Source organism: Sandaracinus amylolyticus, from assembly GCF_000737325.1.
GTDB classification, from domain to species: Bacteria; Myxococcota_A; Polyangia; order Polyangiales; family Sandaracinaceae; genus Sandaracinus; species Sandaracinus amylolyticus.
The window spans coordinates 9,691,103-9,748,773 of sequence record NZ_CP011125.1 but is presented as its reverse complement, the minus strand read 5'-3'; the positions used below and the strand labels follow the sequence as shown (position 1 = coordinate 9,748,773).

Here is a 57,671-nt window from a genome sequence, read left to right as displayed (position 1 = left end):
TCCCCGCGAGCCGGCACCTTGTTCGGTCTTCGCGCGCGTGGTCCGGCTTTCCTCCTGGCGCGCGCGGAGCACCTCGGCCTCGGCGCGCCTGCGACGTGCACCCGTCGCAGGCGCGCCGGGCGCCCACTCGCGCGTGAGGGATCTCCACGCTGCGTGATCGCGTCGTGCGACCATGCGCGCATGAGCCCATCGCAGTGGGCCGCGGCGTGCGCGGCGTTGGTCGTCGTCTCCGGTTGTGTGTCGTCGCGCGAGCGCGAGGACGAGCGCGCGATCGCGTGGGTCGACGCGTACCTCGACGCGATGTGCGCGTTCCACGTGCGCTGCGAGACGGATTTCGGCGAGTTCGCCGACCGCCATCAGCGCGCGTGTGACGAGCGTGGCTACCCGCACCTGCGTCGCGCCGCGGAGCGCGCCGGTCGGACGACGAGGCTCGACGACGCCATCGCGAGCGCGTGCCTCGAAGCGATCGAGACGGCGAGCTGTCGCGTCGCGCCGCAGACGTTGATCCCCGAGCTGATCGCGTGTCAGCGACCGTTCGTCGGGCTCGTCGAGATCGGCGGCGCGTGTGATCCGACGTCGGCCAGCGAGTGCGCGCCGGGCCTGTATTGCCGCAGCGTCGATGGCGGGTGCGGCGGCGCCTGCGAGGCGCTGCCGCGGCGGGGTGAGCCGTGTAGCGGGATGCGCCCGTGCGCCGACGGCACGATCTGCGTGGTGGAGGAAGACGGCGCGTGGTGCCGCGCGTGGTCGCTCGACGCCGCCGCGGCGTGTGGCGAGGGGGAGCGCTGCGCGGCGGTCGACGGGGTCGAGCACGCGTGCATCGAGGGGCGTTGCGCGCCGGTGCCGGTGGTGGCGGTGGGAGAGCGGTGCCAGTCCGGCGTCGCGCGCTGCGGCGCGGACGCGTGGTGCGCCGGCGAGACGTGCACCGCGCGCGCCGCGCTCGGTGACGTGTGCGAGCCCGGTCTGCCCTGCGTCGAGGGCCTTCGTTGCGATACCGATGCCGAGCCACCGCGCTGCGCGCCGCTCGGGGTCGCCGGTGACGCGTGCGACGGCGATCACGAGTGCGCGGCCGAGAGTCCGTACTGTGCGGATTTGGATGGCGACGGCGTGGAGCACTGCTCCGCCGACGCCGACGGCGCGTGGTGTCGCGGCGGTCTCTCGGGCGACTTCCCGTTCCACGCGTTCGACAGCTGCCCGGAGACCCACGTCTGCGCGATCGCCGGCGAGCTCTCCTCGCATCGCTGCTACCCGATCGCCGCGCGCGGCTCGGCCTGCGACGACACCCGTCCTTGCGAGAACGGGTCCCGCTGCGTCGACGATCGGTGCGTCGCGATCGCGCTGCCTGACGAGGCGTGCGGCGCGGAGGTCGCGTGTCCGCTCACCCACGCGTGCGTCGAGGGACGCTGCGCCGCGCTGCCGCGGATCGGCGAGACCTGCACCGACGCGTGCTTCGAGGGCGTGTGCCGCGACGGGCTCTGCGTGCGCCGCGCGGCGGGCGAGGCCTGCGACTCGATGCGGACCGGGTGGTACCGCGACTGCGAAGGTGCATGCAGCGGCGATGTCTGCGTCGATCTGCTCGACGCCGGAGCGACCTGCGGCTGGGGTCTAGGAGGCTGTGACGCCGAGCTCTCCTGCGTCCCCACCTCGCACGATGCGGGCGTGTGCCTCGCGCCGTGCGAGTGACCACGTCGATTCCGTCCAAGACGCGCTCGGCGCAGATCGATATCGTCGGCCGCATGACGACGAGACGTGCGATCCACCTCGCGCCCGGCGCCGGGCGCGTCTATCCGGGCGGCCGCGTCGCGGCCGTGTTCCTCGCCGATCGCGAGGAGACCGAAGACCGCTATTCGATCTCCGAGTGGTGGCTCGAGCCGCACACCCACGGACCGGGCGCGCACTCGCACGAGGAGGACGACGTCTTCTACGTGCTCGAGGGGACGATCAGCTTCTGGCTCGGCGATCACTGGATCGACGCGCCGCGCGGCTCGTTCGTGCTCGCGCCCGGCGGGATGAAGCACGACTTCGAGAACCGCACCGATGCGCGCGCCGGCATGCTCAACATCTCGGTGCCCGGCGGCTTCGAAGAGCACATGCCCGGCATCGCCGAGTGGTTCCGCGAGCACCGGAGCTGATCACTCCGGGACCGCGACGAGACGCGGCACTTCGAGCGCGAGGTAGTCCGCGAGCGCGCGCACCGCGGGGAGCTGTCCGCGTCGCGACGGCGCGAGCAGCGTCAGCCGATGATCGCCCACCTGCCACTCGGGCAGCACCTCGCGGAGCGTGCCGCGATCGAGCTGCTCGCGGCACATGTAGCGAGGCAGCGCGACGATCCCGAGGCCCTCGCATGCCGCCGAGAGCAGCAGCGTGTGATCGTCGCTCCGCAGCCGCGGGGAGAACGCGATCTCCTCGATGACCTCGTCGCGCCGCAGCGACCACGCCGCGGCCGCGCTCGGCCCGCCGAGCAGGAGCCCGGTGTGCGCGTGCAGATCACGCGGCGCCTTCGGGGTGCGGCGCGCGCGCAGGTATCGCGGCGACGCGACGAGCCGCCACCACGAGGGCGACAGGAAGCGCTGCACGAGCCCGGTGTCGGGGAGCGGGCCGGAGTGCCCGCGCAGCGCGAGGTCGAAGCGCTCCTCCACGAGATCGACGAGCCGATTCGTCGCGTGGAGGAACACGTCGACCTTCGGATGACGCCGCATGAAGCGCGGCAGCAGCGGGCCCATGATGTCGCGGCTCATCCCGGTGGAGCACGTCACGCGGATCGTCCCGCTCGGCTCGGCCACGCGACGACGCGCGACGCTCTCGACCGCCTCGGCCTGGGTGCGCATCGCACGCGCGTGCTCGAGCACCTCCTCGCCGACGTCGGTCACCGTGAACCGACGCGAGGTGCGCTGGACGAGGCGCACACCGAGCCGCTCCTCGAGCAGCTGGAGGCGACGGCTGAGGCTCGACTTCGGCACACCGAGCGCGCGCGCCGCGGCCGAGAACCCGCCATGCTCGACGACGCCGACGAAGACGGCGAGATCGTTCCAGTCGTCCATCGTTCCACCGGCGGGACGATGCGTTCGATGCGTGGTGCTGGATCGGCGATCGTCCACGCAGCAGGATGATGCGCATGACCATCGACGTCGATGCCTACTTCGCGCGGATCGGATACCAGGGCTCGCGCGCGCCGACGCTGGAGACACTGCGCGCGCTGCACGCGCTCCATCCGCGCGCGATCCCGTTCGAGAACCTCGATCCGTACTCGCGGCGCGGTGTCGAGCTCTCGCCCGGCGCGCTCGAGGCGAAGCTCGTGCGCAGCGCGCGCGGCGGGTACTGCTACGAGCAGAACGGCTTGTTCATGCACGTGCTGCGTGCGCTCGGGTTCGAGGTGCACGGGCGCGCGGCGCGGGTGCGCTGGGGCGTGCCCGACGACGTCGTGATGCCCCGCAGCCACATGACGCTGCGCGTGGAGCTCGAGGACGGTCCGTACCTCGCCGACGTCGGGTTCGGTCTGCTCACGCCGGTCGCGCCGCTGCGGATCGTCGACGACGTCGAGCAGCAGACGCCACTCGAGACGCTCCGGATGCGCACCATGGGCGAGGGGCGCGTGGTCGAGGCGAAGTCGCACGACGGGTGGCGTGCGCTCTACTGGCTCGACGACGCGACGTTCCTCGCGCCCGACTACGAGACGCTCAACTGGTTTACGTCGACGCACCCGACGTCGCGCTTCGTGCGGAACCTGATCGTCGCGCGGCCCACGCGGAGCGGTCGGCTCACGCTCGTGAACCGCGAGCTCACGCACCGCACGCCCGAGCGGCCCGCGGAGGTGCACACGATCCAGAGCGTGGCCGAGCTGCGAGGGGTGCTGGAGCGCGAGTTCGGGATCGACCTGTCGCGGCTCGACGACATCGACGCGTCGCTCGAGCGCGCGCTCGTCGTCTGAGCGCGCTCAGTCCGGCTGGAACACGCGCTCCTGCGTGCCGTCGTCGTCGTAGTACTGCCACGCGCGATCGAAGGTGATCGCGCCGAACGTGTTCACCACGATCGCGAACACGAGCGCGAGCAGGAAGCCCGGGCCGAATCGACGCCCCCCGAGCGCGATCGCGACGAACACGAGCGGCAGATAGTCGAGCGCGAATCGATATCCGAACTGGACCCATCCGCTGTTCTGATAGAGCAGGTTCCAGATCGCGACTGCCGCGCTCGCGGCGTAGAGCGCGACCATCTGCGCGTCGACCCGGCGCGGCCAGAGCGCCAGCAGGAGCGCGGGCGTCGTGAACCAGAGCGCCAGTCCGTGGCGACTGATGATTACGTGCGGCTCTTGCGCGGTGAGCCACGGGAGCGACGCGAGGAACACCGCGAGGTTCTTCGAGAGATAGTGGTAGCTGAAGAGCCCCCACGTCTCGATTCGGCCGCGCCATCGGATCATCAGGTAGCGATGCCCGAACTCGAACGGATTCTCGAAGCGCTCTTCGTTCATCCACATCGCGATCGCGCCGATCACGAGGATGGGCGCGGCGAAGATCGCCCAGCGCTTCAGCACGTCGCGCCACTGCACGCGCGTGGTCCAGAGATAGACGCGGCGCGCGACGCTCGGTTGATCGCCGTACTCGGGCTCGGGGCCGACGCGTGAGATGCGCATCGCCTCGATCGCGAAGAAGAGTACGAGCGCGGCGGTCGTCGCGCGCGTCATGAACGCGAGGCCGAGCATGAGGCCGGCGAGCGCGGGGCGTCGCGCGTCGAGCGCGCAGTAGACGTACGCGAGGATCATCACGACGCCGACGACGTGCCCCGCGAACCACACCGCGCCCTGCACGGCGGTGAAGAAGAAGACGGTGCCGAACGCGAAGAGCGTCGTGAGCAGCAGATCGTCGCGCACGGTGCGCTGCGAGCGATCGGTCTCGCGAAGGCGTCGGAGGATGACGAAGAGCAGCGCGGGCGCGAGCCCCGCGAAGAGCGCCCAGAAGAGCGTGTCGGAGAGGCCGGGCCCGAAGAGCGCGACCGCGGGTAGGATCACGATCGCGGGGAACGGCGGGAACGAGACGTACCAGCGCTGCGAGTCGCGCGGATGCGAGAACGCGCCGGGCGGACAGACGTCCTGGGTCTCGGTGTCGTAACAGGCCCAGTCGTTGGTGCCGGGCGGGCGATTGCCGAGCACGCCGAGCTGTCCGTGGAGGAACGAGTCGGCGAGGTGCACGAAGTGGTTGTCGGGGCTCGGGCCCGAGGTGCGCGGCCCGGCGACGCCGGCGTAGACGGCTGCGCTGATCGCCCAGATCGCCGCCGGGAGCGCGAGACGACGTGCGATCTGCTGTGCGCGCGACATGCGGGCGCGAGGATAGCCGGAGGGGACGAGGCGACAAGAACGCGAACGCTCGGTAAGCGACGGGGCGCGCGGCGTGCGGCAGGATGGGCGGCGATGGACCCGCTCGAAGAGCTCGGAAGGCGCGAGGAAGAAGAAGAGCAGGCGCGCGTGCGCGCCGCGCAGCGGCGCTACGGCGAGGTGATGAGCGTCGTGGTGATCGTGGCGTTCGTCGGCGTGATGGGCTTCGTCGCGTGGGAGGTGCTGCCGGGCGCGATCCGCTCGCCATGGCTGTGCGGCGGCGCGATCGCGGTGGCGATCCCGATCGCGATCCTGCGCGCGCTGGTTCGGCGCGGGGTGAACAAGCTGATGTGATCAGAGGCGCGCGCGCATCGAAGCGACCGCGGCATCGAAGATCGCGGCCCGGTCGATCGTGATCCCGCGCGCGGGCTCGTCGAGCGCGTACGGGTTCACTTGCACGCTCCGTCCTTCGCGCTGTGCCTCGTCGATCATCTCGCGTATCAGCGCGCGGCCGTCCCCCGCGGCGGAGCCAGTCACCAGGCTCGCGCGGAGCTCGGCGATGCGCTCGTCCTCGGGCAGTGGCTCGATCACCAGCGTTCCGCGCGAGAGCGCGACGTGCTCCTCCCAGCTCGCGCCCACGTGCACCAGCTCGTAGCCGCTCCAGCGCGCCGCGATCTCGTCGAGCCGCGGCAGGTCGCGCCCGCACCACGACACGACACGGCGCCGGGGGACGTCGACGTGGAAGCCGCCCTCGAGCCAGCAGTCGCGCGCGGGCGCGAACACGAAGCGCTCGCGCCCTTCGAGGCGGCGCGCGACCTCGACGAGCTCGATGCCGCCGCCGAGGTTCTCGTCGACGCACAGCACGAGCGGGAAGTGGCGCATGCGCCCGTCTTCGAAGACGAACGTGGCGACACAGCTCGCTTCGCGATCGTCGTCGGGCGCGGGCAACGTGGTGATCGGATCGATGAGCGCTTGCTCCGCGCGCACGCGCGACGCCGGGATCCCGACGTGCTCCGCGAGATCGAGGACGCCGCGCTCCGCCCATCGCACGTCCCAACCGGTCCACACCTCGCGCACGAGCCCGAGGTACGTGCAGCGCCGAGCGGCGTCGCCACGCAGTGCTTCGCCGCCGAAGAGCAGGAGCACGCGGCGATCGACGTCGAGCACCGCGCCGCCCTCGGCCCACACGTCGTCGAGCCAGCCCTCGTCGCCGACCTCGCGATGATCGAGGATCCACGCGCGTGCGTGCTCGTGGCCCCAGAAGAGCTCGTTCACGAGCGCGATCGACGACCAATGCCCGTAGAAGACGCGTGTCTCGCCGTGCTCGACGAGCACCAGGTTCGCGCGGTGACCCATGCCGCACACACGATGACCGACACGCGGCGTCTCGCGCTACCATCGCGCGACGATGGCGATCTCGGAGGCGATCCGGTTCCGGCTGAATGGGCGTGAGGTCGAGGCGCGCGGGGTCGATCCCAACACGACGCTCTTGCACTGGCTGCGCGCGAGCGGGCTCACCGGCAGCAAGGAAGGCTGCGCCGAGGGCGAGTGCGGCGCGTGCGCGGTCGCGCTCGTCGAGACCGGCCCCGATGGCCGCACCCGCTACGAGGCGATCAACTCCTGTCTCTTCCTCGTCGCGCAGGCGCAGGGACGCGAGATCGTCAGCGTCGAAGGCGTCGCGCCGAGCGAGCGCGCGCTGCACCCCGTGCAAGAGGCGATGGCCAGGGGCGGCGGCTCGCAGTGCGGGTACTGCACGCCGGGCTTCGTGGTCTCGCTGTTCGCCGAGTACTACCGCGGTGAAGAAGGTCCGCTCGACGAGGAGTCGTTCGCGGGGAACCTCTGCCGCTGCACCGGTTACCGTCCGATTCGCGATGCCGCGCACGAGCTCGCGACCATCCGCCGCACGCGCAGCGAGGCCGACGACGCACATCGTGAGCGGCTCGCAGCGCCCGCGCCGGAGTCGAAGTCGTTCGCCTACGCCGCGTCGACGCGTCGGTTTCATCGACCGACGACGCTCGCCGAGGCGACCGCGCTGCTCGCGCACGAGCCCGAGCTCACGATCGTCGCGGGCGGCACCGACGTGGTGGTCGACATCAACCAGCGCCACGTGCGTCACGCCGCGATCGTGTCGCTCGATCGCGTCGCCGAGCTGCGCGGTGTGCGCATCGGCGAGAGCGCGATCGAGATCGGCGCCGGCGAGCCCCTCGCGCGCCTCGAAGAGCGACTGCACGGCACGATCGCGATGTTCGACCAGCTCCTGCCGCTCTTCTCGTCGCGGCTCATCCGCACGCGCGCGACGCTCGGCGGGAACCTCGTCACCGCTTCGCCGATCGGCGACTCGCCGCCGGTGCTGCTCGCGCTCGGCGCCGAGGTGGTGATCGCGGGGCCCAACGACGACCGCGCCGTCGCGATCGACGAGTTCTTCGCGGGATATCGCAAGACCGCGCTCGCGAAGGGCGAGCTCGTGCGCGCGGTGCGCATCCCGCGCCCGCTGCCGGGCATCCAGCGCTTCTACAAGGTCAGCAAGCGGCGCATGGACGACATCTCGACGGTCGCGGGCGCGTTCGCGATCGACGTCGACGCGCGCGGTGTGGTGACCAGCGCGCGGCTCGCGTTCGGCGGCGTCGCGGCGACGCCGATCCGCGCACGTCGCGCCGAAGCAGCGCTGATCGGCAAGCCGTTCGGGCACGCGGCGATCGGCTCGGCGGTGGTCGCGGCGCGCGGCGAGCTCGCGCCGATCGACGATCATCGCGGCAGCGCGAAGTACCGCCGCGCGATGATCGGCGCGCTGCTCGAGAAGCTCGTCGCCGACGAGTCGGAGACGGTCGCGACGCGATGATCGTCCCGTTCGAGCCCGCGCACGCGCAGGGCGTGATCGCGCTCGTGGTGCCGATCCAGCGCGACGAGTTCTCGGTGCCGATCACCGCGGAAGAGCAGCCGGATCTGCTCGATCCGGTGCGCTTCTTCCGGCGCGGCGCGGGCGACTTCTGGGTCGCGCTGGAGCGTGATCGTGTGATCGGCACGGTGGGCCTGCTCGACGTCGAGGGGCTCGGCGTGCTGCGCAAGATGTTCGTCGCGAAGGAGCATCGCGGAAGCGGGCTCGCTGCGCGCTTGCTCGAGGTCGCGATCGAGCGCGCCGTCGAGGAGCGGCTCGAGTCGATCGTGCTCGGCACCGTGGACGTGCTGAAGGGCGCCCACCGCTTCTACGAGAAGCACGGGTTCACGCGCATCGACGAGCGCGATCTGCCCGCGCGCTTCCCGCGCGTCGCGGTGGACACCGTGTTCTACGAGCGGCGCCTCGGCTGAGCGCGCGTCACTGGTTCGCGAGCGAGGCCCCGAGCGCCGCGAAGATCGCTGCGCCCATCGTCATGACCAGCACGAACCCGCAGCAGCAGAGCACGATGCCGAGCACCCAGAGCACCGCCTTCACGAGGAAGTACACGCGGAGCTTGCCGAGCCCGTCCGCGAGCAGCTGCTGATCCTGTCCGTCGCTCGTCGTGATCTTCTCGAAGGCGCTCGCCGCCATGAAGAGCAGCACGGCGAGCAGCGCCTGCACGCCGAGCCCGATCACGCCGACGCACACGTTCGCGCCGATCGGCATCTGCCGGTAGAGCCCGACACCGATCGAGCCGACCATGCTGAAGAGCGATCCGAGGATCGCGAGGCCGCCCGCGATCTTCATGAAGAGCGCGGTCTGCTGGATGTTCTTCTCGTCCTCGGGCGTGAACGGGATGCGCGTCAGGGGCGCGTCACCACCGCCGCCGTAACCACCGCCGCCGGGCGGCGGCGTGCCACCCCCGGGCGGCCCGAACCCACCGCCACCGCCGGGCGGTCCGAACCCGCCGCCGCCACCGCCGGGCGGTCCGAAGCCACCACCGCCCTGCGGAGGCCCGAAGCCACCACCGCCCTGCGGAGGCCCGAAGCCGCCGCCGCCTCCGCCCCACTGCTGCGGCGGGCTCACAGGCCACCTCCCATCGCGCCCGGCATCATCGGCGTCGCAGGGCCGAACGCCTGCGTGAGGAACCCGCCGCACTGCATGCCCATGATCACGAAGAAGAGCACCGCCTCGAGCAGGAAGAAGAGCCGCAGCCGCGCGAACGCCGTCGCGAGCAGCGCCTGATCCTGGGTGTCGGTCGTGACGACCTGCTCGAGCGAGCGCCGCACCTGCACCAGCAGCGCGCCCTGTCCGATCATCCCCGCGCCGTAGACCAGGATCATCAGCGCGGTGATGCCCGCGCCGACCGCGGCCATCGGGTGGAACTGCGCTTGCGCCGGGACGCCCGCGAAGCTGAGGCAGCCTCCGAGCACGCCGAACGCGCCGAAGACGAAGTTCACGACGAGCAGGAACAACATCGTGCCGACGAGCGTGCGAATCGCGCTCTCGTCGGCGGGCGTGAACGGGATCCGCGCGGCCGTCATCTCCCCCTCCGGTCTCGCGCGACGATACACCAGCTCTCGCTGCGTTCGCGCTACCATCGCTCGATGGTGCGTCGTGACGCAGACGAAGGTCGAGCCGTAGGGCCGACGTCTGCGCGCTGCGCTTCTCCTGCGGGTGAGAGTCCCGCCTCGGTAGGCACCGGAGCGGCGAGTAGCAGGCCCCGGGCGTCGGGAGAGATCCCGTCGTCCCGAGCGGGGCGTCGAAAGCCCGTCAGGCAGCGAGAGCTGTGCAGCGGGGAGCAAGATCGCGGGCCGCAACATGAAGTGAAGCCTGCAGCCTCGTCAGATGAACAATCCGAGAGCCGAGCCGCTCATTTCACGGCGAAGGCCACGCTCGAAGCGTCTGTTCCGGAGCGCGCATCGAGTCTCGGCGGGGTATGGGGCGCAGCACGCGATCACGGAGAAGCGCGGAACACGAGAGGCCCGTCTGCGCAGCCCTCGTCGGGGCGAAGCGCGCCGTATAAGCCGAAGGCGAAATCGGCCGCCGCGCAGCGGGAGTCCGAGGGGATCGTAGTACCGCACGGCATCGCCACGGCGATGTCGACGAACGTCGTGCAGAACAACGCGACGGGAGGGAAGGGTCCCTGGGGCAGTCACGTCGAGGAAGCAGGTAAGCGCGAGGGAATGGCCGGCAGGACCGGACCTAACGACCCCGGCGGCCGTAGGCCGCGCGAAGAAGTGCGACAACTGCAGAGGCGACTGTGGGTCGCGGCCAAGCGAGCACCTGGAAGACGTTTCCACGCTCTTTATGACCACATCTGGAGGAGTGACGTCCTTCGGGAAGCGTGGAAGCGAGTCGAGGCGAACAAGGGCGCGGCGGGCGTCGATGGCCAGACGATCGCCGAGGTGAAGCAGTACGGAGTCGAGCGCTTCCTCGAAGAGCTCGGCGACGCACTGCGGAGCAAGACGTACCGGCCCGAGGTGGTGCTGCGCCGGTACATCCCGAAGGCAGATGGAAGGAAGCGGCCGCTGGGGATTCCGACGGTCCGGGATCGAGTGGTCCAGATGGCGGCGAAGCTGGTGCTGGAGCCGATCTTCGAGGCGGACTTTCTTCCGTGCTCGTGGGGCTTCCGGCCGAAGCGGGGCGCGCTGGGTGCGCTGGAGACGCTGAGGAAGCTCGGCGCGAAGGGGCATCACCACGTGCTCGACGCCGACATCCGCGACTACTTCGGGAGCATCGATCACGACAAGCTGATGAAGCTCGTCGCTCGACGCATCTCGGATCGGCGGATGCTCAAGCTGGTGCGGCAGTGGCTCGAAGCGGGGGTGATGGACGGGGGCGTCGTGACTCGCAACATCGCGGGAACGCCGCAGGGCGGAGTCATCTCTCCGCTGCTCTCGAACATCTACCTGCACGTGCTCGACGTGACGTGGATGCGCAGGAGCGCCCCGCCCGGGACGCTGGTGCGCTACGCGGACGACTTCGTCGTGATGTGCAAGACGAAGCGCGAGTGCGAAGAGGCAGAGAGGCGCATTCGAGTCATCCTCGGGCGCCTCGGTCTCGAGCTGCATCCGGACAAGACGAGGCGAGTCGAGCTCTACGATGGCAAGCAGGGCTTCGATTTTCTCGGACATCACCTGCACAAACGCATGAGCGGAGCGCTGTGGGAGAAGAAAGGCAGACGCCTGTACTTCCTGCATCGCTGGCCGTCCGCGCGCGCGATGAAGCGGGTGAGACAGCGCGTGAAGGAGCTGACCCCGAGGAGGCGGTGCCACGCGGATCTCCGCGAGGTGATCGCCGATCTCAACCCCGTGCTGCGGGGCTGGGGCAACTACTTCCGCACCGGAAATGCCGCCAAGAAATTCAACCAACTCGACAGCTACGTCTGGCGTCGGCTGCGGGACCTGCGCGTGGAGCGCAAGGGCCGGCATCTGAAGCCGGGGGAGTCGAGCAGGTGGACGCGCGAGTACTTCTGGAGCCTCGGACTTCATCGCCTGCGAGGGACCGTGCAGTACCCCGAGCGAGCCTTCTTCCGGGAGGTCGCGTAATGCAGCGACTCGAGAGACTGCCCGTAAGCCGTGTGCGGGAAATCCGCACGCACGGTTTGAACGGGGGTCTTGACCAACCGCCGGCGCAGGCCGGTAGCAGGTAAGGATCTACCAATGAACGAGCCTCGCTCGACCCCGAAGCACTTTGCGCCTCCTGGCGCGCGCGCGGTGGGCGCATCGATCCCGCACGAGAGCGCGACCGCGCACGTCACCGGCGCTGCGCTCTACACCGACGATCTCGCGACGCGACTGCCCGGCGTGCTGCACGCATGGCCCGTGATGGCGCCGCACGCGCACGCATGGCTCGAGCGCCTCGACGTCGCGCCCGCGTACCACGTGAGCGGCGTGGTGAAGGTGCTGACCGCGGCCGACGTGCCCGGCGAGAACGACACCGGCGCGAACCGCCGCGACGAGCCGCTGTTTCCGCGCCCCGCGACGAGCGACGGCGATGCGCGTCCCGAGATCCTCTTCCACGGCATGCCCGTCGCGTGGGTGCTCGCGGAGAGCGAAGAGGCCGCGAAGCTCGGCGCGGCGCGGGTGATCGCGGAGTACACGCCGCGCGCCGCGATCCTCACGATCGAGCAGGCGATCGACGCGGGCGCGTTCCACACCGACGAAGAGCGCATCGTGCGCGGCGAGGTCGACGCGGCGCTCGCGGCCTCGAAGATCGTGATCGACGGCGAGCTCTACGTCGGCGGTCAGGAGCAGTTCTATCTCGAGACCCAGGCGTCGATCGCGTACGTCGACGAGTCGGGCACGATGATGGTGCACTCGAGCACGCAGCATCCGACGGAGACGCAGGACGTCGTCGCGCGCGTGCTCGGCGTGCCGGCGGGCGACGTGGTCGTGCAGCAGCTGCGCATGGGCGGCGGCTTCGGCGGCAAGGAGACGCAGGCGAACCCGTTCGCGTCCGTCGCCGCGATCGGCGCGGTCGTGACGAAGCGCCCGGTGCGGGTGCGCCTCGATCGCGCGCGCGACGTCGTGCTGACCGGAAAGCGCCATCCGTTCCTCGGTCGTTATCGCGTGGGGTGCGACGCCGACGGGACGCTGCGCGCGCTGCGACTCGCGCTCTGGAGCGACGGTGGGTGGTCGCTCGATCTGAGCTTCCCGGTGCTCGGTCGCGCGCTCTTCCACTCGGACAACGCGTACTACGTGCCGGCGATGGCGGTGACGGGACGCGTCTGCAAGACGCACAAGGCGTCGAACACGGCGTTCCGCGGGTTCGGCGGCCCGCAGGGCATGGTGATGATCGAGGAAGTGCTCGACCGCGTGGCGCGCGCGGTGGGCCTTCCCGCCGACGTGGTGCGCGAGAAGAACCTCTATCGCGAGGGGCACGAGACGCACTACGGACAGCGCGTCGAGGACGCGGACCGACTGGCACGCATCTGGGGCGAGCTGAAGTCGGATGCGCAGTGGGACTCGCGACGTCGTGAGATCGATGCATTCAACGCATCGAGTCAGAGCGTCAAACGCGGACTGGCGATCACGCCGGTGAAGTTCGGAATCTCGTTCACCGCCAAGTGGTACAACCAGGCCGGCGCGCTGGTGCACGTCTACAAGGACGGCAGCGTCCAGATCAACCACGGCGGCACCGAGATGGGCCAGGGCCTGCACACGAAGATGCTGCAGGTCGCGGCGGACGCGCTGGGCCTCCCGATCGCGTGCATCCGCATCATGCCGACGCGCACCGACAAGGTGCCGAACACCAGCGCGACCGCGGCGTCGAGCGGCAGTGATCTCAACGGCGCAGCGGTGAAGAACGCGTGCGACGTGCTGCGCGCGCGGGTGTGCGAGGTCGCGGCGTCGATGCTCGGATGCACCAGCGACGCGGTGACGATCGAGGGCGGCGTGGTGCGCGGCGACGGGCGTGAGCTGCCGTGGGCCGAGGTGATCGACCGCGCCTATCACGAGCGCGTGCAGCTGAGCGCGACGGGCTTCTACAAGACGCCGGAGATCCACTGGGATCGCGAGAAGGGCCGCGGCCGACCGTTCTATTATTTCGCGTACGGCGCGGCGATCACCGAGGTCGAGGTCGACGCGTTCACCGGGATGTACGCGATTCGCCGCGTCGACATCCTGCACGACGTGGGCGACTCGCTCTCTCCGATGATCGACGTCGGCCAGGTCGAGGGCGGGTTCGCGCAGGGCGCGGGGTGGCTCACCCAGGAAGAGCTGGTGTGGGACGACAAGGGCGCGCTGAGGACGCCGAACGCGAGCACGTACAAGCTGCCGAGCCTCGGCGAGTGTCCGCCGGTGTTCCGCACGAAGCTGCTCGAGCGCGCGCGCCAGGAGGGCGTGGTCGGCGGGAGCAAGGCAGTCGGCGAGCCGCCGCTGATGCTCGCGATCAGCGTGCGTGAAGCGCTGCGCGACGCCGTCGCGGCGTGCGCGGCGACGGGTCGCCGCGGCGCGGTCGCGCTCGCGTCGCCGGCGACGGCGGAGCAGGTGTTCTGGGCGATCCAGACGCTGCGCGAAGAGGGCCGGGCGACGATGCCCGAGCCGATCGTCGGCGTGCGCAGCTGAGCCGGTCGACTGGTGAGCGCGATCGAGGCGATTCGGAAGCGGCCGGGGATGTACGTCGGCGACGTGCACGACGGGTCCGGGCTCTTGCAGGTGCTGTGGGAGGTCGTCGCGAACGCGATCGACGAGCACCTCGCGGGACACGCCTCGCGCGTGCGGGTGACGATCGAGAGCGACGACTCGTTCGTGGTGGAGGACGACGGGCGCGGCATCGCGCCCGACGTCGCGATACGCGCGCTGACCGAGCTGCACGACACGAACACGCTCGACGGACATCACCCGCACGTGCACATCGGGCTGCACGGCGTCGGGCTCGTGGTGGTGAACGCGCTGAGCGAATCACTCGTCATCGAAAGCCGGCGCGGAGGGCGCATCCACCGCGCGCGCTTCGCGCGTGGCGTGTGCGTCGAGCCGATGCACGACGACGGCGCGTCCGACATGCGCGGCACGCGCATCTCGTTCCGGCCGGATCCCGAGATCTTCAGCTGGACACGCGTCGATCTGACGCGCGCGCAGTCGCGCATCGACGAGCTCGGCGCGTTCCTCGAACGGCTCTCGATCGAGCTCGTGATCGCGGAGCGTCGGATGCGCCCTCCCGTCGGCATCGCCGCGCTGCTCCGTGATCCACGTGGGCTGCACGCACCGGTGCTGCATCGCGCGACGATCGGCGACATCGGCGTCGAGCTCGCGGTCGTGCTCCACGACCGGCCCTGGGGCAGCGTGCGCACGTTCGTGAACACGATGGAGACGCGCGACGGCGGCGTGCATCTCGTCGCGTTCTGGTCCGCGTTGCGGATGTTCTTCGCGGAGGCGAGCGAGCCCGAGCGCTTCGCCCACGCGGTCGTGCATGTTTCGTCGGCCGATCCGGCCTACGGCGCGCCGATGCGCGACGAGCTCGTCGATCCGCGTGCGAGACGACCGGTCGTCGACGCGACGCTCGAGCTGCTGCGCTCGCTCGCCGACGCGCACCCCGACGCCGTCGCGCGCGTTCGAGAGCTCGCGAAGTAGCCGAGCTCCGTCGCTGAGCGCTGCGGCGCGTCGTCACCTCGATCGCGTGGCGGTGCGCCCTCGGGCTTCGACGTGCCGCTCTCGATCGGCGCGCGTTGCGCCTGGGCGTGCGGTTTGCTCGTCAGGCGCGCATGGATCCGCACACCGCGCGACCCGAGCTCGAGCACGAGTATCCGACGTCCGACGGCGCACGGAGCGTCTACGACGATCAGGATCTGCAGCGTGCGGTGCAGGCCTATCGCTTCTTCTATCCGACCGTCTCGATGGAGGCGATTTTCCACGGAAATCGCCAGGCCGGCGTGGAGGACGGCAAGGCGATCATGATGCTCGCCGCGGGCCCTCGGCACGTCGGGTTCACCGTCAACTCCGACACTCCGTACGCGGCTTGTGTGCTCGATCTCCAGTCGATGGGGCCCACCGTCATCGACCTCCCGCCCGGGCCCTACGTCGGAATGGTCGACGATCACGATCACCGCTGGATCGGCGACATCGGCATTCCCGGGCCCGATCGCGGCGAAGGAGGTCGCTATCTCCTGCTCCCGCTCGACTACGCAGGTGAGATCCCCCGCGATCACCTCGTCGCGCGATCACCCACGCGCAGAGCGCTCCTCGGGCTCCGCGCGATCCCCGGCGAGAGCGGGACCGAGGGCGCGATGGAAGCGCTCCGCCGCGTGAAGATCCATCCGTACGCGCGGCCCGACGCACCGCTCGGCGTGATCGACGTGTCGGATCGCGACATCGACACGTCTCCGCTGCGCTGGGAGAACGAGCTCGAGTACTGGCGGAGGCTGCACGCGGTGCTCGAGCAGGAGCCGCCGCGCGAAGAGTTCCGACCGATGTACGGGCTGCTCGCCGCGCTCGGCATCGAGCGCGGGCGACCGTTCGCGCCCGATCGACGCATGAAGCGCATCCTCGAGCTCGCGACCGAGGTCGGGCTCGATCAGATGCGCGTCGAGGGATTCGCGGCGGGGCGCCCCGATCTCCTCGTGTGGCCCGATCGCCGCTGGGAGTGGATCGGCCTGACCGCGGATCCCGACTTCGAGTCGGGCAGCCACCTCGATCTGCAGGCGCGCGATCGCTGGTTCGTGCAGGCGATCGGCGCCTCGCCCGCGATGTTCCGGCGCGCGCCGGGCGGCGGATCGATCTACTTCCTCGGCGCGCGCGACGACTCGGGCGAGTACCTCGACGGCGGCCACACCTACGAGCTGCGCGTGCCGCTGCCGGTGCCGGCGCAGCTCTTCTGGTCGGTCACCGCGTACGACTCGAAGACACGCTCGCAGGTCCGCGCGCCGCAGGATCGAGCAGTGCTGAGCTCGCTCCAACGGACGTTCGAGCCCGGGCCCGACGGCTTCGCACGCCTCCACTTCGGTCCGACCGCACCGCCCGGCGGTGAGCGCGCGTGGATCCAGACCACGCCGGACACCGGCTTCTTCCTCTACATGCGCATCTACGGCCCCGAGCCCGCCGCGTTCGACGGCTCGTGGAAGCCGGGCGATCCGACGCGCATCGATCGCGCCCCGGCGCGCGCGCGCACGATCTCGCCTGCGACGCTGCGCTCGATCTCGACGCCCGACTCCATCGAGAGCGCGATCGGCACGCTCCGCTTCCACGACGGAATCCCGAGGACCGAGACGGCCGCGCGTCTCTACGATCATCTCGACTCCGTGCATGCTCAGAATGCCTATCTGAATGGCCTCCAGGCGGTCTCGACGTACGCAATCCGACAGGGCCTCTTCGACGTCGGCGTGCGCGACAACGACGTCCTCGTCTTCTCGCGACTGATGGATTCGCAGTCGCTCTTCCTCACCGCGAATTGCGACACCGTCTATTTCATCTCGATGCTCGACGTGAGCGCGGGGCCGCTCGTCCTCGAGCTCCCGGCGCGGACGCTCGGCGTGATCGACGACATGTGGTTCCGCTGGGTCGGCGACGTCGGCACGTCGGGGCCCGATCGCGGCGAAGGCGGGCGATATCTGATCGTGCCCGAGCGCTACGCGGGCCCGCTGCCCGAGGGCGGCTTCTACGTGCTCCGCTCGAAGACCGATCATCTGCTCTTGCTCGGCCGCGCGTTCCTCGAGGACGACGATCCCGCGCCCGCAGCGGCGCGCATCCGGCGCGATCTGAAGATCCAGCCCTACGTCGCCGGCACGATCGGCAGCAGCATCGGCGCGTACCTGCGCAGCGAGGGACCGCTCGGCGCGCTCGCCGCGCCCGCGCGTCCGACGCGCTTCGTCGAGGGCACGGGGCTCGTGATGAGCACGATCCCGCCCAACGACGAGTCGTTCTTCGAGATGCTCGATGCCGTCGTGCAGCTCGAGCCCGCGGAGGCGCTCGATCCCGAGATCGCCGGCCACGCGGCGGCGATCGGGATCGTGAAGGGCCGCCGGTTCCGTCCCGACAAGCGACTGCAGCGCATCCTGAGCGAGGCGATCGTCATCGCGAACGCGACCGCGCGCACCATCGCGGTGCGGCCGCGCGCCAGCGAGGGATTCGGGTACTACGGCGAGGGCTCCGCGTGGTCGAATCCGCTCTTCGTCGGTGGATACGAGTTCCTCCGCCCGCCGCCGCGCATCACGAGCGACGGAGTCGAGCAGCTCCCGAGCTCCGGCGCGCGCGCGCTCGCCTCGCGCACGCAGATGTTCTATCTCGCGACCGGCATCACGCCGGCGATGTGCATGCGGCTCGAGAACGTCGGCTCGCAGTACCTCGGCGCGTTCTACGACGCCGACGGTGACCCGTTCGACGGCGCGAGCACGTACGAGCTCACGCTGCCGCCCGGGATCCCCGCCGGGCTCTTCTGGTCGCTCACGCTCTACGACAACCAGACGCGCTCGATGCTGCAGACGCCGCAGCGATTCCCGCGCGCCGGGAGTCAGGCGTATCCGACGCCCGCCGCGGTCGCGCGCGAGGACGGATCGATCACCGTCTTCTTCGCGCCCGAGCGACCGCACGGCGTGCCCGAGGGCAACTGGATCCAGACCGTGCCGGGCAAGGGCTGGTTCGTGCTGCTCCGGCTCTACAGCCCGCTGCGCGCGTTCTTCGACAAGACGTGGCGCCCCGGCGAGATCCGGCACACCACGCCGCGCGTCAGCGCGTGAGCGCGGATCACACGGCGCTGCGCACGACGCGCGTGAGCCAGAGCGACGTCTGCGCGTCGGGATCCCAGGGCCCGAAGCACTCGACGTCGTACGTGCCCTCGGCGAGCGCGAACTGGATCACGCCGCCGTGCTCCTCGAGGATCTTCGGCTGGAGCGCGGGGTCCTTCAGCGCCTTGCCGCTCAGCGATCCATCGAAGAGCGTGTAGTTGCCGCCGGTCGCGCGGAACTTCCGCGGCAGCACGTGCCACCCGCTGACGGGCAGCATCTCGAGGTGTCCGTCGAGCGAGCGATCACCCTCGCAGTAGACCGCGGTGACGAGCAGCACGCCGCCGAGCTCGAGCGGGACGACCGTCGTGAGCTCGGGATCGCGCAGCACGATCACCTGGCTGCCCGCGAACTCACCGATCGCTGCGAACTGCGGCATCCGCTGCGTCGCGACGTCGCCTCCGGGCCAGCGATCCACGTCCGATTCGCGCAGCACCACGGGGGGTCGACCCTGGATCCAGTCGTACATCCGAGCTCGGGCCCATTCTCGCCCGAATCGCGTTGCGCTGGAAGATCACTCCGCAGGCGCACACGCCGGATCACCGAACGGCGCGGTCCGATCGACGTCGACGATGCAGCGGTAGTGCGGGCACGCACCTTCGCACCACACGCGGCCGTCGGGGGTCTCGACCGCGCCGCTCCCGTCGGCGCCGATCGACACGATCGCGACCTCCTCGTCGATCGCGCGCGGCGCGACCAGGGCGTCGCCCTCCGGCGTGCGCGACACGTGCACGGCGTCGCTGCGGCGGTGTCCGAACGACGCGCGCGGAGATCCCACGCCGAGCTCGCGCCGCGCGCCCGTCTCGGGATCGACGAGCACCCAGCGCGGGCCGACGACGATCCCCGCGACGCGGGTCGCGACCACGATGCCGCGCGCGTCCCACCCGAGCGCGTCCTGGGTCTCCGCGAGGCTTCGCTCGCTCGGATGAAGCGCGAGCACCGCGAGCGTGCGCGCGTCGAGCACGTACACGCCTTCCCAGTCGTCGTTCCACGGCCCGACGATCACCGCGAGGCGCGCTCCGTCGGGCGACGGAGTCGCGCGCGAGATGCGGCTGTACGCGTCGGGCGGCGTGAAGTCCGCGATCACCGCGCCGCGCTCGGGCTCGACGAGCTGGATGCCGTCGTGGGGATCGGACAGCAGCCAGTGATCACCGCGCCACTCCGCGTACTGCCAGATCCCCGTGAACGTCCGCGCGCGCGATCGCGTCCAGCCGCGCGTGCTCGAGACGAACGCGGCGCGCCGCCCGTTCACGTCGCGGATCACGAGCAGTCGATCGCCCGGCGCGGCGAACACCTGCCAGCCCGGTGGATACTCGCCGTTGGGCCCGCTCGGCAGCGTGATCGGGGCCAGCGGTGCGCCCGACTGATCGAAGCGCGCGAGCACGCCCTGCGCGTCGACCGCGCCGATCCATCCGTCGCCGATCACCGGCTCGATCGCGCGCGAGCGACCGTTCACGTCGCGATAACGCTCCACCGGCGCGTCGCTCAAGCGCACCGGCGACGTGCGCGCGGCCCAGTCGAACAGGAAGAGCCCGTGCGCGCCGTGATGCACGAGCCGTCCGTCGGGCAGCGGGATCCACGGCGCGGGCAGCTCCGCCTCGACCTCTCGGATGCCATCGAGCCCGGTCGGCGGCGCGCACTCGATCCAGTCCGCCTCGAGGGCGCGCGCGAGGTGCGCGCGGCGCGCCTCGCTCTCGGTCGCGTGCAGACCGATGCGATCGATCGCGCCCGACGCGTCGATGCAGTTGCTCCAGAACGTCTCGCGCGTCGCGAGCGTCGCGCCGTCGCGCAGCGTGTCGAGCCACGCCGGTCCGGTCGCGGAGAACGCGAGCGCTCGGTCGTAGCGCCGCGTGAGATCGCGCGACCAGAGCACGTGCGCGTGGCCTTGCACCGACAGGTCCCAGGGCGGCACGTCGAGCGCCCGCGGCTCGCCCGACGCGAGATCGAACACACGCATCCCCTCGTTGGTCTGCATCACGCAGAGCTCGGAGGTCGCGGCGACGCGCACCGCGTACGGCAGCTCGCGCGTCCAGAGCCACTCGCGCGTCCGGAGATCGAACGCACCGACCCGCGCGCGATCGAGGATCACGCACGCGCGCCAGAAGCTGGGATCGAGCTCGATGTTCGACACCGAGCCCAAGCGCTCGCTCGCCCACGTGATCCCGGTGTCGGGATCGAACACCCGCACCTCGTCGTCGATCGCCGAGACCTCGCGCCGCCCCACACCCGCGACCTCGATGCGCGAGTAGACGAACTGGCTCGCGGGCGCCTGGCGCAAGAGGCGCGGCGCGAAGCGCGGCGCGGTCGCGGGCGCTGGGCCTGGAGCAATCGCGCTCGGGCGGCTCGGGTGAGCGGCCGAGGCGCCGCACGCGGCGAGCAGGAGCGCGAGGAAGATCGAGAGACGCACGGTGCTGCGAACGACGGGCATGGGCGCGCGCGGATTCAGCGCTCGTCGTCCGAGAGCGGCTCGTCGGAGTCGAGCGCGCGTCGGATCGCGGCGTCCTCGAGCGCGCGCATGTGCGAGCCCGCTCCTTCTCCGTGCCGCAGCGCGACGAGCTCGCCCACGATGCTCACCGCGATCTCCTCGGGCGACACCGCGCCGATGCGCAGCCCGACCGGCGCGTACACGCGATCGAGCGGCGGGAGCGCGCCACGCCGCGCGCGGATGCGCCGCAGGATGCGCACGATCTTGCGGCGGCTGCCGATCACGCCGAGGTACGCGTGGGGCAGCGTCGCGTAGAGATCGAGGGCCTCTTCGTCGAGACGATGGTCGTGGGTGACGACGAGCAGCCAGTCGTGCGCGGTGGGCGCGACGCGATCGCGCGCGTCGCGCGGCTCCGCGAGCACGCGGGTGCATCCGGGAAAGCGCGCCTCGTCGTTCAGCTCCTCGCGATCATCGACGATCGTGATCGCGAACCCGACGGTGCGCGCGATCGCCGCGGTCGCCTTCGCGACGTGGCCCGCGCCGAAGATGACGAGGCGCGGCGCGCCTTCGATCGGCTCCACGAACACCTCCATCCGCCCGCCGCAGCACATGCCGAGATCGCGCCCGAGCTCGCGCGCGAGCACCCTCGGCGTTCCGTCGCGCACGCACTCGCGCAGCGCTTCGATCACCGCCTGCTCGATCGCGCCGCCGCCCACGGTGCCGACCAGCGTCCCGTCGGGGCGCAACAAGAGGCGCGCGCCGGGCTGCTGCGGGGTCGAGCCCGATGCGCGCGTCACCGTCGCGAGCGCGCCGCGACCTCCGCCGCGCAGCAGCGCGAGCAGTGCTTCGGTGACCTCGATCATCCGATCGAGATCATTCCACTTCTTGCACGTACTTCGACACCAGCACCTTCACGCCGTGCTCGCCGCCGAAGTCGATCTCGAGCTTGTCGCTCTCGGGCAGCGAGCGCAGCACGACCCCGATGCCGAAGCGCGGGTGGTGCACGCGACGTCCCGACGTCTCGCGCGTCTTGTCGGGCAGCACGAGCGTGCGCTCGAGGTGCGGCTGCCAGTCGCGCGGTCCTTCGTCGAGCGCGAGGTCGAGATCGAGATCGACCGCGGTCACGTCGACGTCCGCGCCGTCGTCGTCGTCGCTCGCGCCGGCCGAGAGGATCTCGCCCATCACGCCGTCGACGACGCGCTCGAGCCACGACGCGAGCGAGCCGCCGTCCGACTCGGTGCGGTCCTCGGGATCGAAGAGCGTGACCCGCAGCGCGAAGCCGGGATCGGGTCGGCGCGCGATGCACACGAGGTGCTTGCCGTGCACGCCGAGCACGATGCGCCCCTTGCCGAGGCCCATGTCCCAGGCGCGCTCGGAGCGCGAGCCCACGTGCGCGAGCGAGAACTGATCGAACGTGGCGGCGCGCGCCGCGAACAGCGCGAGCGCGTCGTCGGCGATGCGCGCGCGCAGGAAGTCCTCGAGCGTGTCGACCGCCTCGAGCGAGAGCGTCGGGCGCGGATCGATCGGCTTCGCCTCGCGCCCTTCGAGCGTCGCGACCCGTCCCTCGAGCGCGAGCAGCCGCGCGAGCGCGGCGCGCACTTCGGGCGCCACCTCGAGCGGCCCCGGCTCTCGCACGTCGCGCAGCGCGCGTCGCTCACTCGAAGGAGAGGTCTCTCGTCGCACGGCCGCCACTGCCCCACCCGCGTCGAATCCGGACTTCGACTTCACTGCTCGTCCTCGCTCCACGGCTCTCGCGTGCCCCCCACGCTCGCGCCGATCAGTTCGGGCGATCCCCCGCGAACACGACGCGCTCGCCCGGCTCGCCGACGAGCTCCGCGAGCTCGAGCGCCTCGCCCTTGAACTCGTACGGCACGTAGCAGTTCACGGGCTCCTCCGCCGCGTGCTCCATCGCGACCTGGATCGCGGCCGTCATCGCCTGGTCGTTCTCGTCCTCGAGCGTGACGTCGGCGACGACCGCGACGGCGCGATAGTCCTCGCGCGACTCGCGCAGCGTCTTGCGCAGGCTCTCGACGACCTGCTCGGGCTCGCGCTCGTCCTCTCCCTCCTCGTCGGGTGAGAGGTGCATGATCTCGCCGTCCTTGCGGAGCGCGAGCGCGAACGGCTCGAACTCGCCTTCTTGCTCGAGCATCTCGGCGGCCACCTCGACCGCGCCGTTCAGCAGGTCGTTGAGCTCTTCGCGCGCATCGCGGTCGGACATAGTCGGGGACCATAGCGCCCGACTTCGCGGGCGTCACGCGGGCGGCGTGGCGCTGCGCCACGCGGATCAACGCGTCTCTTCGCGGCGCTCGGCCCGCGCGCCAGCCGGCACTTCGAGGGCGTCCCAGAGGTCGTCGGCGCGCAGCCCGAGCCAGGGATCGCTCGCGGGCGTGAGGAAGAGCTCGGCGTAGACGCGCTCGTTGAGCACGGTGAGCCCGGGCGCGGTGCGCAGCAGGCCGCGCGCGCGACGATGCAGCGTCACCTCGTTGCGCGCGCCGTCGATCGCGGCGACCGAGGCCAGGCGCGCGGCGAGCGCGTCGACGTCGCGACGCCCCGTCTTGAGGCGCAGCAGCGCGAGCGTGCGCGCGTCGGGGCGCGCGTCGAGCACGTCGGCGGTCGCGGCGAGCTCCCAGCGAATGGGCGGCGGCGTGGTGACGCGCGCGACGTCGCGCGCCATGAGCCGCATCATCGGGGTCTCGATCGCGGCCTTGCCCACGGTGATCGGCATCGCGACGAGCGCGCTCGGCGCCGCGACGCGCGCCTGGTCGATGGCGCCGGGATCGGAGAGCTGGAGCGCGGCGTAGAGCGGGAGCTCGGGCGCGCTCGCGCGGCGCTCTTCCCAGCTGCGCTCGAGCTCGGCGAGCTCGGCGTCGTGCCCGTCGCGCAGGCAGGTGTCGAACGCGTCGCGCGCGAGCGGAGCGCAGCGCGTCGCGAGGGCGTGCCCGCGCTCGAGCGCGGCGGTGAATTGCGCGGGCGCGTAGAGCCCGGGGATCGCGTCGATCGGGCGGCCATCGGCGTCGAGCACGTAGTGGACGCTGTTGCCGGTGACGGTGCGCTCGATGCGACGGCCGTCGCCCATGTCGATCGTGATGACCGGCGCGGGGCGCTCGCTCGACCAGTGCAGCACGAAGCGCTCCGAGAGCACGCGCGCGACGGCCGCATTCGGATAGAGCACGGTGCGGAAGAAGCGGCTGTTCGCGCACGAGAGCTCCTCGTCGAGACGACCGAGGAGCCGCAGCGAGAGAATGGGACGCCCGGTGCGGCGCGCCTCGGCGCGCGCGGTGTCGAGGTCGGTGTGCCAGTAGAGGCCGCTCGCGTGGCCGTCGCGCTGCGCGCTCACCACGTCGATCGCGCGACGCAGCCGCTCGGTCGCGTCGTCGGGCGCGAGCGGCGGTGCGTCGCGCAGCGTGGTGATCGCCGCGGCGTGGACGCGCAGCAGCGCGGCGTGCCCCGCGGGACCGAGCGCGCGCAGCGACGCGATCGCGGGCTCTGCGACGTCGGGATCGGGATCGACCGCGCGCCGCGCGAGCGAGTCGGGATCGTCGGCGTGGTGACGCTCGCGCTCGGCGAGCGCGAGTGACGTGACGGCCGACGTCGTGGCGAGCGCGAGCAGCACGAGCGGGAGCGCGAGCGATCGGATGCGATGGGTCATCGAGGCCTCCTCGCTCCGAGCCTGGGATCGCGCGCGGCGCGCGCTCGTCAGGGTTCCGTAAGAACGGCCTTTACCGAAGACTTACGGATCGGGCGCGCGCGGTGCGCGTAGAACGTGGATGATCGGCGCAGCGATGACGACGACTCCGCGCGTGCTGGTGGTGGAGGACGAGGCGCCGATCCTCGACGGGCTGCTCGCGCTCTTTCGCGCGCAGGGCTGGGACGCGTCGGGCGTGGCCGACGGCGCGAGCGCGCTCGAGTCGCTCGCGGCCTCGCGCGTCGATCTGGTGGTGCTCGATCTGATGATCCCCGGCGTGCCCGGGCTCGAGGTGCTGCGGCGGGTGCGGGCGCGGGGCGACGACACGCCGGTGCTGGTGCTCACCGCGAAGGGCGCCGAGGAGGACGTCGTCGCGGGCATCGAGCACGGCGCCGACGACTACGTGACCAAGCCGTTCGGGATCCGCGAGCTCGTCGCGCGCGCGAAGGGTCTGCTGCGCAGGCCGCGCACGACGAGCGGCGCGCCGCGGCGCATCGCGATCGCGGGCGCGACGATCGATCTCGACGCGCTCGAGGTCCGATGGGACGCGAGCGCCGATTCTCCTGCGACGATGCGCCTGACCGCGCGCGAGGGATCGCTCCTCGAGTACCTCGCGGCGCGCGCGCATCGCGCGGTGACGCGCGAGGAGCTGCTCGTCGACGTGTGGGGCTATCGCGACGGAACGGTGCGCACCCGGACGGTCGACGTGCACGTGCAGCAGCTGCGCACGAAGCTGCGCGCGGTGCCGGGCGGCGAGGCGTGGATCGCGACCGTGCGCGGGCGCGGCTATCGCCTCGCGCTCGGAGGAGAGCTCGACGAATGAGCAGGTCGCGCGCGCGCTGGCTCGCGCTCGGCGTCGCGCTGCCGACGGTGCTGCTCGGCGTCGGGTGGCTCGCGGCGTCGGCGCGCGAGCGCGCGTCGCGGGTGCGCGAGATCGAAGGACGGCTCGAGGGTGTCGCCGCGGCGGTGCGCGGCGCGGTCGACGAAGGGCTCGAGGAGCTGCGACGTCGCGAGGACGAGCGTCCTTTTTATCTCTACAACCACTACTACAGCCCGCCCGACGTGCTCGCGATCAGCGATCCCGTCGCGGTCTCGCCGCTCGCCGCCGGGCCTCGCGACGAGCGGGTGATCGGCTGGTTCCAGGTCGATCCCGATGGGACGGTGCGCACGCCGTGGACCGCGACGCCCGACGAAGAGGGCCCGCCCGAGGCCGCGCGGGTGCGCGCGCTCGCGCGCAGCGATGCGCTCGCCGATCTGCGCGCGCTGGTGCGCGGTCGCGATGCGGGTCAGCTCGTCGCGCGCGCGCGGCCGAGCGTCGCCGAGCCGGTGCTCCTCGCGGACGCGTGGCGCGCGCTGCAGAGCGATGCGAACGCGCCGGTGACGGTCGCGCTCAACGCGGACGCGGTGTCGCTCGCGAACGAGATCCAGCAGGCCCAGGCAGGCGACGTGGGCGCGTTCGAGCGCATCTCGCGGCGCGGCCGGCAGGCGCCGGTGACCACGCGCCGCAGCGTCGCGCTCGACGAGCTCCAGCAGTCGCGCGGCGCCGCGCGTCCTCCGCCGCAGCAGCCCGTGCCGGCTCCCGTCCCCGACGGACCGCCGCTCGTGCCCACGTCGATCGAGGTCGACTACACGCCGATGCAGTGGCGCGCCGACGACGACGCGGTCGTGCTCACGCGCGTCGTCTCGCACGAGGGCGCGGCGGTGCTGCAGGGCGTGGTGCTCGATCGCGCGGCGATCGCGTCGCGCTGGGTGCCCGAGGTGATCGCGCGGGTCTCGGCGGGCGGACCGGCGCCGCGCGTGATCGAGGCCGACCGCGACGCGACGTGCGCGCTGCGGCGCCCCGCGAGCGAGACGCTGCACGGCCTCGATCTGTGCTTCGAGCACACATCGATCGCGGCGTCGATCGCCGCGCTCGACGGCGAGATGCGGTGGCAGGTCGGCGCGCTGATCGGGCTCGTGCTCGCGGTCGCGGCGGCGGCGCTGGCGATCGCGCGTGCCTCGCGGCGCGCCGAGGAGCTCGCGATGCAGCGCAGCGCGTTCGTGAGCGCGGTCAGCCACGAGCTGCGCACGCCGCTCACCACGATCCGCATGCACGCCGAGATGCTCGAGGACGATCTCGTCGACGACGCGCGCCGGCCTCGTGTGTATCGGGAGATCGCGACCGAGAGCGTGCGGCTGACGCGCCTGGTCGAGAACGTGCTCGAGATCTCGCGGCTCGAGGAAGGACGGCGCGCGCTGCGCAAGACGCGCGGCGATCTCACGGCGCAGGTGCGCGACGTGGTGTCCGCGCAGATCCCGTTCGCGTCGGCGAAGGGCTGCGTGCTCCGCGCGATCACCGGCGAGCCGATCGAGCTCTCGTTCGACGCGCAGGCGATCGAGCAGATCGTGGTGAACCTGATCGACAACGCCGTGAAGTACGCGCCCGGCGAGATCGACGTCGAGGTGCGCGGCGCCGGCGAGCGCGTCGTGATCGCGGTGCGTGATCGCGGTCCGGGGATCCCGGAGGCCGAACGATCGCGCGTCTTCGAGCGCTTCCATCGCGTCGAGCGCGCGGAGACCGCGCACAAGCCGGGCACCGGCATCGGGCTCTCGCTGGTGCGCGATCTGGCGCGCGCGCACGGCGGCGAGGCGAGCGCACACGAGCGGGAGGGCGGAGGATGCGAGCTGCGGGTCGAGCTGCCGCGATCGTGATCCTGATCGCGATCGGGATTCCGACATCGAGCGCACAGGACGAGGCGCTGGTCGTGGAGCGCGTGCGGTTGCCGCGCGCGCCCGAGGTGGACGTCGGCGATCGCATCGCGACGATCGTGCGCTTCGATCTGCGGCGCTACGCGCTGCGCTTCCTCACCGAGAGCCACGAAGGACCGCGGCGCCCTGCGCCCGCGTGGGTGCGCGATCACCGCCTCGTGGGCGCGATCAACGCGGGCATGTTCCTGCCGAGCGGGCGCAGCTGCGGCTATCTGCGCGCGCGCGGCGAGGTGCGCAGCGATCGCCGTCCCGCGCGCTTCGACGCGGTGATCGGCTTCGATCCCCGCGCCGAGCGTGCGCCCTTCGCGATCGGAGGCACGGGATGCGGCTTCGATCTCGACGGAATGACGGAGCGCTACGACAGCGTGCTCCAGGGCGTGCGCATGATGGTCGACTGCGAGGGACGACCGCAGCGCACGTGGCGTACCCGCCGCTACAGCGCGGCGCTGCTGGGCGCGGACCGCGAGGGCCGCGCGGTGATGGTCCACGTGCGCACCCCGTATCGCATGCAGGTGCTCGCCGAGATGCTCGCCGCCGACGCGCTCGGGCTGCGCGGTCTCGTGTACATGGAGGGCGGCCCCGAGGCGTCGCTGGTGATCGACGCGGGACGCACCCAGGTGCGCGAGATGGGCAGCTGGGAGGACGGATTCCACGAGGCCGACGACGTCCGTGAATTCTGGGATCTGCCGAACGTCGTGGGCGTCGAGGCGCGATGAGGCACGCGCTCGCGATCCTGCTCGTCGCGCTCTGCGCGATCTCCCTCGTCGCCTTCTGCGCGATGCCGGTGCGCTCGCAGGACGCGCCGCTCGGGGTCGCGGTCGCCATCGAAGATCCTCAGCATCGCGTGCTCCCGCGCGTGCGTGCCGCGCTCGATCGCGCGCGACGTGGCGAAGGCGTCGCGCGCCTCTCGTTCTGGGGCGCGTCGCACACCGCGTCGGATCAGTACACCGGGTTCCTGCGCGAGCGTCTGCAGCGGCGCTTCGGCGACGCGGGCGCGGGGCTGGTGATGCCGGCGGTGCCGTTCGCGCTCTACGAGCGGCGCGACGTGACGATCCACGAGAGCGCGGGGTGGCGCGGAGTGCGGGTGCGCGGCGCCGAGCGCGCGCGCGATCGCTACGGGCGCGCGGGGTTCGCGGTCGAGACGACGAGCGCGTCGTGGGCCCGGGTGCGCGCGTCGACCGTCGCGCACGCCGAGCTCTGGGCGTCGGGCGCGGGCACGGTCGAGCTCCGCGTCGACGACGCGATCGTCGCGAACGTGCCGCTCGCGCAGCGCACGACGTTCCTCGAGGCCGACGTGCCGCGCGGATCGCACGTCGTCGAGGCGCGGGCGCGCGGTGACGGACCGGTGCGCGTCTTCGGCGTCCTGCTCGAGACCGGCCGTCCCGGCGTGATCGTCGAGTCGTTCGGCGTGCCCGGCGCGCGAGCGCGCGATCAGCTGCCGTGGGACGAGGCCGAGCTGCGCGCGCAGATCGCGCGGCGTCCTCCCGATCTCGTCGCGCTCGCGTACGGCACCAACGAGACCGGCGATCGCACGCCGATGGCCGCGCTCGAGCGCGATCTGCGCGAGGTGATCGCGCGATGGCACCGCGTCGCGCCGGAGAGCGCGTGCCTCGTCATCGGCCCCTCGGACTGGATGCAGACGCGCGCGGGCGCGCTCGGTCCGCGGGCGCGCACCACCGAGGTCCGCGATCTCTATCGCCGCACCGCGCTCGCGGAGGGCTGCGGCTTCTTCGATCTGCTCGCGCTGCAAGGCGGGCCGGGCGCGATCGCGCGCTGGGTCGCCATGGGCTGGGCGCTGAACGATCACGTACACATGACCGACGAAGGTCACGCGCGCGTCGCGGAGCTGCTCGAGCGCGCGCTCGTCGCTCGCTGACGCGCCTTCGCGGCGAGGCGATCCCACGCGACGATCGCCGCATCGGCGCGCACCAGCGTGCACTCCGAGAGGTCGTTCCGCGCGCGCAGCGTGCGCAGCTGCATTCGCTCGTCGTCGGGCTGCACGAGCGTGAGCTCCGTCCAGAGCGCGAAGCGCGCGAGCAGCGCGCCGATCAGCGGCACGTCGACGAAGAAGCGCACCACGATCCAGGTGCGCGCCGCGTCGATCGGCGTGCACGCGACGAAGCCGCCGAGCCACGGCGCGAACGAGAGGAACACGATCCCGGGCAATCGCGCCTCCAGCGCGACGTCCCATCCGCGGCTCGCGCGCTCCTCGCGCATCGTGCCCTCGGCGCGCACCACACCGTCTTCCTCGCGCACCCGCCACGGATCGAGCCGCGGGCCCACGCCGCTCGAGAAGCGTCGATGTGCGAACGGGAAGTGATGCACGTCGAGCATCGCCTCCATCACGCGCGAGAGCGGCACGTCCCACGTCATCGTGCGCGTCCACGCGCGCCGATCGTGCGACGGCATCGCATCGGGCCACGGGAGCGGCGCGTCGCGCGTCGGACCGCGCCACATCCACACCAGGCCACGCTCCTCGCGCACCACGCGCGGCGCGATCTGCATGCGCGGCGGCACCCGCGCGTCCGCGCCCTCGCACGGCATCGCGACGCATCGGCCCGACGTGTCGAAGCGCAGCCCGTGGTATGCGCACTCGAGCTCGCCACGCACCACGCGCCCCTCGCCGAGATCGACGCCGCGATGCGGACACCGTGCGTCGTGTGCGTGCAGCACGCCCCGCTCGTCGCGCCACAGCACGATGCGCTCACCGAGCCGCGTCACCGAGCGCGGCGCGCGCCCCACGTCGCGCGACTCCGCGATCACCCACCAGCCCTCGATCTCGTCCATGCGTTGCTACGCTGCGCTGCGATCGACCGAGCCGCCGTGACCGACGACGCCAGCACGCCTGACCTTCCGCGCCAGCCCACCACGTGGGGTCGCACCCTCGCGGCGATGCTCGATCGTTCGCGCGCGCTCGGGCTCGACCCCGACGCGCTCCGGCGCGCTCTCGGCGTCGACGAGACCGTGCTGCGCGATCCCGACGGGCGCGTGCCGCTCACCGCGCTCTACGATCTCGTCGAGCGTGTGATCGACGACACCGGCGATCCGCACGCCCACCTCCGGCTCGCGCAGCAGCTCGACGTCGAGGCGTTCGACGCGCTGGGCCTGCTCGTGATGTCGAGCCCGACGTTCGGCGTCGCCCTCGAGCGCACGCTCGAGTACCAGCGCGTCTTCGCGGAGGGCGAGCGCTACGACGCGATCACCACCGAGCGCGCGGTGCACGTGCGCTACGTGCCGTGGGGCCCGCCGCGCCCGGCCCACGTCGCGATGGCCGACGTCTTCGCGCGCGATCTCGCGGTGAACGTCGCGATGGTCACCGGCGCGCCGATCCCCGGGGTGCAGGTGCGGCTGCGGCGGTCGACGCCCTCGGATCCCGCGCGCTGGGAGGCGCTGCTCGGCGTCCGTGCCGAGCTCGACGCGCCGGTCGACGAGGTCGTGCTCCCGAAGGACGCGCTCGACGTCGCGATCCCGCGCGCCGACGCGGTGCTCGCGCGCTTCTTCGCGCGCTACCTCGACGCGCGCCTCGCGAAGCTGCCCGCGCCCTCGTGGACCGCGCGCGCCGAGCGCGCGATCGAGGAGCTTCTGCCGCGCGGAGAGCCCACGCTCGCCGCGCTCGCCCGCCGGATGCACGCGAGCCCGCGCACGCTGCAGCGCCGCCTCGACGACGAGCGCACGACCTTCGGCGCGCTGCTCGACGCGGTGCGCCGCTCGCGCGCGCTCGCGCTGGTCGAGGCGGGCGTGTCGATCGCGGAGGTCGCGTGGATGCTCGGCTACTCCGAGCCGAGCGCGTTCCACCGCGCGTTCCGCCGCTGGACCGGGGAGACCCCCGCGACGTGGCGCGCTCGCCGCTCTTGAACGATCGTTCAAGAACTGCGCGTCACCCACCGCGCAGCGCGGTTCGCACGCTCGAGCCGGTGCCCAGCGGCCGCGCACACCGGCCGATCGGGTGGGGCGCTCCGGTGCGCACCGATCCGAACGGACGGGGCGGCCCTGCGAGAGCGTCGCTCGTGCATTGCGATCAGCACCTCGCGTCCGTACACCGAGGCGCCCAGATGCGTAAGTCGCTTCGCAGCAGCACCGCGGAGCCGCCGCCTCGTCGCAAGGGCGCGCGCATCGGTGGGATCTCTCTCGCGCTCGTCGCGCTGTCCGCGCTGGTCTGGCGCGCGCTCGAGGTCGAGGTTCCGGCGCTCGTCGCGTCGCAGGTGCGCGGCGAGCTCGCGGAGCTCGGGCTCGAGGACGCGCAGCTGCGGGTCGAGCACGTCGGGCTCGACGGCGTGCGCTTCGCGGACGTGCGCCTCGCGCCGGACCTCGAGGCCGAGTCGATCGACGTCGCGTTCGATCCGTTCGGTGATCGCGGCATCTCGATGACGATCGAAGGCGCGCGCTGGTCGACCGCGCTCGACGAGGACGCGCTTCGTGAGAGCACGCCCGCGCGGCTGCTCGCGCGCGCCGAGCCGCCGCGCGACGCGGGCGGCGGCGGCCCCGCGATCGATCACGTGCGCATCGAGCGCTCCCACGTCGTGCTCGCGCGCGCCGACGGCGCGCCGATCGACGTCGCGATCGAGGGCGAGCTCGCGCCCGGCGACACCCGCGGCGCCATCGTGCTCGAGACCGAGGCGCTCGGCGTCTGGGCGATCTCGATGCACCCGCGCGCGCACACGCTGCAGATCGAAGCGCGCGCTGCGTCCGGCGAGACGCTCGACCTCGAGATCGTCCAGCGCGACGACGCGGTCGCGTGGTCGCTCGACGGCACGCTCCCGCGCGCGATCGCGACCCGCCTCGCGCCGGCGATCGAGCTCTCGGCGCCGCCCTCGCTGCGCGCGCGTGGCACCGCGCGCGGCACGACGTGGACGCTCGACGACGGGCACCTCGACGTGCACGTCGCGCGCGCCGCGCACGAGATCGCCGAGGTGCAGGACGCGCACGTGGTGCTCGACGCGACGGGCGAGCTCGCGCCCGGCCTCGCGCTCGACGTGCGATCGCACCTCCACCTCGCGAGCGCGCGCATCGAGGACGTCCGGCTCGAGCGCGCGGTGCTCGCGCCGCGCCTCGACGTGGAGCGCGCGATCGACGGATCGATCGTCGCCCACGCCCGCACCGACGTCGGCGTGAAGCTCGGCGCGTTCGCGCTGGGCAGCGAGGGCTCCGAGCTGCGCCTCCACGACGTCGCGCTCGCGCTCTCGCCGCGCGGCGATCGTCCGATGATCGCGCGCACGAGCGCCGGCGAGGTGCAGATCACGCTGCATGCGCGCGCGCGCTCGCCGCGCGGCGACGGAGTGCTGCGCGCGTCGGACGTCGGCGCCGAGGGCGACGTCGACGTGGTGCTCGGTGATCGGCCTTCGCTCGCCGCGCCGCTCGCGATCCGCGTCGCGCGCCTCGCGCAGCCCGATGCCGAGCTCGCGATGCGCGACGTGCGGCTCGAGCTCCCGATCGATCTCGACGAGCAGCGCTCGATCCGCGCGCGGGGTCGCGGCCGCGCGCGCCACACCGCGTGGGCCGGCGTGGCGCTCGGCGCGAGCGAGGGAACGCTCGCGCTCGAAGGCGATCGGCTCGCGCTGACGCTCGATGGTCGCGCGAGCGCGCGCGCTCCGTACCACGTCGACGTCGCGCTCGGCATGGAGAGCGGCCGCGGTCACGTCGACGTCGAGGTGCCGACCGAGCCGATCGACGCGAACGACGCCCTGCATCGCGTGTTCGTGGAGCACTGCGGCGCGCGCATCGTGGGGCGCGCAGGCGTGTCGCTGCACGCGCTGCTCGGTCCCCGCGCCGGCGCGGGCGAGGGCCGCGTGACGTTCGAGGACGTCGCGCTCGAGAACGAGTCGGGCCAGCTCCAGGCGACCGGCGTGAACGGCACGCTCGAGCTCGCGCACCTCGATCCGCCGGTGAGCGCGGGCGCCGATCGCGTTCGCTGGGACGCGCTGACGCTCGGCGGCACGATCTCGCTGCGCGAGGGCAGCGCGCGCATCCACTTCGCGCGCCCGCCGCACGCCGGCCGCACCGCGTCGGGCACGGTGCGTCGCGAGATCGTGATCGCGGGCGCCGAGGCCGCGGTCGGCGGTGGTCGCGTCGAGGTCGCGCCGTTCCGCGTCGATCCCGAGGCGCCGAGCCTCGCGCTCGATCTCACGCTGCGCGGCATCGAGCTGCAGCGCCTCGCGACGGCGGTCTCGAGCGGTCGCGCGAGCGGCACCGGTCGGCTCGACGGAAGCATGTCGCTGCGCGTCGATCTCGTCTCGGCGACGCCGCGCATCGTGCTCGGTCGTGGTCGCCTCTCGGCGCGCGGTCCCGGCCGCGTGCGCATCCGTGAATTGCCGGCGTCGGCGACGCCCGCGCGCGGCCTCGATCAGCTCCGCGACGGCGAGTGGATCGAGCAGCGCGTCCTCGCCGCGCTCGCCGACTTCGAGTACTCGCGCCTGGCGTTCGAGCTCCAGGGCGAAGAGGGGACGACGCGCCTGCGCGCGCGCGTCCAGGGTCGCGGCGCGCGCACGCCGCAGGAGCTCGATCTCACTCTCCAGGTCAACGGACTGCAGCCGGTGCTCGATCGGAGCCTCGTGCTCCTCGGCAGCCGGCCCTCGCAGGAGCCTTCATGAAGACGTCGTCGATGTCGTTCGTTCGCAACGCTCGCCGCGCGCTGGTCGCGCTCGGGCTCGTCTCGCTCCCGGTCGTCACGTCCGGGTGCTTCTCGCACGCGGTGCGTGTCGAGCCGATCTCCGTCGCGCCGGTGCAGGTGACGATGGACGTGAACCTGCACGTCGACGACGAGCGCGCGGCCGCCGAGCCGGGTGACGCAGCCCAGCCGTCGACCGAGCAGGCGACGACCGCGACGCCCGACGAAGGCTGATCGCGCCGCGCTCGGTCGCGTGCTCGAGCACGATCGAGCACGTCGGACGAGAACGAGAGCGCGTACGGTCGTCTCGGGGCCCCACCCGCCGCACGCCGGGGCCTATCCCTTGCGAGACCGAACGAACCCCGCGCGCCGAATCGCGTCCAGCAGGATCGGCGGGAGCAGGTTCTCGCCGACCTCGCTCAACGTCAGCGGGATCGACTCACCGGGTCGTCGCTTGAAGATCGTCGTGTGCGACGCCGCGACCTCCGACGCCGGGCGCCCGTTCGAGTAGTAGTAGAGCGCGAGCGAGCGACGCTGGCGCTCGGCCGGGCACTGCAGCGGATCGGGGTGACCGTGGTTCGCGAAGTCGGTCGTGTTGAACACGACCATGCGGTTGAAGAGCGGCGCGATCTTGTGCTCCGCCTTCTTCATCTCGGTGTCCCAGAGCTCCAGGTGCCCGCCCCACGCCTCGTCCCAGTCCTTGTTGAGATAGACGAGCACGTTGATGCGGCGATCGAGCTTCAAGAGCGTGTGCTTGTTGAAGTCGACGTGGACCTTGAGCATCCCGCCGCGCTCGATCTGGTGCAGGCCGCCGCCCTCGTACCACGGGTCCGGCACGAGCCCGCGGATGCCCGTGAGCTCTTCGAGGAACTGGATGAACGGCGCCGAGTTGAGCTCGTGCAGGAAGAGACGCGTCGTCGGTCCGAGCCGCTCCTCGTCGCGCGATCCGAGCTTCTTCTGCAGCGGATCGTCGTAGCGCTCCCAGCCCTCGGTGCGCGGCGACGGGAACTCCGAGAGCACGCGCTCGAGCAGCTCGGTCGGGAAGAGCCCGTCGATGACGGTGTGAGGGAACGGCGCGTTCTCCTGGTGGACTGTCGCGCGCTCGCGCGCGACCTCGAGCAGCGCGTCGCGATCGAAGAAGAAGGGCAGCGCCTCGGCGGGCTTCATCACCGGCTTCACGTGGACCTCACCTTGCTCCCGGGATCCTTCGCAGTCCGTGGACCGCTCGCGCCCGATGTACACCCGAGATCCCGGATCGTCGATCACCCCGGCCACGGCGGCGCGCCGCGCGCACGGCGGATGCGCACCCAACGCCACGCGAGCGCCGGACGGCGCAGCACGTACGCGACCACCCGCAGCGGATCGAAGTACGCGCGACGCGCGGTCACGACGCCGTCGGTGAGCATCAGCACGTCGACCGAGGGCCACGAGAGGTCGCGCGTGTGGAACGTCATCGAGATCCAGACGTGGTCCTCGCTCGCGCCCCACGCGTGCACCTCGGCGCGCAGATCGGGAAAGAGCGCGAACGTGCGCCGGAACGCGGCGTACCCCGCTTCGCGTCCTCGCGTACGCCCGGCGAGCGGCGCGATCAGCTCGACGTCCGGCGAGAAGGGCTCGAGGAAGCGGAACCCGTGTGCCGGCGGATCCGCCCAGATCCGCGTGAACCAGTCGACGATCTCGTTCGGGGCCATGTGCTCGTCGTGGATCCCGACGAGCGATGCGTCGAACGCATCGCGCGCATCGGAGCGATGCGCCGCGCGCATGGCTCAGGCGTTGGCGAGCGCGGTGCGCATCGCGCTCACGAGGTCGGTGCGCGCGGTGATCGTCGCGACCTTCAGCGCGTTCGCGATCGCGCGCTCGGTGCTGCGCCCGTGCGCCTTGATGCACAGCCGATCGAACCCGAGGATCGGCACCCCGCCGTACTGCTCCCAGTCCGTCACCTCGCGCACCTTCTGGATCGCGGGCGCGAGCAGCGCGAGACCGGCCTTGTAGCGAACGCTCGCCTCCCCCGCCGCGCGCGCCAGGCGCATCACCGTCTCGCTGATGCCCTCGAGCATCTTGAGCACGATGTTCCCGGTGAACCCGCCCGTGACCACCACGTCCGCGGTGCCGCGCGGGATGTCCATCCCCTCGATGTTCCCGATGAAGTCGATCTGCGTGCTGCGCGACAAGCGCGCGTGCGCCTCGACGATCGCCGCGGTGCCCTTGCTCGCCTCGCTGCCGATCGAGAGCAGCGCCACGCGCGGCCGCGGGTTCTTCGAGATGCGCTGCGCGTACGCCGAGCCCATCAGCGCGAACGCGACCAGATCGTCCGCGCTCACCTCGAGCGTCAGCCCCGCGTCGAGCAGCAGCGAGAAGGGATCGCGCTTCTCGCCGCGACGTCGCTCGGTCGGCACCACCGCGCCGAGCGCGGCACGCCCCACGCCCGGCAGTCGCTCGAACGTGCGCGCGCACGCGAGCGTCACCGCGCCGGTGTTGCCCGCGCTCACGAGCACGTCCGCCTCGCCGCTCTTCACGAGGCGCGCCGCGACGAGCACCGACGCGTCCGGCCGCGCGTCGAGCGTCTCCTTCGGCTTGTCGTCCATGCCGCACACCTGGCCCGCGTGCGCGACGCGGATCTTCGACGGGTCGTGCTCGCGCTTCGCGAGCTGGGCGCGGATCGCGCCTTCGTCGCCCACGAGCACCAGCTGCGGCGCGCTCGGCGACGTGCTGATCGTCGCCGCCCCACCGACCGTCGCCTCGGGCCCGTGATCGGAGCCCATCACGTCGAGCGCCACGCGGATCACGACGCGCAGCGTACACGCCTCGACACGAATCGTGCTCCACGTAGGATGTCGCCCTCCGAATGGGCCTCCTCTTCGTCACCATCTTCAACAGCATCCTCGGGCTCTCGGTGCTGTTCCCGGTGATCGGCCCGCTCGGTCGCGATCTCGGCCTCTCCGACACCCAGATCGGCGCGCTCTCGACGAGCTACGCGCTGATGCAGCTCCTGCTCTCGCCGTGGTGGGGCAAGCGCAGCGAGACCGCGGGGCGCAAGAAGATCCTCCTCGTCGGCGTGTGCGGGTTCGCGCTCGCGTTCGGGCTGCTCGGCGCGGCCGCCGAGGTCGGCCGCATGCAGGTCGTGCCGCCGCTCGCGCTCTTCGCGCTGATGCTCGGCGCGCGCGTGATCGGCGGCGCGTTCGCGAGCGCGATGTTGCCCACGGCGCAGGCGTACGCCGCGGATCTCACGACGCGCGAGAACCGCACGTCGGGCATGGCGGTGATCGGCGCCGCGTTCGGCCTCGCGATCATCTTCGGCCCGGTGATCGGCGGCACCGTCGCGCACTTCTTCGGGCTCACCGCGCCGATCTGGCTCTCGACCGCGTTCGGCGCGCTCAACGCGATCCTCGTGTGGGCGCGCCTGCCCGAGCCGCCTCGTCGCGAGCCCAGCGAGCGTCCGCCCGCGCGCCTCGGCGACGTCGCGCGCCGCGCGTGGCCGCTCCTGCTCGTCGCCGCCGTGACGACCGGCGCGACCGTGCTGATGGAGCAGACCGTCGCGTTCCTCGTCGAGGATCGGCTGCACCTGACGCGCGAGGACACGCCGCTCTGGATGGGCGGCGCGCTCTTCGTCTACGGCGTGGTCGCGGTCGCGGTGCAGGGCGGGCTCGCGCGGCGGATGCGCGTCGCGCCGACGACGTTGGTGATCGCGGGGCTGCCGATCACGATCGCGGGGCTCCTCACGCTGATGCTCGCGCGCGAGTACGGATGGATCGTGCTCGGCATGGGCCTGCAGGGCTTCGGTCAGGGGCTCGCACTGCCCGGCGTGACGAGCGCGATGTCGCTCGCGGTGCACGACGACGAGCAGGGCCAGGTCGCGGGGCTCAACAACAGCGCGCAGGGCCTCGGTCGCCTCTTCGGCCCGCTGGTCGGCACCGCGCTCTACGAGCTGCACCAGGAGCTGCCCTACGGCACCGGCGCGGCACTGATCGGCATCGCGCTGCTCTTCGTCGCGGCGAGCCCGCAGATGCGCGCGATCGCGCGCCGTCATCGCGAAGAAGCGACGCCCGAAGTGGGCTGACGAGCTTGCGCCTCGTCGGCGCGTCCGCTACTCGTGAACGCTCGTTCCACAACTCGTCGGGTGCGGTGTCGTCGCCGCAGGTCACCCCGGCTGGTCGGGCCGCCAGCCGCTCCGAGCCTCGTGCTCGCGGAGCGGCATGTCTCGATCGATCCATCAGCGCACCCCATCGTCCGCGCCTCCCGAGGCGTGGCAGCCGATCCGCCGCGCGGTGCGCACCGTGACGCGCCCGGTCGAGGCGTTCCTCGCGACCGAGGTCGCGAGCGGCGCGATCCTGCTCGTCGCGACCACCGCCGCGCTCGTCTGGGCGAACTCGCCGTGGGCCGCGCGCTATCACGCGCTCTGGGCGACGCCGATCGGCGTGCACCTCGGCGGCACCACGTTCGCCGCGTCGCTGCACTTCGTCGTGAACGAGGTGCTGATGACGTTCTTCTTCTTCGTCGTCGGCCTCGAGATCCGTCGCGAGATCGCGCGCGGCGAGCTGAGCGAGCCGAGACGCGCGGCGCTGCCGCTCGCGGCGGCGCTCGGCGGCATGCTCGTGCCGGCGGCCGTGTACCTCGCGCTCAACGCGGGGCGCACGACCTCGTCGGGCTGGGGCGTGCCGATGGCGACCGACATCGCGTTCGCGGTCGGCGTGCTCACGTTGCTGCGCGATCGCGTGAGCCCCGGGCTGCGCATCCTCCTGCTCGCGCTCGCGGTGATCGACGACGTGGGCGCGATCCTGGTGATCGGCGTCTTCTACTCGTCGGGGTTCGACGCGACCGGGCTCGCGCTCGCCGCGCTCGGCGTCGTGGGGATCCTGCTGCTGCAGGCCGCGGGCGCGCGACGCGCGCTCGCCTACGTGATCCCCGGCGCGGCGGTGTGGCAGGGGCTGCACGCGGCGGGGGTGCACGCGACGCTCGCCGGGGTGATCGTCGGGCTGATGACGCCCACGCGCGCGTGGTACGGCAGCGCGGAGCTCGTCGCTGCCGCGGAGCGCGCAGCCGCGTCGCTCGGCCACGATCACCTCGACGCGCTCGATCACGCGCGGCGCGAGTCGGTCGCGCCCGTCGACGCGCTCCAGCACGCGTGCCACCGCTGGGTCGCGTTCGTCGTGATGCCGCTCTTCGCGTTCGCGAACGCCGGCGTGAGCATCGGCGCGACCGAGATCGCGGCCGACGCGGTGTGGATGTCGTGGGGCATCGCGCTCGGGCTCGTCGCGGGCAAGACGATCGGCATCGCGGGCGGGAGCTGGCTCGCGGTGCGGCTCGGGCTCGCGACGTTGCCGCGCGGCGTGACCTGGCGCGGCGTGGTGACGGTCGCGCTGGTCGGCGGCATCGGGTTCACGATGAGCCTCTTCGTCGCGGAGCTCGCGTTCGAAGGCGCGCTGCTCGAGGCCGCGAAGCTCGCGATCCTCGTCGGCTCGATCTCCGCGGCGGTGCTCGGCCTCGTGTTCGGGCGCGTCGCGCTCACGCGCATCCGCGACGTCGACCAGGCCGCGACCGAGTCGGAGGCCGAAGCGTCGACGACGCACTGATCAGCGCGCGAAGAGCCAGTCGAACGCGAACGCCGCGATCGCGATCACCGGCACGAGCCCGAGCATCGAGCCCACGAGGTAGTCGCGGAAGCGCACCTTGCTCATGGCGAGCGCGTAGTTGAGCGCGGGCAGCATCTGCACGAGCAGGCGCAGCACCGCGATCGTCACGATCGGTCGCTCGTCGAGGTGCGCGAGCATGCGCTTCAGCATCGGTCGCTGGACGTCGCCGAGCGGCTGACCTCCGACCGTGCGCACCACGTAGAACGAGATCGTCAGCGACACGAGCGCGCCCACCATCCCCGCGGCGAAGCCCATCACCGGCCCGTACGCGAGGATCGCCGCGGCGACGAACACCATGCCCGGCACGTGCACCAGCTCGCCGACCGAGAACATCGCGAGGTACGCGAGGAACCCGAGCGCGCCGAGCTCGAGCATCGTCGCCTGGATGCGCTCGCGCGTGAGGTGCTCGGTCACGCCGGTCGCGTGACCGATCGCGATCAGCGCGACCGTGAGCGCGATCAGCGCGCCGATGCGCAGCCACTTGGTGCGCGCGGGCTTCGTGTCGCTCACGGCAGTGCGTAGCTGCCCGTCGCGTGCGCGACGAGCGGTCCATCGACGCTCGAGATCTCGATCGTGCCGACCGCGATGCGCCGTCCTGCGCGCAGCACCGTCGCGCGCCCGATCAGATCCCGCGGCTCGGGCTTGCGGAGGAAGTGGATGGTGAGATCGCTCGTCACCGCGAGCGGCTCCATCCCGATGCGCGTCAGCACCGCGGCGTAGAGCGCGGTGTCGGCCAGCGTCATCATCGTGGGCCCGTTGATCGTCCCGCCCGCGCGCAGCTGCTGATCGGAGAACAGCAACCGGATGGTTGCGCTTCCCCAGTCCAGCTCCTGCACCCGGAACGGCAGGATGCGCGTCAGCGGGATCGTCTGGTGAATCAGCGCCTCGAACTCCGCGGCCTCGATGCGCGGCCGTCGCTCCTCGTGCTCGCTCACGATCCGGTGCACTCGCCGGCGAGCTCGATCGACATCACGCGCGGCGCGACGCGGCGGTCCATCGTCACGAGCCGGATCTCGACCTCGATGATGCGTCCCTGCGGGATCGGGCCGGGCGGGCCCGCGAAATTCGCGATCGGCGCGGGGAAGGGCCCGATGAACGTCGCGGCCTCGACCTCCTCGGGCGTGTTGCCGACGCGCACCCAGAGCGTGACCTCGGTGCTCGCCGGGATCTCCGCGTTGACGCGCGCGCCGAGCCAGCGCTGCGATCCGAACTCGCCCGCCTCGCACCCGGTCTGGCGGAAGCGATAACGCCCGCGCGGCTCGGCGAAGACGTTGAGCCCGAACCCGATGAAGTCGCTGTACGTGTAGGGATGGAGCCCGACGCCGTGCTCGATCCAGGCGCCGGTCATCGGATCGAGGCGCGACGCCGAGTTCGTCCCCTGGCAGATCGCCCACACCGATCCGTCGAACGACACGCCGACGCCCACCGGCTGGCGTCCGGTCGGGATGCGGTGCGTCGCGACGTGCGAGAGGTCGCTGAGGCGCAGCTGCTCCACGCGATCGCTGAGCGCACCGGTGAAGGCCTGCGACTCGTGGCTGATGCCGACCCAGAGATACATCTCGTCGGCCGCGACACCGCGCGGCGTTCCGCCGAGCGGCAGCGTCGCGCTCTCCCACGTCATCGTCGCCGGGTCGTAGCGGAGGATCGGCGGATCGCTCGCGCTGCTCGCGATGTAGATGCGACCGTCGGCGTCGACGGTGATCCCATACGCCTGCAGGTTCGGCGGGAACCCCGCGTCGGGCACCGGCGCGGCGGGCGTGAACGTCGTGCCGCCCGCGTCGACGTAGCCGAGGATGTCGCGCCGCGCGCCGCTGCGATCGACGAACCAGATGCGGCCCATCGAGTCCGACACCGCGCCGTAGGGCTGCAGGTTGTTGATCGCGACGCAGTTGATCGTGCTGCCGTCGACCGGGCTCAGCCGACACGCCTGACGCCCCTCGAACGTGCCGACCCACACGTCACCGACCAGCGCGTCGGGCGGCGCGACGCCGATCGCGAGCGCGCGCGGCCACGCGTTGTCGGCACCCACCGCCGTGGTCCACAGGATGCACTCGTCCTCGACGCCGACGAACTCCGCCGTCGCGATGTCGATCGTCCCGTCGCCGTTCAGATCGCGCGAGGTGTCGATCACCCCGTTCGCGTTGCGATCGACGCAATCCTCTTCGCGGTTCGCGACCTTCGTGACCGTGCCCTGCGCGTAGAACGCACGGTTCGCGACGTACGCGTCGAAGTTCTGATCGACCGCGGTGCGCGAAGGACAGTTGCCACCGGTGCGCGTCCACGCGCACATCTCGTTCCACGGCCGCGATCCCGCGGGCGCAGTCGCGCCGACCGTGGGGTACCGCGCGAGCTCGCGGTTGGTGCGCGAGTCCATCTTGCTCACGGTGCCGTCGTCCATGTTGGCGACCCACACCGAGAACGACGTCGCCTCGGTGCGGCCGAGCGTGAGCGCGCCCGACGGATCGACGATCACGCCCTCCGAGTTCGTCCCGTCGGGCATCCATCCACCGGCCCCGGGGATCGTCTCGACGTCGCACGAGGGACTGCACGAGCCGCCGCAGATCTCGACGAGCCCTTCGTCGGTGCGGGTGTCGCAGTCGTTGTCGACTCCGTCGCAGCGCTCGGGCCCGCCGCGCGTCTCGTCCATGTCGTCGCAGTCGACGTCGGAGCAGCGCCCGTCGCCGTCGAAGTCGACGCATGCGCCGCCCGAGTCGCCCGACGCGTCGAGCCCGGGCCGCGCGCCGTCGGTGCGCGCGACGCACGTCCCGTCGATGCACTCCTGCGTGCTGCGGCAGTCCGTCGAGCTCTCGCACGCGTCGCCCGGCGGATCGCCGCCGCAATCGCACCCCGCGACCAGCGAGGACAAGAGCGAGATGCTTGCGAGCGCACGGAGCACGAGAGCGCGATGCATGCGGAAAACGGTACCAGAACGCGCGCGCTCGCAGTGACGAGGCGCGCGCTTTTCGTCGAGGGATCCCCGTATAGTCGCGGCCATGCAGTCCTCGCGCTTCAAGACACGGACGACGTTCGGGATCGCGGCCCTCGGCGGAGCGCTCTCGCTCCTCGGATGCGGTGACGACGACGGTGCCACCGAGGTCGACGCATCGGCTCCGATCGACGCGTGGACCGCGCCCGTCGACGCGCCGAGCGACGCTCCGATGGCCGACGCCGGCGGCGAGACGTGCGCGCCGTTCCCCGGCGACTACACGCCGCGCGTCGACATGTCGTCGACCGACGAGTGGCCGCCCTGCGTGTCCGACGTCGGCACCTACGCGCGCATCGAGCCGACGATCTCGACCATCGCGCGCGTCGAGGCATACGACACCATCTTCGCGCCCGGCGGTCTGCTCGTGGGCGAGCCGAGCGCGACCGCGTTCACCGACGCGCGCACCGTCTACGAGACGAGCGAGGGGCTCGGCTCGCGCGTCATCCGCCGCACCGACGAGCACGTCACCGCGCCCGATCCCAACGACTGCCGCATGGGCTCGGTGATCGAAGCGGCGCCCGAGTACTGCGTCGGCCCGACGCAGCTCGCGCCGATCGTGCGCGAAGGGTTCGCGGCCGGCATGACGGGCGGCGCGGGCGAGCCGCTGCGCGTGCACGCCGCGCGCATCGATGCTGCGCTCACGTGGTTCCTCTACATCTCGCCCTACAAGGAGAGCCTCACGTGCACGAGCACCGCGCGCGACTGCGACTCCGCGTGGGCGTACTACACGGGCGGCGTCGAGGCGCGCAGCGGCGGGCTCGGGATGGCGCGCCTGGTCCGCGAGCTCGACGTCGAGACGCACGATCGCATCTGGGACGCGCTGCTCGCGGTGCGCTGCTGGCGTGATCTCGATCCCGAGCCGGTGTCGAGCGAGCGCCTCGACCTGCGTGATCGCGCGCGCACGCAGCTCGATCGCGCGATGGATCGCGGCATGGCGCTGCTGATCGCGGATCGCCTCCGGCGCATGGAGGCGAGCAGCGGTGACGAGCAGCTCGCGCACTTCGCGTGGGGGCGCGTGATCCTCGGATCGATCGCGCAGCGCACGATCCCGAGCCCCGATCCCGGCGGCAGCGACATCGTGGTGCCGGCGCGCGAGTCGCTCGCCGATCGCATGCTGCGCGCGCGCAGCACCGAGCTCGCGGATCTCGTCGCGAGCGAGATCGACGGAGCGAGCGCGCCCGCCGACGTCGACGTCGACGCGATCGTGGAGCTGCTCGAGTCCGCGTTCCCGTGCGCGTGATCGGACGGCTCGCGGTGATCGTGACGATCGCGATCGTCGCGATCCCCGCGCGCGCACAGGACGACGAGAGCACGTTCCGGGCGCGCGCGCGTGCGGCGCCCGACGACGTGCGCGGTCGCGCGACCGACTCGGTCGCCGAAGAAGAGATCGAAGAGCGCGTCGTGCGATCCGCGCCCGACGCGCTGCGCCTGATGCCCGGCGTGTCGATCCAGCAGACCGCGCACGGCCAGGCGAGCCCCTACGTGCGCGGCGTCACCGGCCAGCAAGTGCTGCTGCTCTTCGACGGAGTGCGGCTCAACAACGGCATCTTCCGACAAGGGCCCAACCAGTACTTCTTCACGGTCGACGTCGAGAGCCTCGCCACGATCCACGTCGTGCGCGGCAGCGCCACGACGCGCCTCGGCGCCGACGCGCTGGGCGGCGCGATCCTCGCGCTCCCGCGCGAGCCCACGATCGATCCGCGGCGCGACGGGTTGATCGTGCATCCGCGCTTGATCGGTCGTTACGGAATGCAGGACACGGACGCGGGCGCGCGCGCCGAGATCGATCTGCAGCTCGGGCGATCGCTCGGGTTCCTCGGCGGCGTGCGCTATCGCGACGCGGGTCCGCTCCAGGGCGCGGGCATCGTGTGCCCGCTCTCGACGGTCGTGCCGTGTGTGCCGGCGCGTGATCCCGCGATGCGTCGCAACGTGCCGATGATCCCGTTCGTCGAGGACGACGGGCGCACCCAGCGCGGCACCGGCTTCCGCGTGCTGAGCTGGGACGAGCGCCTCGTGTGGCGCGCGTCCGACGAGCTGCGTGTGACGCTCGCGGGCTACGGCTGGCACCAATTCGACAGCCCGCGCACCGATCAGTGTCCGGCGCCGTTCGCGCCGGGCAACGACTGCCTCACGTACCTGCAGCAGACGCGCGCGCTCGGTCTGCTCGCGATCGACGTGCGCCCGCGCGAGTCCGAGCTCGCCGAGATGCGCATCGCGCTGAGCTGGCAGCGCACCCACGAGCATCGGCTGCGCGATCGTCCGACGGCGTTCGTGGAGAACCGATTCCTCGACACGATCGACACCTACGGCCTCACGGTGCGCGGCCGCACGCGCGCGTTCGTGCTCGCGCCCGAGCTCGCGATCGCGGTGCACTTCGGCGCGGAGGCGTACTCCGACGTCGTGCGATCCGAGGCGAGCACCGCGTTCACCGACGTCGGCCTCACGGTGCGCGAGCCGCGCGGCCAGTACGTCGACGGCGCGCGCTTCGCGCAGCTCTCGGCGTGGAGCGAGGTGCAGGCGGCGATCACGACCGGGCTGATCGCGCGGGGTGGTGCGCGCGTGCTCTACGCCGGCGCGCGCGCGAGCGCAGATCCGTCGTCGGGCACCGCGCGCGTCGACCTCGACGTCGCGGGCGTCGCGGCGCGCGCCGGGATCGAGGCGCGCATCGTCCCCGAGCTCACGCTGCACGTGAACGTCGATCAGGGCGTCCGCCCGCCGAACCTCGACGATCTCACGTCCCGCCAGCAGGCGGGCCCGGGCTTCCAGTTCGAGAACCCCGATCTGCGCGAGGAGCGCTCGACCACCTTCGAGATCGGCGCGCGCATCGAGGCCTGGGACGCGCTGCGCCTCGACGCGTGGGCGTACGCGATGCTGCTCGACGGCGCGATGACGCGCGTCCCGCGCGAGGCGTCGGCGTGCCCGCCCGCGACGCCGCAGTGTCGCGGGTCGTGGTCGCGATATCAGCTCGTCAACGCCGAGGGCGAGTCGCTGATCGTCGGCACCGAGCTCGCGCTCACGCTGGACCTGCGCGACATCGGCTTGGTGGCACGGAGCACGCTCTCGATCGCGTGGGGCGAGGGCCCGAGCCCGACCGACGCGAACGTGCGGGTGCCGCTCTCGCGCGTCCCGCCGTTCGGCGGCGCGCTCGACCTGCGCTGGCAGCCCGCGCCGCGCGGCTTGGCGCTCGGCGCGACGATGCGGTGGGCGCTCGATCAGGATCGCCTCGCGCCCGCGGACGCGAGCGACGCGCGCATCCTCGCGGGCGGCACGCCGGGATACGCCGTCGTCGATCTGCGCGCAGCGTGGCGATTCGATCCGCACCTCGCGGTGTCGGTGGTGCTCGAGAACGTGCTCGACAGCGCGTATCGAGTGCACGGATCGAGCATCAACGGGCCGGGAAGAGGGCTGCTGGCGCGGTTGGAGGCGGGGTTCTGACGGCTAGTGCGGGTGCGACGGCGGGTGCGATGACGACGGCGCGTACGGGTGCGACGACGACGGCGAGCGCGACGAGTGCGAGTGAGAGCGAGTGCGGAGCGATCGACTCGCGTGCGAGTGGGGAGCGGAGCGAGTGCCGAGCGAAGCGAGTGGGGAACGATCAGGTCCGGTGCGCGTGAGGTTGCCAGCGCGAGTGCGAGAACGACTGCTGAGCGAGTCAGATCGCGCGAGCGCCGATGAGCACGACACACCTCGGCCGCGCGAGTCGAATCCCGCAGCGCGTCGCTGCGATCGATCTCGCGCCCGACGAGAGTGACGGAGCAAGGCGAGGCGCGGAGCGCGAGCCCGTCGAATTCCGCCGCGATGCGCGAAGCGCGAGCCGGTCCGCGAAACACGAAATCCCGCAGAGCGGGATTTCGCGTTTCGCTCTTCACCACAATCCAAAGATGGGCGAGCCCTTCCAGCCCCCTCGCGCGGCCGAAGCGCCATCGACCCAGGGGCGCGGGGAGGGGGTCTCGCGCGCAGTTCCGCAGCGCCCACCAGCCTCCGCTACTCCCGCGAATGCGAGGCCCCGCGAGGCGCAACGCGCCCGCGGGGCCGAGACTCGCTCACACGCCTTCTCACAGCGCAGCAGGTGGCAATCGCGAGGACTGTCCGAGCACGAGACCCCCTCCCCGCGCCCCTCGCCGAAGCCTCACCCCGCGCGACCCCGCGCGGCCGCGCTCACACGACGCCCAGCGGATCCGTCCCCGTCCGCTTCACCACCGCGCGCCGCCCCACCGACACCGCGTCCATCGCCGCGCCGAGCCGCTTCGCGCCTTCGACCAAGCGCGCCGGCGACTCGCCGCCGAACACGAGACGCAGCCCCGACGGACCGCCCACCGCGCGATCCACGCGATACAGCGTCCCCGGCGAGACCAGCACGCCCCGGCGGCGCGCCTCCTCGAAGACCGCCTCGGGATCGAGATCGTCCGGCAGCTCGATCCACATCGTCGTCCCGCGCGTCGGCGCACGGAACCGCACGCTCGGCGGCAGGTACTTCTTCAGCGCGACACACAGCGCGTCGCGACGCTCGCGGTACTGCCCGCGGATCCGATTGAGGTGCGCCGCGAGATAGCCGCGCTCCAGGAACTCCGCGAGCGCGTGCTGCAGCAACCCCGACGTGCCGAGATCGGTCGCGTGCTTCAGCGCGACGAGCTGCGGCGCGAGCGAGGGCGGGCACAGCAGGAACCCGATGCGCAGCGCCGGGATCAGCTTCTTGCTGAACGTGCTCAGGTAGATCACGTCGCCGTCGAGCGCGCGCATCGCGGGCGGCGGCGCTGCTCCGTCGAGCTCGAGGTCCGCCACGAAGTCGTCCTCGATCACCGCGGTGCCGGTCTCGCGCGCCCACGCGATCAGCGCCTCGCGCCGCGGGCCCGAGATGCACTCGCCCGTCGGGTTGCACGAGTTCGGCATCAGGTAGAGCGCCTTCGCGCGCCCCGCGTGGCGCAGCCACGCCATGTCGGGCCCTTCCGCGTCGGCGGGCACGCCCATCAGCCGCGCGCCGTTCGCGCCGAAGATCTGGATCGCGCCGGTGTACGTCGCGGCCTGCGAGATCACGACGTCGCCGGGATCGACCAGCGCGCGCGCGACCACGTCGAGGCCCTGCTGGCTGCCCGACGTCACGAGCACGTCGTCGGCGCGCGCCGGAACGCCCTGCCGCACGAGGTCCGCGGCGATGCGCTCGCGCAGACGCGGCACACCTTCGTGCGGCGCGTACCCGAGCGCGCGCGTGCCGGTCGTGCGCATCACGTGCTCGAGGCAGCGGCGGAAGAGCTCGTCGGGCAGCAGGTCGGGCCCCGGCTCCATCTTCGTCAGGTTCACGAGCTCGCCGCGACCGACACGCGCGATGCGCTGCACCCGCGCCACACGCGCGAAGCCCTCGGTCCGCGCGCGCTCGCTGATCATCGAGCTCCACGGGATCGGCGCGCGCTCCGCGCTCGACACCGGCGCACGTCCGACCGGGAGCGCGACCGCCGCGGGCTGCGCGCGCACGAACGTGCCGCGCCCGACGGTCGAGCTCAGGAAGCCGCTGCGCTCGAGCTCGGTGTAGGCGCGCACCACCGTGTTGCGGTGCGTGCCGAGCTCGTCCGCGAGCTTTCGCGATGGCGGCAGGCGAAAGCCTGCGGGGAACGCGCCGCTGCGGATCCGCTCCGCGATGCGATCGAAGAGCTGTTGGTACAGCGGTACATCGAGCGCGTGGTCGAGGACCAATCCGAGGCTGCGTTCCACCTGGACCCCCTTTTCGTGGCCGCGTCCGCCACGATTGGTCCAGGTAATCCCCCGCATTCTCGAGGACCGCAACGGCACGACCTAGGTGATCGTGCAGTGCCAGGATGGACCAATGTTGCGCGGTAGCATGGTCCAATTCGCGGTCTGCCGCCGCTCTTCACCGCGGGCGCGGACCAACGTGGCCCGAAATGGTCGGGGGCGTCCGCGGCTCAGCGATGCGTGCGCTCGCCCGGGCCAGGCTCGGCCAACTCGCGCAGCGGCGCGAGGTCCAGCGTGGTGGAGCGCTCCTCCGCGCCCTCGACCGACGTCTCGCGCGCCGTGCTCCACGGCCCGATCCGCACCTTCAGCGTGCCCTCGCGCGGATCGGCGCTCGCCTCGACGGTCCGTCGAGCGACGTACGAGCGCGATCCCGTGCCGCGATCGTCGAACGCGACGTCATCGGCCTCGGCCTGCTGCTCCTCTTCCGCGATGCGGTCGAGCGCGAGCCGGGTGAGGTGCGCCGGCTGCTCGGGGCACATGCCTCGCCAGCAGTACGGCCCAGCGTCCTCGTGCTCCGCGAGGACGCGCTCGAGCGTGCCGCGCGCGACGTCGACGACGATCAGCATGCGCGTGCGGAGCGCCTGCTGCGCGTAGAGATCGATCGGCTCGAGCTCCGCATCGAGCCACCGCGCGACGATCGGCGCGCGCCCGTCGGGCTGCACGCGCGCGGCCTCTCTCAGCGACCACGAGTCGATCTGGGGGAACGGCTCGGGCCCGAGCGTCGATCCCAGCGAGCAGAGCGCGAGCCACGTCTCGACGTCGTCGTCGCGCTCGATCTCGAACGGCTCGACGAGCCAGTGGCCATCACCGCGCTCGTAGATCAGCGCGTCGCAGATCGCGTCGGGGCCGCACATCGTGCCGGCGAACCACTCGCGATCGGGCAGCACGCGCCCCGCGGGCACGCCCGCTGCGTCGGGAACGCGACGGCAGGTCGGCGTCGTCGTCACCGTCGACGCGGTCGCGCGCGCGCCGCCCGCGCATCCGACGCGGCACACCCGCGGATCGCCGAGCAGCTGCGCGACGGCGTAGACGCCGGGCCGAAGCGCCGACGCGTCGGGCTCGCAGCGATCTCCTTCCGAGCCCGACGCGCCGTAGTCGTACGCGTCCTCGAACTGGCCCTCTTCGCGCGCTCGTGCACACAGCGGCGCGCCGACCTCGAGCGAGCCCGACGCGTCGAGCACGAACGAGCCCGCGACGATCTCGTCGCGCGCCTCGCCCGCGACCGGGCCGCCGTCGTCGTCCTCCGCGCCGAGCGAGAGCGAGCGCTCGCTCTCGAACGTGCGCCACGCGGCGCAGCGCAGCGCGGGCTCGATCGCGCACACCATCGTCGTCGCGGTGATCGAGGTGCTCGACTCCTCGCCCTCGTCGAACGGCACGTAGAGCTCGCCGTGCTGCTCGAAGCCCACGACGAGCTCCGCGCGCCCGCCCGCGATCACGTCGAGCCACTGCGCGCGCGCGGTGCCGGAGCGCGACGCGCCGACCTCCGCGCTCGGACGCTCGATCTCGTAGAGCGGGACGACGTCCACGCGCCCGTCGTGCGCGACCCAGAGCTCGCCCGATCCCTCGGGCTCGCGGCACGGCTCGATCAACATCGCGCGCACGTCGCCGTGCACCAGCGCGGCGGGGAGCTCTTCGAGGTCCTCGCACGCGCGCTCGCGCAGCGTCGCGCGGAAGACGGCGTGCTCCTCGTCGACGAGCGACTCGAGCGCGTCGTCGGCGATCGGGCTCGTGGGCGCGCTCGGCACCGCGGGCGCGGGCGCGTCGGCAGGGGCCTCGCCGAGCTCGGCGAGCGCACGCTCGACGCTCGGGTGCGCGCGCAGCGCGAGCGAGCGCGTGAACGCATCGCGCGCGCCCGTCGCGTCACCGAGCTCACGGCGCACCAGCCCCGCGTTGTAGAGGCACATCGCGAGCGGCGCGCGCAGGCGCTCGGGCACGTCGGCATCGCGCGGCAGCTCGCGCAGCGCGGTCTCGATCATCGAGCGTGCGCGGGCATGGTCGCCGGCGCGGAACGCGATGTAGCCCGCCTCGCAGCGCGCCCGCGGCTCGGGCAGCGCGGCGAGCGCCTCGTCCATGCGCGCGAGCGCCGTCGCGTGGTCGCCCTCGCGCGCGGCGCGCCTCGCCTCGCGCAGCGCACGGGTGAACGCGCGTCGCTTCGTGCGCATCGCCGCGCGGTTCTCCTCGGTGCGCTGCTCGGGCACCGACGAGATCGCGACGCCGTCGCTCGTCGGCGCGCTCGGTGGATCGACCGGGCTCGTCGATGGAGGGGGTGCGCTCTCGCTCGACCGGCCGCCACACTCGCACCCGGCGAGCAGCGCGAGCACACAACCCCACGCGAGCCAGCGCACCCTCATCGACGTCCTCCGCGCGCACGAACCGCGCGCGCGCACGCCGCGATTCCCAGGCTCAACAGAGACGATTGAGCCCGTTCAGCGCGGCGACGCGATACGCCTCGGCCATCGTCGGGTAGTTGAACGTCGTGTTCACGAAGTAGCGCAGCGTGTTCGCCTCGCCCTTCTGCGACATGATCGCCTGCCCGATGTGCACGATCTCCGCGGCCTGATCGCCGAAGCAGTGGATGCCCAGGATCTGCAGCGTCTCGCGGTGGAAGAGCAGCTTCAGCATGCCCACCGTCTGCCCGGTGATCTGCGCGCGCGCGAGCGAGCGGAACAGCGAGTGACCGACCTCGTAGGGCACGCCCTCCGCGGTCAGCTCGCGCTCGTTGCGCCCGAGGCTGCTGATCTCCGGTGACGTGTAGATGCCCGTCGGGATGTCCTGCACGAGCTTCTCGTCCGTCACCCCGAGCACCGCGTGGCCCGCGGCGAAGCGGCCCTGGTCGTAGCTCGCGCTCGCCAGGCTCGGGTACCCGACCACGTCGCCGACCGCGTAGATGTGCGGCTGCTCGGTGCGGTAGAGCGCGTCGACCTTGAGCTGACCGCGCGAGTCCGCGGCGAGCCCGACGTTCTCGAGCCCGAGATCGTGCGTGTTCCCGGTGCGGCCCTGCGCCCAGAGCAGCACGTCGCTCTTGATCTTCTTGCCGCTCTTGAGGTGGACGACGACTCCGTCGTCGACCGGCTCGACCTTCTCGTACTCCTCGCCGTGGCGGATGAGCACGCCTTGATCGCGCAGGTGGTAGGCGAGCGCGTCGATGATCTCGTCGTCGAGGAACGCGAGGAGCTTCTCGCGCGAGTTGACGAGGTTCACCTTCACGCCGAGGTTGCGGAACATCGACGCGTACTCGCAGCCGACGACGCCCGCGCCGTAGATCGTGATCGAGTCGGGCGTGTGATCGAGCCGCAGGATCGTGTCGCTGTCGCGGATGCGCGGGTGCGAGAAGTCGACGTCCGCGGGGCGATAGGGACGCGAGCCGGTCGAGACGATGAACTGCTTGGCGCGCAGGCGGCGCTTCGCGGCGCCGACCTCGTCGGTGTCGACCTCGACGGTGTGCGGATCGACGAACGACGCATGGCCGTGGACCACGGTGACGTGGTTCCGCACGTAGAAGCCGCGGCGCATCTCGACCTGCTTGCCGATCACGCCCTCGGCCTGTCGCAGCAGCTTCGGGAACGTGAGCTCGACGTTCATCGCCGCCGACGCGAAGATCGGGTTGCGGCGGAAGCGCAGCGTCTCGTTGATCGCGTGGCGCAGCGCCTTGCTGGGGATCGTCGCCCAGTGCGTGCAGCCGCCGCCGACGTCGCGGTAGCGCTCGACCATCACCACGCTCGCGCCGGACTTCGCGGCGCGCATCGTCGCGCCCTCGCCGGCCGGTCCGCTGCCGATCACCACGACGTCGTGCTCTTTGTCCCACGGCACTGCTCGATGGTCCTCCAGTCGCGGCGAGTTGTAGGGCCTCGAGACCGCGAATGCGAGAACGTTGATCCTCACGCGCTGCAGCGCGCCGCCGCACCCCACGCGCGCCGAATCCCGCGGAGATCCCTCACGTCCTGGATGTTGCGTCGCAACAGCCGTCGGATTTCCGATCCAAGCTGCCGCCGATGCAGCGGACGATCCTCGCCCCGGACGGCGCCGACCCGGGCTCGCTCGTCCTGCTGCGACGCAGCAGGTGGTCGCACTTCCGGCCCTCGTGCGAGAAGGCGGTACATCGCAGGCGCCCAGAAATCTCGGCTGCTGACTGGAAACGCGCGAGCAGTCGCTGTATTGTGCGATGCACAACAGAAACACGCGCGACACGCAGCGCGGACGAACGAGGTAGTCATGATGCGACGGGGTACGGGGCGCGCGCTCCTCTTGATGGCAGCGCTCGGGGCGGTGGGCTGCGGCGACGACGACGGCTCGGATCCGATCGACAGCGGCGTGGTCGACGCGAGCGGTGGTGACGCCGGGCCACCGTCCGACGGAGGTCAGACGGACCCGCGCGTGATGGCCTGCCGCGAGGCGATCGCCGCGCGCGAGGCGCAGGTCGCGGCGATGCTCCCCTGGTCGATCGAGGACGCGACCGAGATGGTGCGCACCGGCGGCGACCAGGCCCGCGAGGCCGACTACGCCGGACGCTATCGCGACGACCTCGCGACGCACCCGGGCTGCGTCGCGCGCGCGGCGTACGGCAACAACGTCGAGTTCCTCGTGACGGACAACCAGGCCGAGGTCGCGGCGGGCGCGCCCGCGTCGATCGACGGCTATGCGTGCGCGGCGAAGGAGTACGCGCAGCCGGCCGAGGACACGACGAAGCCGATCGTGATCCTCGTGCACGGCAACTCGTCGAGCGTCACGACGTTCGAGGAGTACGCGAACGACGGCGTCGCGGGCGACACGATCACGAACGTCGCGGGCTTCGAGATCGTCGTCGACACCGAGACGCGCGAGCAGCTCGCGACGCGCCTCGTCGGCGCGGGCTACCGCGTGATCGCGTTCGACGCGCGCACCGACCTCGTCAACACGCTCGCCGACTACGACATGACGAGCGCGACCGGCAACGCGTTCCGCAACATCGACCACGGCTGGGCGGTGCCGATGCTCCAGTCGCTCGTGCGCGCGGTGCTCACCGAGAACCCGACGCGTCGCGTCTCGCTGATCGGCCACTCGCTCGGCGTGAGCGTGATCCGCGATGCGCTGCGCCGGCTCTACCTCGAGCACCGCGCGGGCGAGGCGGGCGCGGTGAACCCGTTCGCGCGGATCCAGGACGTGATCCTGCTCTCGGGCTCGAACCACGGCGTCAGCGCGGGCCAGACGCTCTGCGACAGCTTCGATCACATGCGCGGCACCGTCGGCTGCGAGATGGGCGACCGCGGCACGTTCGTGCCGACGTACTTCACGCGCCCGCTCAACGGTCCGAACGACCTCTTCGCCGCGCCCTGCGCCGACGGCAGCTACGCGTACGGCGAGCGCAACCAGTGCGAGGACAACGTCGTCGAGTACACGACGGTGACGATGGAGGACATCCCGAGCGGCGAGCTGCAGGACGAGTTCGTCTCGGAGGCGTCGTCGCAGCTCGACCTCGAGCCGTGCGTCGACAACGTGCTGATCACGCTTTCCGACTACGACACGAGCGGGTACTTCTTCACGGGCGCGCCCGGGTTCTTCGCGAACCACTTCGGGAGCGCGCGCTCGGACGCCGGGATCGATCTGATCCTCGAGAAGCTCGCGGACTGATCGAGGGACCGGAGAGCGCGGTGGCCGTCGTGGCGACACGGCGAGCGCCGCGCTCTCGCGCGTTCGTGCTGCGGAGTGAACTGCTCGAAGGGGATGGGATGATGTACGGGCTTCGCAACATGGGTGGGCTCGCGGTGATCGCGGCCCTCGCGACGAGCACCTGGGTGAGCGCAGCGCGCGCGCAGACCGACGCGCCGGCGCCGAGCGACGAGCGCGCCGTGGAGGCCGCGCCACGCGACGAGGCAGCGCCGCCCGACGACGCAGCGCCGCCCGACGAGGCAGCGCCGCCCGAGAATGCAGCGCCGCTCGAAGCGCCCACGCCCGACGCGACGACCGACGACGCACCGCGCGAGCCCGTCGACGCGAGCGAAGAGCAGCGAGAAGGCGACGCGCCGCTGCCCGATGAGCCGCCCGATCAGGCCGAAGCGGCGACGCGCACGCTGAGCACGACGATGCTCCCCGCGCGCCCCGCCTTCACGTTCTGGCGCGACGGCGACGACTTCATCAAGCCCGTCATCCAGCTCTCCGCGATGCTCGTCGCGTACCTGCCGCACAGCGACACGACCGAGGGTCTCGCGGCGCGCGTCAGCACGCTCGCGCTCGCGCGCTTCGGCCTCGAGGGTCAGCTCTTCGGGTTCGTCACGTTCCGCAGCGTGTTCGAGCGCAACTTCGGCTTCAGCCTCGCGCGCAACGGTCCGGTGGGCACGAGCGTGTGGGAGGGCACCGCGTCGCTGCAGGCGCGCGAGAACTACCTGCGCCTCTCGCAGTGGGGCCTCTCGCTCACCGGCGGCATCTTCCCGGATCCCGCGAGCCTCGACTTCATCTCGAGCAACGTGCTCGACGGCTTCGGCATGGACCCCTACGTGCGCGACCCGCTGCTCGTCAGCGGCTTCGCGCAGGGGCAGGGCGTGATGCTGCGCTACGGGTGGGAGTGGCTCGACTTCGGCCTCTCGTACACCGGCGGCAATCCGCTCACGACGAGCCTCGCGTTCGGCTTCGGCGGCGACGTGAGCTCGCTCGGCACGCTCTTCACGGCGCCGCTGCGCGCGCTCGCGAACGGCATCCCGGGATCGGACATCCACCTCAACACGATCACGCCGTCGTTCACGTTCTCGCACGAGATCGTCGACCTGCGGCTCGCGGCGCAGCTCTACTTCGTCGACATCGACGTCACGACCGACGCCGACGCTTCGCTCTTCGGATACAACCTGCGCGCGACCGCGCAGGTGAAGATCCTCGGCGACATGCTGCGGCTCAACGGGACGTTCGCGTACCGCCGCAACGAGCAGGTCGAGATCCCCGACGTGACGATACGCTCGCAGCGCGACTACGAGGGCTTCGTCGGCGCGGGCGGCGTCGACTTCACGTGGGAGATGCTGAGCGTCGGCGCGCAGTACTACTTCCTCACGTCGTCGATCACCGACATGTCGTCGCTGACGAACCACTACATCAACGTGGCGGCGACGCTGTGGCTCATGGAGCCCTACGTCTCGATCGGCGCGCGCTGGTCGCGCTCGATGGCCGAAGCGACGCCGATGGCGCCGCGCGTGAACGCCACCGACAGCTTCATCGTCTCGATGCGGCTGTTGATCTGAGGGGGCCACCTCCCCAAACGCTGCGCGCGGGGCTCCGGCCCCGCTTGCTCTCCACCGGCACCGCGTGATCGACATGCGCACGTTCCACCATGCCGCGCTGGCCTCGACCGGCGTGTACGTTCCCGAGATCGAGCGCTCGAACGACGCGCTGATCGCGCAGCTCGGCGACGCGCATCGCGAGACGATCGAGAAGCTCGAGCACGGCTCGGGCATCACTCGACGCTTCGTCGCGCCCGACGACTGGGCCACGTCGGATCTCGCGGTCGCCGCCGGGCGTGATGCGCTCGAGCGCGCGGGCCTCGCACCGAGCGATCTCGATCTGATCCTCGTCGGCACCGACAGCCCCGACTACGTCACGCCCGCGACGTCGGTGATCGTGCAGCACAAACTCGGCGCGCATCGCGCCGGCACGTTCGACGTCGGCTGCGCGTGCGCGTCGTTCCCCACCGCGATCGCCGCCGCCGCGGGGATGATCGCGAGCTCGCCCGGCATCGAGCGCGTGCTCGTGATCGGCGCGTACCTGATGCGCCGGCTCGCCGATCCGCGCGATCCGATCTCGTTCTTCTACGGCGACGGCGCGGGCGCCGCGGTGCTCGTGCGCAGCGACGAGCCCGGGTTCCTCGCGTCGGCGTTCCGCGCCGACGGCCGCTACGCGCGCTCGTGGATGATCGCGAGCGGCGGCACCGCCGAGCCCGCGAGCGAGCAGTCGGTCCGCGAGGGACGCACCCAGGTGCGCCTGCACGAGCCCTATCCGCGCGCCGTGAACGACGAGGGATGGCCCGCGATCGTGCGCGACGTGACCGCGCGCGCGTCGCTCGCGATCGCCGACGTCGACTGCTTCGTGTTCACGCAGGTGCGCCGCGGCACGATCGAGCACGTGATGCGCGAGCTCGGCGCGCCGATCGAGAAGGCGCCGCGCATCATGGACCGCTGGGGCTACACCGGCTCGGCGTGCATCCCGATGGCGCTGCACGACGCGGTGGGCACCGGGCACGTCGCCGTCGGCGACCACGTCGTGCTCGTCGGATCGGGCGTCGGCTACAACCAGGCCGGCGTCGCCCTGCGCGTCACCTCCGCGCTCGCGGGAGCGCGCTAGGTCTTGCGCTTGTTGCCGCGCAGCAGTGTCTTGAGCTCGTCGAGCTCGCGACGCAGCGCGGCGACCTCGACCGCGGTGGTGTCGGGCGGAGGCGCAGGCGGCGGCGCGGCGGGCGTCGTCGTCGCGGGCGGCGTGTACTGGGCCTCGGGCGCGAGCGCTTGACCTGCGCCGAGCCACATCCGCGCGATCGCGTTCGCGGCTTGGAACGGCATCGTCGCCATCGGCAGGAACGGCGAGACCGTCTGCGCTCCCCGCTTGGCCTCGAGGTACATCTCGAGCGTCGCGGAGAGATAACGCCCCATGAACTCCGCGAGCGACTCGTCGTCCATGCGGATCAGCTGCTGCAGCAATGTCACGGGCAGCAGGCGCGCCGCGCGACCGCTCTCCAGGATGATCTGGGTGAGCGTCGCTTGCGTGAGATCCTCCGACGTCTTCGCGTCGATGACGCGCACGTCGTCGCCGCGACGGACGATCGCCTCGAGCTGATCGAGCGTGATGTACGAGCTCGCCCTGGTGTCGTAGAGACGCCGGTTCCCGTACTTCTTGATCAGGATCGGCTCGCTGCTGCTGCGGAGGCGCATACGCAACGCGCAGACTGCGCGGCCTCCGCCCGCGACGCAACATTCGCGAGCCGCGCGCGTGTTTTGTGCGTCGCAACACGATGAAGATTGACGCCGGTTTTGCGCCGCTGTAGAGCCGAAGTGCTTTGGTGCGCCGCACCAGAGCGCGCGCTGCCGTGGGGACGGGACGTGCGCGACCCCTCCGAAGACGTAGGAGCACGGGATGACGCTCTTCGAGAAGTGGAAGAAGGAGTTCGACGCGTGGGAGGTCCGCGCCGCCGATCTCTCGAAGAAGGTGCTCGGCAGCCCGCTCGTGCTCGAGCCCACCGGCGCGCTGCTCACCGCGGCGATGCGCACCAAGGCGCGCACCGATCGCGTGCTCGGCGACGTGTGGAGCGCGGTCGGGCTGCCCAACCGCCGCGATCAGGAGCGCACGCTGCGGATGCTGACGGTGCTCGAGCGGCGGGTGATCGATCTCGAGGAGAAGCTCGAGGACGCCCACGAGGAGCTGCGCCGCGCGCGCGGCGAGACGCGCTGAGCGCAGGAGAGAGCACCATGGACGCGTCGAAGTACCTCGAGATCCGACCTGCTCCG

48 protein-coding genes (1 of these 48 cut by a window edge) are annotated in these 57,671 nt (G+C 71.8%); 26 read left to right on the top strand and 22 right to left on the bottom strand.

Annotated features, from left to right (window positions below; translation table 11 throughout):
- The first annotated feature begins 180 nt into the window (after positions 1 to 180).
- The gene (locus tag DB32_RS41220) at positions 181 to 1,680 is read left to right on the top strand and encodes a hypothetical protein (RefSeq protein WP_157070289.1); all 1,500 of its coding nucleotides are present in this window, start codon (positions 181 to 183) and stop codon (positions 1,678 to 1,680) included.
- A gap of 53 nt (positions 1,681 to 1,733) precedes the next feature.
- The gene (locus DB32_RS41215; RefSeq protein ID WP_053239135.1) at positions 1,734 to 2,129 is read left to right on the top strand and encodes a cupin domain-containing protein; all 396 of its coding nucleotides are present in this window, start codon (positions 1,734 to 1,736) and stop codon (positions 2,127 to 2,129) included.
- Here DB32_RS41215 and DB32_RS41210 read toward each other — a convergent pair whose 3' ends face one another.
- Entirely contained in the window at positions 2,130 to 3,038 is a 909-nt protein-coding gene (locus tag DB32_RS41210; RefSeq protein WP_053238144.1) for a LysR substrate-binding domain-containing protein, read from the bottom strand.
- A 74-nt stretch (positions 3,039 to 3,112) separates the two neighbouring features.
- Between DB32_RS41210 and DB32_RS41205 the strand changes: the two genes are divergently transcribed.
- Complete coding sequence (locus DB32_RS41205) at positions 3,113 to 3,925, top strand: arylamine N-acetyltransferase family protein (protein WP_083458630.1); 813 nt, start codon at positions 3,113 to 3,115, stop codon at positions 3,923 to 3,925.
- A 6-nt stretch (positions 3,926 to 3,931) separates the two neighbouring features.
- Here the strand turns inward: DB32_RS41205 and DB32_RS41200 are convergent, their stop codons facing one another.
- Positions 3,932 to 5,305: a glycosyltransferase family 87 protein gene (locus DB32_RS41200; protein ID WP_053238142.1), complete on the bottom strand. Its 1,374-nt coding sequence runs from the start codon at positions 5,303 to 5,305 to the stop codon at positions 3,932 to 3,934.
- A 93-nt stretch (positions 5,306 to 5,398) separates the two neighbouring features.
- Between DB32_RS41200 and DB32_RS41195 the strand changes: the two genes are divergently transcribed.
- Entirely contained in the window at positions 5,399 to 5,656 is a 258-nt protein-coding gene (locus DB32_RS41195; RefSeq protein ID WP_053238141.1) for a hypothetical protein, read from the top strand.
- Here DB32_RS41195 and DB32_RS41190 read toward each other — a convergent pair whose 3' ends face one another.
- Positions 5,657 to 6,658, bottom strand: a complete 1,002-nt coding sequence (locus DB32_RS41190; RefSeq protein ID WP_053238140.1) for a hypothetical protein — start codon at positions 6,656 to 6,658, stop codon at positions 5,657 to 5,659.
- Positions 6,659 to 6,710: 52 nt separating this feature from the next.
- Here DB32_RS41190 and DB32_RS41185 point away from each other — a divergent pair, with 52 nt between their 5' ends.
- Both DB32_RS41185 and DB32_RS41180 read left to right on the top strand, forming a co-directional pair.
- A complete protein-coding gene (locus DB32_RS41185; protein WP_053238139.1) occupies positions 6,711 to 8,141 on the top strand; it encodes a xanthine dehydrogenase small subunit in 1,431 nt (476 codons plus the stop codon).
- Positions 8,138 to 8,608, top strand: a complete 471-nt coding sequence (locus DB32_RS41180; RefSeq protein ID WP_053238138.1) for a GNAT family N-acetyltransferase — start codon at positions 8,138 to 8,140, stop codon at positions 8,606 to 8,608. The genes DB32_RS41185 and DB32_RS41180 overlap by 4 nt, the downstream gene beginning before the upstream one ends.
- A 7-nt stretch (positions 8,609 to 8,615) precedes the next feature.
- Here DB32_RS41180 and DB32_RS47725 read toward each other — a convergent pair whose 3' ends face one another.
- Positions 8,616 to 9,263, bottom strand: a complete 648-nt coding sequence (locus tag DB32_RS47725; RefSeq protein ID WP_053238137.1) for a hypothetical protein — start codon at positions 9,261 to 9,263, stop codon at positions 8,616 to 8,618.
- Positions 9,260 to 9,721: a hypothetical protein gene (locus tag DB32_RS41170; RefSeq protein WP_053238136.1), complete on the bottom strand. Its 462-nt coding sequence runs from the start codon at positions 9,719 to 9,721 to the stop codon at positions 9,260 to 9,262. The genes DB32_RS47725 and DB32_RS41170 overlap by 4 nt, the downstream gene beginning before the upstream one ends.
- 555 nt (positions 9,722 to 10,276) lie before the next feature.
- On the opposite strand from DB32_RS41170, the gene ltrA reads away from it, so the two are divergent.
- From ltrA to DB32_RS49290, 4 genes are all read left to right on the top strand, one after another.
- Positions 10,277 to 11,728, top strand: a complete 1,452-nt coding sequence (gene ltrA / locus DB32_RS41165; protein ID WP_205627126.1) for a group II intron reverse transcriptase/maturase — start codon at positions 10,277 to 10,279, stop codon at positions 11,726 to 11,728.
- A gap of 114 nt (positions 11,729 to 11,842) precedes the next feature.
- A complete protein-coding gene (xdhB, locus tag DB32_RS41160; RefSeq protein ID WP_053238135.1) occupies positions 11,843 to 14,248 on the top strand; it encodes a xanthine dehydrogenase molybdopterin binding subunit in 2,406 nt (801 codons plus the stop codon).
- Between the two features lie 12 nt (positions 14,249 to 14,260).
- Positions 14,261 to 15,253 (top strand): ATP-binding protein, encoded by a 993-nt coding sequence (locus DB32_RS41155; RefSeq protein ID WP_053238134.1) that lies wholly within the window; start codon positions 14,261 to 14,263, stop codon positions 15,251 to 15,253.
- Positions 15,254 to 15,384: 131 nt separating this feature from the next.
- Complete coding sequence (locus DB32_RS49290) at positions 15,385 to 18,351, top strand: DUF1254 domain-containing protein (RefSeq protein WP_205627125.1); 2,967 nt, start codon at positions 15,385 to 15,387, stop codon at positions 18,349 to 18,351.
- 7 nt (positions 18,352 to 18,358) lie between these two features.
- Here the strand turns inward: DB32_RS49290 and DB32_RS41145 are convergent, their stop codons facing one another.
- The 6 genes from DB32_RS41145 to DB32_RS41120 all read right to left on the bottom strand — a co-directional run bounded on the left by DB32_RS41145 (position 18,359) and on the right by DB32_RS41120 (position 24,470).
- Positions 18,359 to 18,814 (bottom strand): hypothetical protein, encoded by a 456-nt coding sequence (locus DB32_RS41145; protein WP_157070287.1) that lies wholly within the window; start codon positions 18,812 to 18,814, stop codon positions 18,359 to 18,361.
- Positions 18,815 to 18,910: 96 nt separating this feature from the next.
- Entirely contained in the window at positions 18,911 to 20,824 is a 1,914-nt protein-coding gene (locus DB32_RS41140; RefSeq protein ID WP_053238132.1) for a hypothetical protein, read from the bottom strand.
- Positions 20,825 to 20,838: 14 nt separating this feature from the next.
- On the bottom strand, positions 20,839 to 21,684 hold the full coding sequence (locus tag DB32_RS41135; RefSeq protein ID WP_053238131.1) for an XdhC family protein: 846 nt from the start codon (positions 21,682 to 21,684) through the stop codon (positions 20,839 to 20,841).
- A gap of 10 nt (positions 21,685 to 21,694) precedes the next feature.
- On the bottom strand, positions 21,695 to 22,456 hold the full coding sequence (locus tag DB32_RS41130) for a hypothetical protein (RefSeq protein WP_053238130.1): 762 nt from the start codon (positions 22,454 to 22,456) through the stop codon (positions 21,695 to 21,697).
- A 142-nt stretch (positions 22,457 to 22,598) separates the two neighbouring features.
- Positions 22,599 to 23,039 carry a hypothetical protein gene (locus DB32_RS41125; protein ID WP_053238129.1) on the bottom strand — a complete coding sequence of 147 codons (441 nt, stop codon included), beginning with the start codon at positions 23,037 to 23,039 and terminating at the stop codon, positions 22,599 to 22,601.
- A gap of 66 nt (positions 23,040 to 23,105) precedes the next feature.
- A complete protein-coding gene (locus DB32_RS41120; RefSeq protein WP_053238128.1) occupies positions 23,106 to 24,470 on the bottom strand; it encodes a thioredoxin domain-containing protein in 1,365 nt (454 codons plus the stop codon).
- A gap of 133 nt (positions 24,471 to 24,603) precedes the next feature.
- Between DB32_RS41120 and DB32_RS41115 the strand changes: the two genes are divergently transcribed.
- From DB32_RS41115 to DB32_RS41100, 4 genes are read left to right on the top strand one after another with little or no spacing between them, the layout of a single operon-like run.
- Positions 24,604 to 25,329, top strand: a complete 726-nt coding sequence (locus DB32_RS41115) for a response regulator transcription factor (protein ID WP_075098159.1) — start codon at positions 24,604 to 24,606, stop codon at positions 25,327 to 25,329.
- Positions 25,326 to 27,197 (top strand): sensor histidine kinase, encoded by a 1,872-nt coding sequence (locus tag DB32_RS41110; RefSeq protein WP_053238126.1) that lies wholly within the window; start codon positions 25,326 to 25,328, stop codon positions 27,195 to 27,197. Before DB32_RS41115 ends, DB32_RS41110 begins: the two co-directional genes overlap by 4 nt.
- Entirely contained in the window at positions 27,194 to 27,970 is a 777-nt protein-coding gene (locus DB32_RS41105) for a phosphodiester glycosidase family protein (RefSeq protein ID WP_053238125.1), read from the top strand. The genes DB32_RS41110 and DB32_RS41105 overlap by 4 nt, the downstream gene beginning before the upstream one ends.
- Positions 27,967 to 29,130 (top strand): GDSL-type esterase/lipase family protein, encoded by a 1,164-nt coding sequence (locus tag DB32_RS41100; RefSeq protein WP_053238124.1) that lies wholly within the window; start codon positions 27,967 to 27,969, stop codon positions 29,128 to 29,130. The genes DB32_RS41105 and DB32_RS41100 overlap by 4 nt, the downstream gene beginning before the upstream one ends.
- On the opposite strand, the gene DB32_RS41095 is transcribed toward DB32_RS41100, so the two are convergent.
- Entirely contained in the window at positions 29,082 to 30,041 is a 960-nt protein-coding gene (locus DB32_RS41095; protein WP_053238123.1) for a Rieske 2Fe-2S domain-containing protein, read from the bottom strand. The genes DB32_RS41100 and DB32_RS41095 overlap by 49 nt on opposite strands.
- A 105-nt stretch (positions 30,042 to 30,146) precedes the next feature.
- Between DB32_RS41095 and DB32_RS41090 the strand changes: the two genes are divergently transcribed.
- The 3 genes from DB32_RS41090 to DB32_RS41080 all read left to right on the top strand — a co-directional run bounded on the left by DB32_RS41090 (position 30,147) and on the right by DB32_RS41080 (position 34,092).
- Positions 30,147 to 31,109 carry an AraC family transcriptional regulator gene (locus DB32_RS41090; protein WP_075098158.1) on the top strand — a complete coding sequence of 321 codons (963 nt, stop codon included), beginning with the start codon at positions 30,147 to 30,149 and terminating at the stop codon, positions 31,107 to 31,109.
- A 197-nt stretch (positions 31,110 to 31,306) separates the two neighbouring features.
- Positions 31,307 to 33,841, top strand: coding sequence for an intermembrane phospholipid transport protein YdbH family protein (locus DB32_RS41085; protein WP_053238121.1), 2,535 nt, complete (start codon positions 31,307 to 31,309; stop codon positions 33,839 to 33,841).
- The gene (locus DB32_RS41080; protein WP_053238120.1) at positions 33,838 to 34,092 is read left to right on the top strand and encodes a hypothetical protein; all 255 of its coding nucleotides are present in this window, start codon (positions 33,838 to 33,840) and stop codon (positions 34,090 to 34,092) included. Before DB32_RS41085 ends, DB32_RS41080 begins: the two co-directional genes overlap by 4 nt.
- A gap of 102 nt (positions 34,093 to 34,194) precedes the next feature.
- Here DB32_RS41080 and DB32_RS41075 read toward each other — a convergent pair whose 3' ends face one another.
- From DB32_RS41075 to plsX, 3 genes are all read right to left on the bottom strand, one after another.
- Complete coding sequence (locus DB32_RS41075; protein ID WP_205627124.1) at positions 34,195 to 35,037, bottom strand: 2OG-Fe(II) oxygenase; 843 nt, start codon at positions 35,035 to 35,037, stop codon at positions 34,195 to 34,197.
- A gap of 83 nt (positions 35,038 to 35,120) precedes the next feature.
- A complete protein-coding gene (locus tag DB32_RS41070) occupies positions 35,121 to 35,621 on the bottom strand; it encodes a nuclear transport factor 2 family protein (RefSeq protein ID WP_053238119.1) in 501 nt (166 codons plus the stop codon).
- Between the two features lie 3 nt (positions 35,622 to 35,624).
- Entirely contained in the window at positions 35,625 to 36,644 is a 1,020-nt protein-coding gene (gene plsX, locus DB32_RS41065; protein ID WP_075097752.1) for a phosphate acyltransferase PlsX, read from the bottom strand.
- Positions 36,645 to 36,703: 59 nt separating this feature from the next.
- Here plsX and DB32_RS41060 point away from each other — a divergent pair, with 59 nt between their 5' ends.
- Together DB32_RS41060 and nhaA are read left to right on the top strand one after the other, a co-directional pair.
- Positions 36,704 to 37,915, top strand: coding sequence for an MFS transporter (locus tag DB32_RS41060; RefSeq protein WP_053238118.1), 1,212 nt, complete (start codon positions 36,704 to 36,706; stop codon positions 37,913 to 37,915).
- Between the two features lie 148 nt (positions 37,916 to 38,063).
- A complete protein-coding gene (gene nhaA / locus DB32_RS41055) occupies positions 38,064 to 39,428 on the top strand; it encodes a Na+/H+ antiporter NhaA (RefSeq protein WP_476707533.1) in 1,365 nt (454 codons plus the stop codon).
- On the opposite strand, the gene DB32_RS41050 is transcribed toward nhaA, so the two are convergent.
- From DB32_RS41050 to DB32_RS41040, 3 genes are read right to left on the bottom strand one after another with little or no spacing between them, the layout of a single operon-like run.
- Entirely contained in the window at positions 39,429 to 39,998 is a 570-nt protein-coding gene (locus DB32_RS41050; RefSeq protein ID WP_053238116.1) for a TVP38/TMEM64 family protein, read from the bottom strand.
- On the bottom strand, positions 39,995 to 40,423 hold the full coding sequence (locus DB32_RS41045) for a PaaI family thioesterase (protein WP_205627123.1): 429 nt from the start codon (positions 40,421 to 40,423) through the stop codon (positions 39,995 to 39,997). Before DB32_RS41045 ends, DB32_RS41050 begins: the two co-directional genes overlap by 4 nt.
- On the bottom strand, positions 40,420 to 42,399 hold the full coding sequence (locus DB32_RS41040; protein WP_053238114.1) for a hypothetical protein: 1,980 nt from the start codon (positions 42,397 to 42,399) through the stop codon (positions 40,420 to 40,422). The genes DB32_RS41045 and DB32_RS41040 overlap by 4 nt, the downstream gene beginning before the upstream one ends.
- An 82-nt stretch (positions 42,400 to 42,481) precedes the next feature.
- Between DB32_RS41040 and DB32_RS48870 the strand changes: the two genes are divergently transcribed.
- Positions 42,482 to 43,714 (top strand): hypothetical protein, encoded by a 1,233-nt coding sequence (locus tag DB32_RS48870; RefSeq protein WP_053238113.1) that lies wholly within the window; start codon positions 42,482 to 42,484, stop codon positions 43,712 to 43,714.
- Entirely contained in the window at positions 43,705 to 45,909 is a 2,205-nt protein-coding gene (locus tag DB32_RS41030) for a TonB-dependent receptor (protein WP_053238112.1), read from the top strand. The genes DB32_RS48870 and DB32_RS41030 overlap by 10 nt, the downstream gene beginning before the upstream one ends.
- 723 nt (positions 45,910 to 46,632) lie before the next feature.
- Here DB32_RS41030 and pdxR read toward each other — a convergent pair.
- From pdxR to sthA, 3 genes are all read right to left on the bottom strand, one after another.
- On the bottom strand, positions 46,633 to 48,180 hold the full coding sequence (gene pdxR / locus DB32_RS41025) for a MocR-like pyridoxine biosynthesis transcription factor PdxR (RefSeq protein ID WP_169791720.1): 1,548 nt from the start codon (positions 48,178 to 48,180) through the stop codon (positions 46,633 to 46,635).
- 209 nt (positions 48,181 to 48,389) lie between these two features.
- Entirely contained in the window at positions 48,390 to 50,570 is a 2,181-nt protein-coding gene (locus DB32_RS41020) for a tetratricopeptide repeat protein (RefSeq protein ID WP_157070285.1), read from the bottom strand.
- Between the two features lie 52 nt (positions 50,571 to 50,622).
- A complete protein-coding gene (gene sthA, locus DB32_RS41015) occupies positions 50,623 to 52,029 on the bottom strand; it encodes a Si-specific NAD(P)(+) transhydrogenase (RefSeq protein ID WP_053238109.1) in 1,407 nt (468 codons plus the stop codon).
- Between the two features lie 405 nt (positions 52,030 to 52,434).
- Between sthA and DB32_RS41010 the strand changes: the two genes are divergently transcribed.
- The 3 genes from DB32_RS41010 to DB32_RS41000 all read left to right on the top strand — a co-directional run bounded on the left by DB32_RS41010 (position 52,435) and on the right by DB32_RS41000 (position 56,517).
- A complete protein-coding gene (locus DB32_RS41010; protein WP_169791719.1) occupies positions 52,435 to 53,826 on the top strand; it encodes an esterase/lipase family protein in 1,392 nt (463 codons plus the stop codon).
- 98 nt (positions 53,827 to 53,924) lie between these two features.
- Positions 53,925 to 55,421 (top strand): hypothetical protein, encoded by a 1,497-nt coding sequence (locus DB32_RS41005; RefSeq protein WP_053238107.1) that lies wholly within the window; start codon positions 53,925 to 53,927, stop codon positions 55,419 to 55,421.
- Positions 55,422 to 55,494: 73 nt separating this feature from the next.
- Positions 55,495 to 56,517 (top strand): 3-oxoacyl-ACP synthase III family protein, encoded by a 1,023-nt coding sequence (locus DB32_RS41000; protein ID WP_053239130.1) that lies wholly within the window; start codon positions 55,495 to 55,497, stop codon positions 56,515 to 56,517.
- Here DB32_RS41000 and DB32_RS40995 read toward each other — a convergent pair.
- Entirely contained in the window at positions 56,514 to 57,098 is a 585-nt protein-coding gene (locus DB32_RS40995; protein ID WP_053238106.1) for a polyhydroxyalkanoate synthesis regulator DNA-binding domain-containing protein, read from the bottom strand. The genes DB32_RS41000 and DB32_RS40995 overlap by 4 nt on opposite strands.
- Before the next feature lie 202 nt (positions 57,099 to 57,300).
- Between DB32_RS40995 and DB32_RS40990 the strand changes: the two genes are divergently transcribed.
- A complete protein-coding gene (locus tag DB32_RS40990; protein WP_053238105.1) occupies positions 57,301 to 57,615 on the top strand; it encodes a hypothetical protein in 315 nt (104 codons plus the stop codon).
- A gap of 17 nt (positions 57,616 to 57,632) precedes the next feature.
- On the top strand, positions 57,633 to 57,671 hold the 5' portion of the coding sequence (locus DB32_RS40985; RefSeq protein WP_053238104.1) for an AMP-dependent synthetase/ligase. Its footprint extends 1,620 nt past the window's final position; 39 of the gene's 1,659 nt are visible here — the first part of the coding sequence; its start codon is at positions 57,633 to 57,635; the stop codon falls past the right edge of the window.

Bases quoted from the DNA above. Each gene is read 5' to 3' on its own strand.
- DB32_RS41110 (WP_053238126.1), top strand. From the start codon at position 25,326: ATGAGCAGGTCGCGCGCGCGCTGGCTCGCGCTCGGCGTCGCGCTGCCG.
- DB32_RS41210 (WP_053238144.1), bottom strand. From the start codon at position 3,038: ATGGACGACTGGAACGATCTCGCCGTCTTCGTCGGCGTCGTCGAGCAT.
- DB32_RS41100 (WP_053238124.1), top strand. From the start codon at position 27,967: ATGAGGCACGCGCTCGCGATCCTGCTCGTCGCGCTCTGCGCGATCTCC.
- DB32_RS41090 (WP_075098158.1), top strand. From the start codon at position 30,147: ATGCTCGATCGTTCGCGCGCGCTCGGGCTCGACCCCGACGCGCTCCGG.
- xdhB (WP_053238135.1), top strand. From the start codon at position 11,843: ATGAACGAGCCTCGCTCGACCCCGAAGCACTTTGCGCCTCCTGGCGCG.
- DB32_RS41205 (WP_083458630.1), top strand. From the start codon at position 3,113: ATGACCATCGACGTCGATGCCTACTTCGCGCGGATCGGATACCAGGGC.
- DB32_RS41220 (WP_157070289.1), top strand. From the start codon at position 181: ATGAGCCCATCGCAGTGGGCCGCGGCGTGCGCGGCGTTGGTCGTCGTC.
- DB32_RS41085 (WP_053238121.1), top strand. From the start codon at position 31,307: ATGCGTAAGTCGCTTCGCAGCAGCACCGCGGAGCCGCCGCCTCGTCGC.
- DB32_RS41010 (WP_169791719.1), top strand. From the start codon at position 52,435: ATGCGACGGGGTACGGGGCGCGCGCTCCTCTTGATGGCAGCGCTCGGG.
- DB32_RS41135 (WP_053238131.1), bottom strand. From the start codon at position 21,684: ATGATCGAGGTCACCGAAGCACTGCTCGCGCTGCTGCGCGGCGGAGGT.
- DB32_RS41185 (WP_053238139.1), top strand. From the start codon at position 6,711: ATGGCGATCTCGGAGGCGATCCGGTTCCGGCTGAATGGGCGTGAGGTC.
- DB32_RS41005 (WP_053238107.1), top strand. From the start codon at position 53,925: ATGATGTACGGGCTTCGCAACATGGGTGGGCTCGCGGTGATCGCGGCC.
- DB32_RS41180 (WP_053238138.1), top strand. From the start codon at position 8,138: ATGATCGTCCCGTTCGAGCCCGCGCACGCGCAGGGCGTGATCGCGCTC.
- DB32_RS49290 (WP_205627125.1), top strand. From the start codon at position 15,385: ATGGATCCGCACACCGCGCGACCCGAGCTCGAGCACGAGTATCCGACG.
- DB32_RS40995 (WP_053238106.1), bottom strand. From the start codon at position 57,098: ATGCGCCTCCGCAGCAGCAGCGAGCCGATCCTGATCAAGAAGTACGGG.
- DB32_RS41020 (WP_157070285.1), bottom strand. From the start codon at position 50,570: ATGAGGGTGCGCTGGCTCGCGTGGGGTTGTGTGCTCGCGCTGCTCGCC.
- ltrA (WP_205627126.1), top strand. From the start codon at position 10,277: ATGTCGACGAACGTCGTGCAGAACAACGCGACGGGAGGGAAGGGTCCC.
- DB32_RS41170 (WP_053238136.1), bottom strand. From the start codon at position 9,721: ATGACGGCCGCGCGGATCCCGTTCACGCCCGCCGACGAGAGCGCGATT.
- DB32_RS41080 (WP_053238120.1), top strand. From the start codon at position 33,838: ATGAAGACGTCGTCGATGTCGTTCGTTCGCAACGCTCGCCGCGCGCTG.
- DB32_RS41040 (WP_053238114.1), bottom strand. From the start codon at position 42,399: ATGCATCGCGCTCTCGTGCTCCGTGCGCTCGCAAGCATCTCGCTCTTG.
- DB32_RS48870 (WP_053238113.1), top strand. From the start codon at position 42,482: ATGCAGTCCTCGCGCTTCAAGACACGGACGACGTTCGGGATCGCGGCC.
- DB32_RS41190 (WP_053238140.1), bottom strand. From the start codon at position 6,658: ATGGGTCACCGCGCGAACCTGGTGCTCGTCGAGCACGGCGAGACACGC.
- DB32_RS41095 (WP_053238123.1), bottom strand. From the start codon at position 30,041: ATGGACGAGATCGAGGGCTGGTGGGTGATCGCGGAGTCGCGCGACGTG.
- DB32_RS41115 (WP_075098159.1), top strand. From the start codon at position 24,604: ATGACGACGACTCCGCGCGTGCTGGTGGTGGAGGACGAGGCGCCGATC.
- DB32_RS40990 (WP_053238105.1), top strand. From the start codon at position 57,301: ATGACGCTCTTCGAGAAGTGGAAGAAGGAGTTCGACGCGTGGGAGGTC.
- DB32_RS41120 (WP_053238128.1), bottom strand. From the start codon at position 24,470: ATGACCCATCGCATCCGATCGCTCGCGCTCCCGCTCGTGCTGCTCGCG.
- DB32_RS41060 (WP_053238118.1), top strand. From the start codon at position 36,704: ATGGGCCTCCTCTTCGTCACCATCTTCAACAGCATCCTCGGGCTCTCG.
- DB32_RS41195 (WP_053238141.1), top strand. From the start codon at position 5,399: ATGGACCCGCTCGAAGAGCTCGGAAGGCGCGAGGAAGAAGAAGAGCAG.
- DB32_RS41200 (WP_053238142.1), bottom strand. From the start codon at position 5,305: ATGTCGCGCGCACAGCAGATCGCACGTCGTCTCGCGCTCCCGGCGGCG.
- DB32_RS41070 (WP_053238119.1), bottom strand. From the start codon at position 35,621: ATGCGCGCGGCGCATCGCTCCGATGCGCGCGATGCGTTCGACGCATCG.
- DB32_RS41000 (WP_053239130.1), top strand. From the start codon at position 55,495: ATGCGCACGTTCCACCATGCCGCGCTGGCCTCGACCGGCGTGTACGTT.
- DB32_RS41140 (WP_053238132.1), bottom strand. From the start codon at position 20,824: ATGCCCGTCGTTCGCAGCACCGTGCGTCTCTCGATCTTCCTCGCGCTC.
- DB32_RS41125 (WP_053238129.1), bottom strand. From the start codon at position 23,039: ATGTCCGACCGCGATGCGCGCGAAGAGCTCAACGACCTGCTGAACGGC.
- DB32_RS41215 (WP_053239135.1), top strand. From the start codon at position 1,734: ATGACGACGAGACGTGCGATCCACCTCGCGCCCGGCGCCGGGCGCGTC.